The organism is Hahella sp. CCB-MM4, assembly GCF_002260525.1.
Classification (GTDB): Bacteria; Pseudomonadota; Gammaproteobacteria; order Pseudomonadales; family Oleiphilaceae; genus Hahella.
This window is the reverse complement of the sequence record NZ_MRYI01000016.1, coordinates 115343-156731: the sequence shown is the minus strand read 5'-3', so window position 1 is coordinate 156731 and position 41389 is coordinate 115343. Positions and strand designations below refer to the sequence as shown.

41 protein-coding genes (1 of these 41 only partly in view) are annotated in these 41389 nt (G+C 49.8%); 25 read left to right on the top strand and 16 right to left on the bottom strand.

Going from position 1 to position 41389, the window contains the following annotated elements; translation table 11 throughout:
• Positions 1-93: 93 nt before the first annotated feature.
• Complete coding sequence (locus tag BTA51_RS22745; protein ID WP_094711381.1) at positions 94-909, bottom strand: hypothetical protein; 816 nt, start codon at positions 907-909, stop codon at positions 94-96.
• 950 nt (positions 910-1859) lie between these two features.
• Here BTA51_RS22745 and BTA51_RS22740 point away from each other — a divergent pair.
• Entirely contained in the window at positions 1860-3143 is a 1284-nt protein-coding gene (locus tag BTA51_RS22740) for a family 16 glycosylhydrolase (RefSeq protein WP_141215653.1), read from the top strand.
• An 879-nt stretch (positions 3144-4022) separates the two neighbouring features.
• On the opposite strand, the gene BTA51_RS22735 is transcribed toward BTA51_RS22740, so the two are convergent.
• The 3 genes from BTA51_RS22735 to BTA51_RS22730 all read right to left on the bottom strand — a co-directional run bounded on the left by BTA51_RS22735 (position 4023) and on the right by BTA51_RS22730 (position 6681).
• The gene (locus BTA51_RS22735; RefSeq protein WP_094711379.1) at positions 4023-4604 is read right to left on the bottom strand and encodes an HD family hydrolase; all 582 of its coding nucleotides are present in this window, start codon (positions 4602-4604) and stop codon (positions 4023-4025) included.
• 1211 nt (positions 4605-5815) lie between these two features.
• Positions 5816-5986, bottom strand: coding sequence for a hypothetical protein (locus BTA51_RS30270; RefSeq protein WP_168188263.1), 171 nt, complete (start codon positions 5984-5986; stop codon positions 5816-5818).
• 170 nt (positions 5987-6156) lie between these two features.
• Positions 6157-6681 carry an endonuclease V gene (locus BTA51_RS22730; protein ID WP_094711378.1) on the bottom strand — a complete coding sequence of 175 codons (525 nt, stop codon included), beginning with the start codon at positions 6679-6681 and terminating at the stop codon, positions 6157-6159.
• A gap of 208 nt (positions 6682-6889) precedes the next feature.
• Between BTA51_RS22730 and BTA51_RS22725 the strand changes: the two genes are divergently transcribed.
• Entirely contained in the window at positions 6890-7666 is a 777-nt protein-coding gene (locus BTA51_RS22725; RefSeq protein WP_094711377.1) for an ABC transporter substrate-binding protein, read from the top strand.
• A gap of 37 nt (positions 7667-7703) precedes the next feature.
• Complete coding sequence (locus tag BTA51_RS22720) at positions 7704-8480, top strand: ABC transporter substrate-binding protein (protein ID WP_094711376.1); 777 nt, start codon at positions 7704-7706, stop codon at positions 8478-8480.
• A gap of 103 nt (positions 8481-8583) precedes the next feature.
• Here BTA51_RS22720 and BTA51_RS22715 read toward each other — a convergent pair whose 3' ends face one another.
• Positions 8584-9027, bottom strand: coding sequence for a Spy/CpxP family protein refolding chaperone (locus tag BTA51_RS22715; protein ID WP_094711375.1), 444 nt, complete (start codon positions 9025-9027; stop codon positions 8584-8586).
• 212 nt (positions 9028-9239) lie between these two features.
• Between BTA51_RS22715 and BTA51_RS22710 the strand changes: the two genes are divergently transcribed.
• Together BTA51_RS22710 and BTA51_RS22705 are read left to right on the top strand one after the other, a co-directional pair.
• The gene (locus BTA51_RS22710; RefSeq protein WP_094711374.1) at positions 9240-9956 is read left to right on the top strand and encodes a response regulator transcription factor; all 717 of its coding nucleotides are present in this window, start codon (positions 9240-9242) and stop codon (positions 9954-9956) included.
• A 38-nt stretch (positions 9957-9994) separates the two neighbouring features.
• Positions 9995-11350 carry a cell wall metabolism sensor histidine kinase WalK gene (locus BTA51_RS22705; RefSeq protein ID WP_168188262.1) on the top strand — a complete coding sequence of 452 codons (1356 nt, stop codon included), beginning with the start codon at positions 9995-9997 and terminating at the stop codon, positions 11348-11350.
• Between the two features lie 47 nt (positions 11351-11397).
• On the opposite strand, the gene BTA51_RS22700 is transcribed toward BTA51_RS22705, so the two are convergent.
• On the bottom strand, positions 11398-12501 hold the full coding sequence (locus BTA51_RS22700) for a lipase secretion chaperone (protein WP_094711372.1): 1104 nt from the start codon (positions 12499-12501) through the stop codon (positions 11398-11400).
• Positions 12502-12723: 222 nt separating this feature from the next.
• Positions 12724-13755: a triacylglycerol lipase gene (locus tag BTA51_RS22695; RefSeq protein WP_094711371.1), complete on the bottom strand. Its 1032-nt coding sequence runs from the start codon at positions 13753-13755 to the stop codon at positions 12724-12726.
• A 378-nt stretch (positions 13756-14133) separates the two neighbouring features.
• On the opposite strand from BTA51_RS22695, the gene BTA51_RS22690 reads away from it, so the two are divergent.
• From BTA51_RS22690 to BTA51_RS22665, 6 genes are all read left to right on the top strand, one after another.
• The gene (locus tag BTA51_RS22690) at positions 14134-14850 is read left to right on the top strand and encodes a methylamine utilization protein (protein ID WP_141215652.1); all 717 of its coding nucleotides are present in this window, start codon (positions 14134-14136) and stop codon (positions 14848-14850) included.
• A 16-nt stretch (positions 14851-14866) separates the two neighbouring features.
• Entirely contained in the window at positions 14867-17224 is a 2358-nt protein-coding gene (locus BTA51_RS22685) for an EAL domain-containing protein (protein ID WP_094711369.1), read from the top strand.
• 269 nt (positions 17225-17493) lie between these two features.
• The gene (locus tag BTA51_RS22680; protein WP_094711368.1) at positions 17494-18351 is read left to right on the top strand and encodes a DUF3034 family protein; all 858 of its coding nucleotides are present in this window, start codon (positions 17494-17496) and stop codon (positions 18349-18351) included.
• A gap of 10 nt (positions 18352-18361) precedes the next feature.
• On the top strand, positions 18362-18838 hold the full coding sequence (locus BTA51_RS22675; RefSeq protein WP_246841141.1) for a group 1 truncated hemoglobin: 477 nt from the start codon (positions 18362-18364) through the stop codon (positions 18836-18838).
• 229 nt (positions 18839-19067) lie between these two features.
• Positions 19068-20033, top strand: a complete 966-nt coding sequence (locus BTA51_RS22670; protein ID WP_094711367.1) for a DUF808 domain-containing protein — start codon at positions 19068-19070, stop codon at positions 20031-20033.
• Between the two features lie 97 nt (positions 20034-20130).
• Positions 20131-20613, top strand: coding sequence for a peptidylprolyl isomerase (locus tag BTA51_RS22665; protein WP_094711366.1), 483 nt, complete (start codon positions 20131-20133; stop codon positions 20611-20613).
• 78 nt (positions 20614-20691) lie between these two features.
• Here the strand turns inward: BTA51_RS22665 and BTA51_RS22660 are convergent, their stop codons facing one another.
• Entirely contained in the window at positions 20692-22641 is a 1950-nt protein-coding gene (locus tag BTA51_RS22660; RefSeq protein ID WP_094711365.1) for a propionyl-CoA synthetase, read from the bottom strand.
• Between the two features lie 279 nt (positions 22642-22920).
• Positions 22921-23478 carry a TMEM165/GDT1 family protein gene (locus BTA51_RS22655; protein ID WP_094711364.1) on the bottom strand — a complete coding sequence of 186 codons (558 nt, stop codon included), beginning with the start codon at positions 23476-23478 and terminating at the stop codon, positions 22921-22923.
• A gap of 445 nt (positions 23479-23923) precedes the next feature.
• On the opposite strand from BTA51_RS22655, the gene BTA51_RS22650 reads away from it, so the two are divergent.
• Entirely contained in the window at positions 23924-24664 is a 741-nt protein-coding gene (locus BTA51_RS22650) for a sulfite exporter TauE/SafE family protein (protein ID WP_094711363.1), read from the top strand.
• Positions 24665-24751: 87 nt separating this feature from the next.
• Here the strand turns inward: BTA51_RS22650 and BTA51_RS22645 are convergent, their stop codons facing one another.
• The 4 genes from BTA51_RS22645 to BTA51_RS22630 form a co-directional block, all read right to left on the bottom strand.
• Positions 24752-25675 carry an AEC family transporter gene (locus BTA51_RS22645; protein WP_094711362.1) on the bottom strand — a complete coding sequence of 308 codons (924 nt, stop codon included), beginning with the start codon at positions 25673-25675 and terminating at the stop codon, positions 24752-24754.
• Positions 25676-25691: 16 nt separating this feature from the next.
• Complete coding sequence (locus tag BTA51_RS22640) at positions 25692-26627, bottom strand: type II secretion system F family protein (protein ID WP_094711361.1); 936 nt, start codon at positions 26625-26627, stop codon at positions 25692-25694.
• A gap of 91 nt (positions 26628-26718) precedes the next feature.
• Positions 26719-27060 carry a DUF413 domain-containing protein gene (gene maoP, locus BTA51_RS22635; RefSeq protein ID WP_094711360.1) on the bottom strand — a complete coding sequence of 114 codons (342 nt, stop codon included), beginning with the start codon at positions 27058-27060 and terminating at the stop codon, positions 26719-26721.
• Positions 27061-27371: 311 nt separating this feature from the next.
• The gene (locus BTA51_RS22630) at positions 27372-27842 is read right to left on the bottom strand and encodes an SUF system Fe-S cluster assembly regulator (RefSeq protein WP_094711359.1); all 471 of its coding nucleotides are present in this window, start codon (positions 27840-27842) and stop codon (positions 27372-27374) included.
• Positions 27843-28228: 386 nt separating this feature from the next.
• Here BTA51_RS22630 and sufB point away from each other — a divergent pair, with 386 nt between their 5' ends.
• The 8 genes from sufB to BTA51_RS22585 all read left to right on the top strand — a co-directional run bounded on the left by sufB (position 28229) and on the right by BTA51_RS22585 (position 35751).
• The gene (gene sufB / locus BTA51_RS22625) at positions 28229-29677 is read left to right on the top strand and encodes a Fe-S cluster assembly protein SufB (protein WP_094711358.1); all 1449 of its coding nucleotides are present in this window, start codon (positions 28229-28231) and stop codon (positions 29675-29677) included.
• Between the two features lie 99 nt (positions 29678-29776).
• On the top strand, positions 29777-30541 hold the full coding sequence (gene sufC / locus BTA51_RS22620) for a Fe-S cluster assembly ATPase SufC (protein WP_094711357.1): 765 nt from the start codon (positions 29777-29779) through the stop codon (positions 30539-30541).
• 53 nt (positions 30542-30594) lie between these two features.
• Positions 30595-31914, top strand: coding sequence for a Fe-S cluster assembly protein SufD (gene sufD, locus BTA51_RS22615; protein WP_094711356.1), 1320 nt, complete (start codon positions 30595-30597; stop codon positions 31912-31914).
• Positions 31915-31936: 22 nt separating this feature from the next.
• Complete coding sequence (locus BTA51_RS22610) at positions 31937-33175, top strand: aminotransferase class V-fold PLP-dependent enzyme (protein ID WP_094711355.1); 1239 nt, start codon at positions 31937-31939, stop codon at positions 33173-33175.
• A 179-nt stretch (positions 33176-33354) separates the two neighbouring features.
• A complete protein-coding gene (locus BTA51_RS22600) occupies positions 33355-33720 on the top strand; it encodes an iron-sulfur cluster assembly accessory protein (RefSeq protein ID WP_094711353.1) in 366 nt (121 codons plus the stop codon).
• 59 nt (positions 33721-33779) lie between these two features.
• Positions 33780-34316, top strand: coding sequence for a putative Fe-S cluster assembly protein SufT (gene sufT, locus BTA51_RS22595; protein ID WP_094711352.1), 537 nt, complete (start codon positions 33780-33782; stop codon positions 34314-34316).
• 81 nt (positions 34317-34397) lie between these two features.
• Positions 34398-34865, top strand: coding sequence for a SufE family protein (locus tag BTA51_RS22590; RefSeq protein ID WP_094711351.1), 468 nt, complete (start codon positions 34398-34400; stop codon positions 34863-34865).
• A gap of 13 nt (positions 34866-34878) precedes the next feature.
• Positions 34879-35751, top strand: coding sequence for a DMT family transporter (locus BTA51_RS22585; RefSeq protein WP_210404898.1), 873 nt, complete (start codon positions 34879-34881; stop codon positions 35749-35751).
• A gap of 49 nt (positions 35752-35800) precedes the next feature.
• On the opposite strand, the gene BTA51_RS22580 is transcribed toward BTA51_RS22585, so the two are convergent.
• Positions 35801-36451, bottom strand: coding sequence for a GGDEF domain-containing protein (locus BTA51_RS22580; protein WP_094711350.1), 651 nt, complete (start codon positions 36449-36451; stop codon positions 35801-35803).
• Between the two features lie 229 nt (positions 36452-36680).
• Between BTA51_RS22580 and BTA51_RS22575 the strand changes: the two genes are divergently transcribed.
• Complete coding sequence (locus BTA51_RS22575; RefSeq protein ID WP_094711349.1) at positions 36681-37745, top strand: GGDEF domain-containing protein; 1065 nt, start codon at positions 36681-36683, stop codon at positions 37743-37745.
• Between the two features lie 41 nt (positions 37746-37786).
• Here the strand turns inward: BTA51_RS22575 and BTA51_RS22570 are convergent, their stop codons facing one another.
• Positions 37787-38359 (bottom strand): phosphoribosyltransferase, encoded by a 573-nt coding sequence (locus tag BTA51_RS22570; protein ID WP_094711348.1) that lies wholly within the window; start codon positions 38357-38359, stop codon positions 37787-37789.
• 121 nt (positions 38360-38480) lie between these two features.
• Between BTA51_RS22570 and BTA51_RS22565 the strand changes: the two genes are divergently transcribed.
• From BTA51_RS22565 to BTA51_RS22550, 4 genes are all read left to right on the top strand, one after another.
• Positions 38481-39074, top strand: a complete 594-nt coding sequence (locus tag BTA51_RS22565; protein WP_094711347.1) for a phosphoribosyltransferase — start codon at positions 38481-38483, stop codon at positions 39072-39074.
• A gap of 272 nt (positions 39075-39346) precedes the next feature.
• Entirely contained in the window at positions 39347-39775 is a 429-nt protein-coding gene (locus tag BTA51_RS22560) for a hypothetical protein (protein WP_094711346.1), read from the top strand.
• 81 nt (positions 39776-39856) lie between these two features.
• Positions 39857-40453, top strand: coding sequence for an RNA polymerase sigma factor (locus tag BTA51_RS22555; RefSeq protein WP_094711345.1), 597 nt, complete (start codon positions 39857-39859; stop codon positions 40451-40453).
• Complete coding sequence (locus tag BTA51_RS22550; protein WP_094711344.1) at positions 40438-41202, top strand: hypothetical protein; 765 nt, start codon at positions 40438-40440, stop codon at positions 41200-41202. Before BTA51_RS22555 ends, BTA51_RS22550 begins: the two co-directional genes overlap by 16 nt.
• 151 nt (positions 41203-41353) lie before the next feature.
• Here the strand turns inward: BTA51_RS22550 and BTA51_RS22545 are convergent, their stop codons facing one another.
• Positions 41354-41389: the end of a Gfo/Idh/MocA family protein gene (locus tag BTA51_RS22545; protein ID WP_094711343.1), read on the bottom strand. Its footprint extends 933 nt past the window's final position; only the last 36 of its 969 coding nucleotides appear in the window; its start codon lies off the right edge, out of view; its stop codon occupies positions 41354-41356.

Sequence of the window (41389 nt, the reverse complement as noted above, 5' to 3'; positions counted from 1 at the left end):
CCGACGGGTTTTACGCTTCTTATTCTGGTATTCGGCTTCGGAGAAGGTCATCTGTTCCATGGAAAGTATTCCTGATGAGTTAGCTTGGCCGTATTATGACTGATTTGGGGAGTTATTCAGAGTCTCCCTAACAAATCGGGACAACGCCTGAACTAGCAGCGAATACCTTTGGGCATTAATATCACCCGCAGATGGAGAAACCCAATTGGCATTGATCTCCAGTTGTATCGCTGGCACGTTTTTTAATGATGCAAACTTGGTTATGGTGTGGTTTTTTGAGGCTGCGAATCGATTTAACGAGATACTGCTGACACCTTCAGCCTGTAGGTGCGAGATCAAGTCAGACAACAGTTCATCGTGACCTAGTAAGGATTCCCCACCCATAGTGCCCAAATCAATATCATAGGATCGGTATGGATGGCTTCCATGCAGATCAAGTAAAAATTTCGGCTTCAGATCCTTAATGATGGAATCCAATGATTCCTTGTATTGATTGTCATCATAGTAATTGGGGTCGGATGGTCCCTCATAGGTAGTATAAATAACTGTCGCACCGGTTATTTGTCCGATAGCGATTGCCAGAGCTGCCGTCCCCGCCCCATCGGAAAATCTTCTTTCTCCGTTTCTTAGCGGTCTGGTTGCATGTGGAGCAGAAATAACGACAGGAATCGTTCCTTCAACCACCTCAAACCATTTCTGTTTATCCTTCAGCTCCACACCTTCATGGGAGTTGATGTCTTTTTCAAAATCAATCGATGATGAAACACACTTTAATTCTACAAACGCACGCTGATTCGAAACTTTACTACTTAGGCAATCGACTGAGACATCCTGTTGACGTGGAGATTGAGCGGCACACCCTGCCGCTATGAAAGCTGACAGGTATAGAATGGCGTTTAATTTATTCATCTCAAGTTCCCTGTGAGTTTATGAATAGTATGACGAGGGTATATTTCAGACTAAGGCTTCGCCTGATATTTCACCTAGTTCCTGGTATTACATCTACTATGTAACTCGATAAAAATTACAATACTCATAATGCCATCCCTGACAGCGAACAGAGCACTACAGCACGATAGAGAAAATCCCCGAAGACGTTCAGAACCTATGGTTGAACGCTTGGTCGCTACTGGATTTGGCTTATACCACACACAACTAGCCATCCATTTCCCCCATGTTCTATAGACAAGAATCGCAACATTCGCAAAGGCGCATTGATGATAATCTGTGGGCCATCGATTCCCTGACGGAAATAGAATATCCAAGCAGGAATAAGCTTTTGTCGGAACCAAAAGCGCTAAGAGTTGTCTGTGGATTTGGATTTGGATTTGGATTTGGATGTGGATGTGGATGTGGATGTGGATGTGGATGTGGAATATAGAAAATTCACCGGACACATATGAGTTTCTTGCAATGGAACTTTCACATTAGGACATCATCATTACTTTATTCTCCCCCATACCAAGCTCGCGTTATCCACAAATTTCGTGGACAAACCTGGGGATAACTTCGTGAAAGGCCCTATTTGTCTACCATGCAGCGAAATTGTCTATTATTTCTCCTGAGACAATCGTGAGTGTCTGATTATTGATGAGCCTACCCTTCAAAGTAGTCCTCGATCAGCTCAATATCATATTGGACTTCTATCAGATTAACAGCATCTGTATCGGCTGCTTGGCCATTAAAGCAAACCTACATCTGACAATCCGACATTCAAGTGAAACTTTCTCCTTCCACCGGTTACCCAGCAAAAGAAGCTAACGGAGCTATCAGCCAAAAAGGCTGGCTATGTCGCTTTTAACATCGTCAATGTATGCGGCTGCTCCGGGTTCATCCAATACAATTCAAGGGGACCGCCAATGCCATCAAGTTCATTCAGACGCGTCACAAAAATATATAGCCCTCTCTCTCACATTCTCAATAATGCACATTGGTTCAATCTTACAAACACAGGTTGCCTCAAGAGGATACTGGGAGTTATTGGACTCGGAGCGCTCACCTACTCTGGCGATTTGCTCGCGGATACCTGCAACTGGCATGGAACCCGATACGCTCTTTGCACACATATAACAGATGGCTGGGGCTGGCAAAACGGCGTGGATTGTGTGGGCCGCAATACTTGTGCAACGCTGACTCCTCCTAATGGCGTGATTAACTCCAGCAGCTCCTCTGCCGATGCAACGTCCTGTAATTGGTGGGGAACCCAGTTTCCCTTGTGCACGCACATTGATGTCGGGTGGGGAAATCAAAACGGTGCCGATTGTGTTGGTCGTAATTCCTGTGAAACACTCCCTCCACCCTATGGAATCGTCGAGGCAGATACTCCTACGGATGATCCCATTGATTCCGGCGTATTGTTTGACGACTTCAGTTACAGCAACCGCTCAGAAATGCAGGGCAACAACTGGAGCATTCGGTCTGGTGGGGGCGGCCCAGGGGTCAGCGGAGCAACATGGTCACCGGACTATGTCACTTTTGTTCCGGAAAATAATAACGGGAATTCTCTGATGCGGATGCGCGCCTCGAGTCAGGGGGTCAACGGGCCGAATATACACTCAGAAGTGACTCACAACAAAAAACATATCAAAGGCACCTATGCCACGCGCATGCGTTTCAGCAATACTCCCGTAAGCGGACCCGACGGCGATCAAATCAACGAAACCTTCTACACCATCACCTCATTGAACTACCCGATGGATCCGCTTTATAGCGAGATGGATTTTGAATATCTGGGGAATGGCGGTTGGGGACAGTCCAGCCCTACCATGTTCATGACAACCTGGGAGACTTATCAGGCCGACCCGTGGATAGCTGACAATATTCACAACGCGGAGGTGACCGACCATTCAGGCTGGCACACACTGGTGATCCAGGTCGATGATGACACTGTTCGTTACTATGTTGATGGACATCTACGTGCAAGCCACAGTGGTAAGTACTATCCCGAAACCGCCATGTCCATCAATTTCAATTTATGGTTTATCAATGGCGGATTAATCTCTTCATCGGCCGAACGTGTTTATCAGCAGGATATCGACTGGCTTTACTTCATTGACTCCAGGCTGCTCAGTACTGTGGAAGTGGAGAATCAAGTGAGGCTTATGCGTGAGCAAGGTGTCGGATTTACCGATACGACACCCTAAAGCACACCCATGGATGCTTTGAGTCTACCACTCTACCTGGCCTTGCAGACTTGGCTGCAGCTTCTAAAAACTATCGTCTGCTCCTCCCAAGGCCAGCCCCCATCTACTGTTGGATAAACCAGTGGATGGGGAAATAAAAAAACACACCGGGCACACTAGAGTATCTTGCCACGGAACCTTCACATTAGGACATCATAATTACTTTATTCTCCCCCCATACCAAGCCCGCGTTATCCACAAATTTCGTGGACAAACCTGGGGATAACATTGTGAAAGGCCCTATTTGTCTAGCATGCAGGAAAATTGTCTATTATTTCTCCTGAGTCGATCGTGAGTGTCTAATTACTGATGTGCCTTTCTATCAATTTTGGCTAATATTTATTCTCGGCAGAGTTTTCCACACGTTCTCCGCCGTTGATATAAGTTCGGCGGTTATATTCTTCATTAGTTTTAACTTCCTAAGTTTCTGGAATCAGAGTTGATGACCATCAACCTCAATTTATGGTTCATCAGTGGCCGTATCCTCCCATGGCCAGACCCCATCTACTGTTGGATAAACCATCGGATGAGAAAATACACCAGGCACATTAGAGTAACTTGCCACGGAACCTTCACATTAGGACATCATAATTAGCTTATCCTCCCCCCATACTAAGCTCGCGTTATCCACAAATTTCGTGGACAAACCTGGGGATAACATCGTGAAAGGCCCTATTTGTCTAGCATGCAGCGAATTTGTCTATTATTTCTCCTGCGACGATCGTGAATGTCTGATTACTGATGTGCCTATCTATCAATTCTGGTTATTCTTTATTCCATGCTTTAACAGGCTTTGCTTATGATCAAGAAACTAGAAGAAACAGAATGAGAAACAGGGAACTAACCTTCCCGTAACCATCCCTGTTCTACTGCATGCTCAAGTTTTGAAAGAAACCACTGATGGATTTCAGGATATTCCAACTCGATAAACTGATGCATTTTCAAAACCTGGCTCTTACAAATACCATTATCCCGCCACGCTCGACCTTCACTGGAAATATTGTGGAGGAAAGGTAAAAGCCGATCGATCACTTTCAACAGTCTTGCCTCTTTGCTCGTTCCATTTTCCTGCTCGTCCCAGAGATCTACGAGCATTCCTAACGGGTTACCGGGATCTGAAGCGAGTTCTTCTACACACTTTCTTTCCTCAACATGGGCATCTCCCCTGTCGGCACTATACAGAAACGTATCTCCCGCACCGATCTCACCTAGATCATGTATCAATGCCAATTTGATAAGCTTCAGAACATCAAAATCGTCCTGCAGATATTCTGCGAATGCCCAGCATGCCATAGCCAAATGCCAGGAGTGTTCGGCAGAGTTTTCCACACGCTCTCCGCCGTTGATATAAGTTCGGCGGTTAACAGATTTTAAGGCATCCAGTTGAAGCAGAAATTCTGATAAGGCGGCTATATTCTTCATTAGTTTTAACTTCCTATGTTTCTCGAATCAGCGTTGATGACCATCAACTTCAATTTATGGTTCATCGGTGGCCGTATCCTCCCATGGCCAGACCCCATCTAATGCTGGATAAACCAGTGGATGGGGAAATAAAAAAATTTTCGGGCGCATTCGAGGATCTTGCAACGGAACGTTCACATTAGGGCATCATAATTACTTTATTCTCCCCCCATACTAAGCTCGTGTTATCCACAAATTTCGTGGACAAACTTGGGGATAACATTGTGAAAGGCCCTATTTGTCTAGCATGCAGCGAAATTGTTTATTATTTCTCCTGCGACGATCGTGAGTGTCTGATTACTGATAATGTTGGACAAAACAGTGGATGAGGAAACGAAAAAACTCTTCGGGCACATTAGAGTGTCTTGCAATGGAACTTTCACATTAGAACATCATAATTATTTTATTCTCCCCCCATACCAAGCCCGCGTTATCCACAAATTTCGTGGACAAACCTGGGGATAACATCGTGAATCCCCCTGTTTGTCTAGCATGCAGGAAAATTGTCTATTATTTCTCCTGGGTCGATCGTGAGCGTCTAATTACTGATGTGCCTTTCTATCAATTTTGTCTAATCCTTATTCTCGGCAGAGTTTTCCACACGTTCTCCGCCGTTGATATAAGTTCGGCGGTTATATTCTTCATTAGTTTTAACTTCCTATGTTTCTGGAATCAGAGTTGACGACCATCAACTTCAATTTATGGTTCATCAGTGGCCGTATCCTCCCATGGCCAGACCCCATCTACTGTTGGATAAACCATTGGATGAGAAAATACACCAGGCACATTAGAGTAACTTGCCACGGAACCTTCACATTAGGGCATCATAATTACTTTATTCTCCCCCATACTAAGCTCGCGTTATCCACAAATTTCGTGGACAAACCTGGGGATAACATTGCGAAAGTCCCTATTTGTCTAGCATGCAGCGAATTTGTCTATTATTTCTCCTGCGACGATCCTAGGGCCTCTGGCATTTATGCAATTCCATTCACCAAAAGCCATACAAAAGCATTTAGTTGAAAATCATAGGTTGCTCGAAAATAGCATGGTCCACCGTCTGCATAACCAATAAACCCTTCAGAAAGATCTCTATCACTACTAGTACGACACATCGCATTTATTCTGATTTCATGGTCATTGATTGCCTGATATTGGTAGGTATAGCTTTCCTACGGCGGGAAGTTTTGATCAGAGTGGGCTGCAACATACTCCCAGAGCTTTTCCTCCAAAATAGCCGTATCCACTTCCAGAGGCACAACTCCACCTTTTACTTCAACCCATTTTCCGGCAAATACTGCATGGGAGAAGAGTATGGAAAATACAGCAAAAAGAACTTTCATCTTGATAGTATTCCGTAGCACCTTGTTTGGATTCAGGCAGTATTTCTGAAGAAAAGACTTTTTTATAGCCTCTCTCACTTCCTAATAAATGAATTGGCTAATCTGATACAGAGTGCCAATGGGAACTAGCCCAGCCCTATAGATAGGTTGTTGTTTGGAAAGTTTGCATCTCAACGGGACTCTCCAAACGTTTGCTCCTGTGCAGCAGCCCGACACAACTGGTCAACCCGTTTCAAAAGTACTGGAATTCGATTCTGGCCAAACATCAGAGAAATTTTTTCTTTAGCAGCATTCAATTCTCCAGACGTCGTGACATAAAGAGGTTTGCTGCTTTCACCCCGATATATTTCATGCTCCTGACCAATACCGGCAAAAGCTTTTTTAGCAACTCCAATCACTTCAACTTGCCCGTTCAGCGAATCGAAAAGGTACTTTCCCAATCCTGGCCGCTGGTAGCCGTCTAGAAAGACATAACCGTCCACAACGATCGTTGCAGGATGGAGATCATGCTCTTCGAGCAATTTGAGAATACAAGGTAGCTCTCTCTTATAGAATTTGCCGGGTTCGTAGTCCTCAATCTGGTGGAGGACGCTGACGTATTCTTTACCAGGAGATTCAGCCCTCCAGTCGCTAAACATCACCCCTGCGACAAATGCAGTGTCGTTTGAGTATTGAACATCTACTGCGAGAATCATTAAACCCTGGCCCTAATTATTGAAACCGAAGCAACATTATAAATACACCTCCGACAATGAAGGAGCCCACGCATCATTGTGGCGACAAAATATCGTCTATACTGATCAAATATTAACCACATCAAAGGAGTTGATGTTCCTAAGGTTAGGAAATTCTGTCATCAAGAAGGCGCTTATTCAGAGCCACTCATCATAATGGGGCTGAACAATGTCGAACAAGATAAAGATCGTTATCTATGCTTTGTTACTCGTCATGAACCTGGTTACCACTACAGCGACCGCTGAAACTATCAAAATAACCAATGGTGAATGGCCGCCATTTCTTTCAGAGAAATACAAACACTTCGGTTTGGCATCCCACATTGTGACAGAAGCCTTTAAAGCTTCGGGAGTGTCTGTGGAATATGGCTTTTTCCCTTGGGCACGCGCCTTTAATCTGGCCAAAGACGGAGACAAATGGGCTGCTACCGTAGTTTGGTCACACAACGACGAGCGGGAGGCTGACTTTTATTTCAGTCAGCCAGTGTTTTCACTTCAGTCGGTGTTTTTCCATGTGAAGGGAAGAACCATTGATTGGAACCAACTGTCCGATCTCAAAAAATTCAACATAGGGGCAACGATTGGATATAACTACGGGGACGAGTTTACCAAACTGGAAGAAAGCCATGGCCTGAACGTCACCCGTGTAGAAACAGACCTCATTAATCTCAAGAAGCTCGTCGGTGGACGCATAGATTTGTTCCCTTCAGAACTGCAGGTAGGTTATGAGTTGATTGCCAACGAATTACCTCCTGAGCAAGCGGCAAAAATAGCCCACTCAAGGCCCTTCAGAGAAACCGAGTACTATATGCTCCTGTCCAAAAAGTACCCTGGAGGTAAGGAACTCATAGACAAATTCAATGCCGGACTGGCAAAGATCAAAGCTTCCGGGCTCTATGATCAGATGATGAGCGATAGTGTTGAAGGTGCATACAAACCTAATTGAAGTGGTAGCATACAGAGACCTTCGCGGCGATTGACCTATGCGTACTGTTACAGCTTTCCTGATTTTACTGTCGCTTGCTTTAGCGCCGGCATGGGCTGAAACAGTACGTATTACCAATGGTGAATGGCCACCTTATATGTCAGAGCAATATAACCATTATGGTGTTGCCTCTCATATCGTCACTGAAGCGCTCAAGCTGGAAGGGTTAGACGTCGAGTATGGTTTCTTCCCGTGGGTACGATCGTTAGAGTTTTCCAAGAGCGGTAGGTGGGATGCCAGCATTGTTTGGACCCGCAGCGCCGATCGAGAGGCTTTCTTCCTGTATAGCGACCCTGTAATAAAACTCAGAACAGTATTTTTTAACCGGCGCGACAAAACATTCAACTGGGAAAAACTGAAAGAATTAAAAGGGTATAAAATTGGCGGAACCATTGGCTATTTTTACGGCCCTGAATTCACCCAATTAGAAAAAGATAAAGTGCTTAATGTCGTCCGCGTACGCTCGGACGAGCAAAATTTTAAACTGCTCCTTGCTGACCGGATTGATCTATTTCCGATCGAATTGGAAGTAGGTTATGAAGTACTGAATCGATATTTCCCATCCAAACAAATCAACCTTCTCACCACCACCCATCCATTTCGTGAGACAAGTTATTATATGCTCATATCCAAAGCCTCTCCCATAGCAGAGAAGCTTTTAAACTCCTTTAATCAGGGGCTGAAAAAGTTACGGCAATCCGGGAAACTGGATGAAATATTGGATGCTGCAGCAGTTGGTGCGTATCACCCGATTCAGGAGAAAGCTTCGGAATAAGCAGGACTTCAATGCTTTAGCTTCCCCCGAAAGAAAGCCTTTTAGAGACAAAACGCCCTGCTCTATGCAGCAAGGCGTATGGAAAGGGTTTGAGATTAGCGGCTCAATGCATAAAACCATTCCCACGCTCGTGGTGTTTTTCCAACCAGGCGACCAGTTTGTCTTTCTGTTCGGGTGTCAGGGTCGCGTGGAGTTCGTTGATCTTGGGCAGAAGTGTTCTGAAACTTTCATTGATGGTTTGTTGATGTTGCTCCAGGGCCATAAGTAGCTTGGCTTCATCAAGTTGGTCGGATTTCAGTTCTTCTATTACCATGGTGCGGGTGGATTCGTGCTTTTCACGCATAGAATCGCGAATCTGTTTGACGTCTCCCAACAACTGTTTCCATTGTTCGTCCTGCTGTTGGTTAAACTCAAGCTTATCACTGACTTTTTCTGCCAGATAATCCATTCGTCCTTCTTCACCATGGCGGCACGCCACCAGGGTAAGAGCAAAAAAGATGGATGACATCCAGATCAGGGGTTTCTTCAACATTGCGACGTGTTTCATAACGATCTCCTTTAAATAAACAATCCGGCTCCTGGTTGAGCCAGTGATGCCATCTTAGGAATGATCGGTGCCTGATTCCTTTCACCGGAGTATCAGGCTGTATCACTTTGTAACACCCTACCCTTATGTTTTTTATCGCTTTTCTATTAAATAATAAAAATTGGACGTGAATCCGATATGGACTGGAAAAATAGTCTGGCTATGATGCGATCATGAACGTGCTTTTAATCGACGACGATATCAATCTGGCCAGGTTGCTGAAGCAATACCTGGACGGCTATCAATGGCAGATGCTGCATGCGGCCGCACCTTCTGATGCCTATAGGAAGATTAATGAGCAGATGGCCGGAGAGCAGCCACTGGATGCGATCATTCTCGATATCATGCTGCCCGAAGAAGATGGTTTTCAGGTGTGTCGTCGCATACGCGAAAAGTGGGATATACCGATCATCATGCTCACAGCCAGGGGGGATGTTACCGATCGTGTAGTAGGACTGGAACTTGGTGCCGATGATTATCTTCCCAAGCCTTTCGAACCTCGGGAGCTGGTGGCGCGGATTCAAACCATTATTCGCAGACTCGGACGGGCGGCAGAACGCAATGACTCTAAAAACCCAGATCAGACATTGAAGTTCAAAGGAATCACCATTCAGCCCCTTACTCAGGAAGTCGCGGTGGAAGGTCTTCCTGTGAAGCTCACCACGTCGGAGTTTCGCCTGTTACATCTCTTTGCTTCCTCTCCCGGTAAGGTGTTTTCCCGGGATGACATTATGAATGAGCTCCGGGGCACGGAGGTGGAACTCTTCTCAAGATCTGTGGATATTACGGTCAGCCGCTTGCGGCAGAAGCTCAAGATGAAATCCAAGCGGATGTTTATCACGACAGTATGGGGCAGCGGTTATCGATTCACTGGTGAGGCACTGGCATGAACAGGCATCTTTCACGCATGAACAGGCACCCTTCACCCATGAACAGAGAACCTACACCGGAAACATCAACCCAAACCTGCCGTCGTCGAAAAGGATTGCATAGCCTCAGTGTTCGCCTGACACTGACATTTCTGTTGACCGGTTTTCTTCTGGTCATTCTGGTGATCGGGGCATTCCGGTTCTCGGCAGAGGAGCATATTCAGATGCGCTGGCGGGACATGTTGGTGGACTATGTCGCCACGATCACCAGCGATATAGGCCCTCCTTTTACCAAGCAACAGGCAGACTATCTTGCTGAGAGAACCAAGACACAAGTGAGCATTCAATCACAGGATGGTCACTGGACTCCGGCACCACCACCCTTTGACCCAACGGAAATTTCCTGGAACGACACCCCGGATCCAGACCTGAAAACCGGGCGCCGACGGAGCTATTTTGCCATATCACGCAAAACGCCCGAGGGAACGATTCTATTCTACGACCGGCCTATCCATGGCTTTAACTTTCTTACATCCGGCACCCTGATCTCACTGGGGCTGATCATCCTTGTCATCTTTGCGTGCTTTCACTACGTCAAGGCCTTGCTAAGACCTATTCATACTTTAACCTCCGCCGCTGAGGAGGTCCGTGAAGGCAATCTGGAGGTGGAAGTCGCAGTGAAAAGGATGGATGAACTGGGAGTTCTGACATCCACGTTTAACAGCATGTCTCACCAGATCAAAAGAATGCTGGATGCCAAGCACCAATTACTCATTGCCCTGAGCCATGAGCTCAGGTCTCCCCTGACCCGATTACGGATGGCTGGAGAGCTGTTGCCAGAATCTGATAATCGTGAGGGGATAATTAATGATTGCCGTGTTATGGAGAAGATCATCAGCGACATCATGGAAGGCGAACAGTTGGAAGGGAATCACTCCCGCCTGAACTTCCAGGCGATTGCAGTGAGCAAAGTCATACAGGACAGTTATAGTGACTTTCCAACCGAACAGAAAAGGCTCATTGAGCTACAACCAAGCCCTGAGGTCACCGTGACAGGCGATCCCGTCCGATTAAAAATTCTGTTCCGTAACCTGATACAGAATGCGCTGATATACAGTGACGGCCTGCCAGTTAAAGTGGAATGGAAAATGTCAGAGCAGAACCTGGTAGTCACTATGACTGACCAGGGGCCAGGATTTCAGGCAGAAGACTTGCAGCATATCGGCGAACCGTTCTTCAGAGCTGACAAGGCCCGTCGCCATCACCACGGCAGTGGTATGGGCCTGTATCTTTGTAAGCTGATATGCAAAGCCCATGGGGGTGAATTGCAAATCGGTAACCGTCCTCAAACTGCCACAGATTCGAATCAGACTGGCGCTGAAGTCAGGGTGGTGCTTCCCCTAACGCCACACTGATGCCGTGTCCCCCAGCCAGCGCCAAAGTCGCTCATTGAAGGACACGTCTAATTGGGAAGACGGCCTTCTATCGCCTGCATACGCCGCAGTTCAAACTCGGAAAACCCTAGATCGGCCACCATCAGCATATCCAACTGCTGATTCAAGTCCTGCTCGGACAGACCCGCTCCAAGCAATTGATCTTTACGGGACTGGTAAGCTGCTTTCTTTTCGGCCCAGTTTTGTTTTTCCCTTTCCACCTGCAACAGCTTTTCTGCCACATCATTTCCCATTTCCTGGGAAACCTCCTGGTACCAATTACCCATTCCCGGTTGCAACTGTTCCTCTTTCACCAGGTTCTTGTATCGTTCAATGATCTGAGTCTGCTGACGTGCATGCAGTTGCTCGGTGCTTAACGTTTGTTGATTATTGGCCTGCAACACTTTCCGCTGATCATCATCCAGATCAGACTGGCTGATTCGAATCTGTTCCAACATAAATCTGTCATAGCGCTGTTCGTCAGCGAAAAACGCATCAATCTCTTCAGGGGTGAAAAGTGCCTGCTGGATATTGCTCCGCTCCTCACGGAATTTCTCGACTGATGCCACGGCGTCCATAGCATAGTGACCATCAAAGTTCGCCTTGGCCTCCTTTATCTCCGGAAGATTCTGCGCACCATTAACAGATTCTGTGTACTGCCAGTATCGATCCAGAATTTCCAATGCCTCTGATAGAGCCGGCTCACTCAGTTCATGGCGAAAGTGCTGTTGAGCTAATGCCAAGGCCATCTCATGGGGGACTCCCTCTACGCCGATCAACTGAGTGAAGTAATCCATAAGTTCACGAAATTCGAAGGTCACCAATAGGTGCCCCTGAGGATCCACGACCAAGCCTTCGGGCGGCCTGGTCCCCTTCAGAATTCTTGGCACAGGCAGTTCTTGCACTTCCTTTCCAGTCGCTTGCGAAGAAGCATTCACTTGGGCGTGTTGAACGGCGATAGCTCCGACAACACTCCCTGAGTTATCAGCAGCCTCCGCTTCGATGACGGGTCCCGTACCAGCGGCATCAGGAGAAATGAACGTGTTCAGCATCAGAATTGCGACCACACCCACACCTATCAGCCCAATCACAGCGGTGAGCATCAGATTGTGATGAACTTCAGAAGACCTCATCTTGTACTCCAGCCATTATGGTTCAGGCTGGCTTCTCCACCACACAGCAGACTAGCCCTCCACTGCACAGCCGACAGCGTGGAAGACGAGAATAGTGGTGGAGAAACTTAGCAGCCATATCTTTTCTCTTATTTCGTAGATCAGAAACTCTAAGTTCGTAGATCAGAATCTCTAAGTTCGTAGACCAGGATCTCTTAGTTCTTAGACCTGAAATGTCGCAGATCAGAGATCTGCGTTTTTCAGACGGTTGGCCTGGGTGGTATAGAGGCTTTTTACAAATGACGGCGTAATACCAGCAAAGTGGCCAATCGCATCAAAGTGGCTCATGTAGTAGTTGCCCACAAAGTCACCCAATTTGTGACCACATTGGGGAACCAACCCATCCCACTGGTACTGCTTGTCGAACTTCGGCACTACAGCGGCATTCAGGGTTCCGGTAATCAGCCAGTAAACGGGATCAAAAATTTCCCAGAAGGTCGTGAAATCCGCGTTGGACTTCGCTCCGATGGAGTAATAGTGCACTCCGTTCACAACCGTATTGGAGGAATCCGCAACATCACCACGCTGCCCACCGTTGACCAGCATGCAGTTTTCACTGGGTAACCCGGCAGGGTATTGCTGATTAAACAGTTCGACATTCTCAGGGTTGGTGGCAGCCTCCAAAGCCAGGAACGACTGCCATTTGCGGGTCGGGCTGTTGTAGTCACCATCAGTGCCAGCTGCACTACCGCCTTCCCAGCCAAAGGTGAAAATCAGGCCGACAAATACTTCAAGCAGTTGTTCCGCCGTGCTTCCGGAAGTAATCCCCAGATCTTCCACCACCGATCTGCTCCAGGGAGAGATATGCGTCCCCCGGTTCATACCGGCCACAGTGGTCACAGAGGCAATGCGATCAGGCATGACGGCTGCCACATAGCGGGAAGCCAATGCTCCCTGGCTGTGGGCGATCAGGTTAACCTTTTCGGCACCGGTGAGGGTCAGAATGGCCTGAACATCATCAATCAGTTCATCCCCGCGGACTTCATTGGACTGCAGTCCGCTTAGATTGGTGACATAGACCTCTGCGCCGTCCCGTCTCAGCGCATCAGTGATGCCATACCAATAGTCGATTTCGAACAGCCCAAGATCAAAGGTATCGAAAGAAGTGGCGCCGCCAACCATGACAATGGGGTAGCGCGTAGAAGAGTTTCCAGCCTGTGCGGTAAGTGATAGCGCCAGCAGCCAGGCCACAACAGCAGCAGTTAATGTTTTCATCCATTGATTCCTTGTTTGTTTTTATATGGTCTCAAGCTTCAAACAGCGAAGCAGTACTGCAAGGCCGATAGATTAATCTGCCAGTCGACGATCGGAATCACACGTTCGGGTGATAGGGGCTCCCCCATATGGGCCCCCTTTTACGAATTATCACAATGGCCAGAACGGCCTTTGCTATACTCCAAAGGTGCTTATTTATTGGTAACAGGGCACTTTTATTGGTGACAGGCTTCTTCTTACGGATAAAAGCGTCTTCATTACTGATAAGAGCTACTTTTTACTGGTAACAAATAGCTGTTTATTGGAAATAAGGTACTTGCTATTGGGGATAGTGTCGGCAACGACCTACCTGATTCACTGGCTAATAGATGTTTCCAAATGCCTAGAAAACTACTCGTTTGCCTGATCTGCTTCACTGCGGGCTTCATGATGTCCCGGATGTTTGCATCAGGAATCGTCGCCGCAGAGGAGACGAATTCAATCCGCTTCCTGGTGGTTGATCAAAACAACCAGCCGGTTGAGAATGCTGTGGTGGAACTAGTCTCTTCCGACCACAGCCATCCGGCACTGGAACCAGCCAGGATGGACCAGATCAACAAGTCCTTTGCTCCACACGTGCTAACGATCACTAAAGGTCAATCCGTGTCGTTCCCCAACAGCGACCAGATCCGCCACCATGTATATTCCTTTTCTCCTCCCAAACCATTCGAAATCAGGCTTTACGCGGGCACTCCCGGCGATCCGGTACCTTTCGACAAAACAGGAGTGGTCGTCCTCGGGTGCAATATTCACGATCACATGGTGGGGTATATTTACATTGGAGAAACCGGATACACCGGAATTTCCGACCAAAACGGAGAAACGGACATTCAGGCACCTATGGAGTTTGACTCTGTCCGGCTCTGGCATGAACAGCTCTCACTGGATGGCCAGACCAGGCTCTTGTTGAAGAAAAGCCAGCTAAAAACTGAAACATCAAAAGATGGACAGTCCATCTATCGCCTGCAGCTGCCCGTAGTAATCAAAACACCTGCACAGAAAACCGAAAATAGTAAGGATGTCCGTAACAAATTCATGAAATTCGGCTCACCATAAATAAAGGGCGGAACCCGTGGGAGTTAACCGGCTGGGATCACAAATACTGTTGCTGACCACTCTGCTGGTCTGCGCCGTCTCGATGACGGTCCTGATCACCGTCTGGATATCCACGGCCACCTATACCCAGCGACAGGTTTCACAAGACATTAATCGAGCGGTCAAAGTATTCAATCAGCTACTCAATGAGCGCCAGAACCAGCTAATCGCTTCCGCGGAAGTATTGACCTCCGATTTCGGTTTCAAACAGGCGGTGGCCTCAAATGACCGGGGAACCATAGAGAGTGTTCTGGAAAACCACGGCGCAAGGATTGATGCCGACCTGATGCTGCTGATCGGCCTGGACGGAGAAATGAAAGCCGCCTACGGGGAAAGCGGCATCACTCCCGGCACCTACTTCGAGCCCAGACAGATGCTTGAGGATGCCCTGACCAACGGCGGCGCGGCGTCATTTGTCGTCAACAACAAGCAGCTATACCAGATTATACTGCTTCCGGTACGAGCGCCTGTTCCTGTGGCATTAACCGGCATAGGGTTTCGCCTGGATCTGGATCTGGCTCAACAGCTCCTGCAACTGAGTAGTCTCAATGTCTCCTTTGTCGATATGTCGGCCGGCCACAGGAATGTCCTTGTCAGCACCCTGAATGAGTCGGTCAGGGACGAGGCGTTAATGGCATCCGACGCGGTGGATATGACGTTCAGGTTGCCCTTCCTGAAACATCAGTCCTTTACTTCCAAGCACCAGCCTATTACCAGCTATGAGGGGCATAGGATTGAGGCCGTCCTGACAGTAAATCTGGAGAGAGCTTACGAAGACTTCGACAGACTCCGGGACACGATTTTTGTGATTACTCTGTCCACATTGATCCTGGCTATCTTTGGTAGTGCCTTTCTGTCACGCAACCTGGCCGGTCCATTGGCAGACCTGGAACGGGTCGCCCGGGATATTGCCCGGGGGGATTATCATAACCTGCCGACGATCAATTCCCGCACCCGGGAAATCAAGGCGCTGTTTCGTGCCTTTGTCTCCATGCGCAACGACATCAAACAGCGGGAACAACGTATCAGCTACCAAGCTACCCATGACCACCTGACAGGCTTATTCAACCGCACCAGCCTGATGGAACAGGTGAACGCCAACATCCGTTCCGGACATGCCTCTTTCGTCATTGCCAGCATTAACATCAACGGATTCAGGAATGTAAACGACACCTTCGGTCCCCAAGTTGGCGATCGCTGCCTTTGTGCCGTTGGGGAACGCCTGACCCAGTTGGTGGCAGACAATCCATTGACCGCTCGCTCCGGGGCAGACGAATTCTTCCTGGTGCTTCCGGTTCCCCCCGGCGCTTCTCCCTTTGTACTTGGACCACAAATATTGGAGCAGCTGTGTGTGCCATTGGAGTTCGAGAACCTACGTGTATCCCTGTCATTCAGCGTGGGAATTTCGAGTTATCCCAACGACGGAGATACAGCAGAAAAACTGGTGAGACGGGCGGGCATTGCCCTGGATAAAGCACGCTCCTCCCGCAAAGAATTGTGTTACTACCAGGAAGGTGAAGAAGAGGCTCACCTGGACCGCCTCGCCTTACTCGACGACCTGAAAATGGCCCTGAAGAATGACGACGGCCAGTTGTGCATGTACTACCAGCCGAAACAAAATCTCAAAACCGGCCAGATAGACAAGTGTGAGGCATTGATCCGCTGGATACACCCCACCCGCCGGTTTGTCTCTCCTGAGCTGTTTGTGGGGCTGGCAGAGCAATCCGGCCTGATAGACCAACTCACGGACTGGGTCATCACTTCCGTCATCCAACAATCTGCCCAATGGCGGCAAAAGGGGATTCATATCCAGATCGCAATCAACATATCTGCACAGGATCTGGAACGGGAAGAACTGCTCACCAATGTTTGCCGCCAGCTCGAAAAGTATGCCCTGACACCCGACTGCCTGAGTTTTGAATTGACCGAGCGGGATATGATGTCCGACGCGGACAAGGCGGTTTTATTGATGGAACGCTTTACCCGCCACGGCTTCCATCTGTCGGTGGATGACTATGGTATTGGTCACTCATCTCTCTCAAAACTGAAACAAATGCCGGTCAGGGAACTGAAAATTGATAAGAGTTTTGTGCTCCAGCTGGAGCAGTCCGAAAGTGATCAGATTATCGTGCAGTCCACCATTGACCTGGGACACAGCTTCCAACTTAAGGTCATTGCCGAGGGAGTCGAAACGGAAACGGCACTGACCCTACTCAAGCATATGGGGTGTGACTATATTCAGGGTTATCATCTGGCCCGGCCAATGCCTCCGGAGGACTTCCAGCTCTGGCTGGATCAGCAGGTTTCATTGAGTGAGTCCCGCCCTACAGCCTGAACAGGAAAGTTTGCCGGGACTGACACCGGCTACTATATTGATGATTATTTTCATCATTGACTATTATTTTCACCATTGATAGTTACTGTCATCGTTGAGCAGTTACTTTCATCATTGATAGTTACTTTCATCGTTGAGCAGCTACTTTCACCATTGATTGCTACTGCCATCGTTGAGCAGCTTCGAGTACGGTTTTCAATTCTCCATCCGCAGTCCTGGATCATGGCCTCACCAGGACAAAACGACCAGAACGGGATACTGAGACAAACATGGCGATCAACCGTCAATACCGAACAGTCATCAGCATCATCATACTTTGTTCACTGACTTCCCTCGCCCAGGCCGGAGAAGGCAAGCTGCTTGCCACACCCGGTGTCACCCAGGTTGAGGGCAGCGGCGGCGGTGGCATTGTGCCTTGGGCCACATTGGCAGGCTATGCCTCCAGGGATGAGCAGGCCGTATCGGCTTTTGCTACCCGCGTGTCTGTGGATGATTACCGACTGGATGTTTGGGGCGCAGCCATTAACCTCTATGATCGAGCAGAGATCAGCTTTGCCCATCAGAACTTTTATCTGAAGAGGTCCAGTGCAGAAATTCGGCAGGATATTGCAGGCCTTAAATTTCGCATTGCCGGCGACCTGGTTTACTCCACCTGGCCCCAGCTCAGTGTCGGCTTTCAACACAAAATGCTGGAGGACGATGCCATTGCCAATGCCGTAGGTGCTAAAAATACCAACAGCGGCACTGACTTCTACCTCGTCGCCAGCAAGCTCCATCTGGGAGCTATCGGTGGCTACAACGCTCTTTGGAGCCTGGCGGGCAGAGCCACCAAAGCCAATCAGTTGGGTCTGCTGGGTTTTGGGGGTGACGAGGAAGACGGCTACAGCTTTCAGGCAGAGGCTTCCGCGGCGATATTACTGAGTCGCCAATGGGCCGTCGGAATGGAATATCGACAAAAGCCGGATAACCTTTCCTTTGCCGAAGAACAGGATTGGATAGACATATTCATCGCCTACCTTCCAAACAAACATATCAATGTCACTCTAGCCCATGCGGATCTGGGCGATATCGCCGGTGCCGACGATCAGAACGGCACCTATCTTTCCATAACCGGCTATCTTTGGTAGGAGCGTGTCTGTGCCGTCTTTTATTTACATTCTTCTGACCCGACCGTTCATCACCGCCGTTAAAGGTAGCAAACGAGTTGCAGCACTATTTCTGGCCCTATCATTGTCAGCTTGTGCCACACAATCTGGAGACGCTTCTCTCTATCAGTCGCTGGGAGAAGAAGCAGGTATTAAAAATATCGTGGCCCGGTTGATTTACGAGATTGGTGACGACCCGGTCATACGGCCGTATTTTGAAGAGACCGACCTTGATCGTTTTCACGAGAAGTTAAGTGAGCAGATTTGCGAAGTGAGCGGTGGCCCTTGCGAGTATTCCGGCGACAGCATGGTGGATGTACATACCAAGATGAACGTCTCCGAGTCTGATTTCAATCGTCTTGTCGATCTTCTGATTACAGCCATGAATCACTACAAGATTCCCCATCCGGTTCAAAACCAGCTACTAGCGAGACTGACTCCTATGAGGAAAGACATTATTTATAAGTGATCTCTATTTCTAAATGATCCTTGAGAATTTCTTCTGCCCATTCGCTGCGTTTTTTATTATGAAGCCGTGAATCGCTGAACGAGGCTAAGTCACGAGATAGCCATTAGCCCATGTTAGTGTCTATACTGCGTCACCTTTAAACCAGATACCTTCACATCCTGTGTTCGGGACCTTCAGGTATGACCGTCATCCTGATCGAACACAGGCTATATTCATAGGAGCTTTTACCATGGCAGGCTCAAGCCTACTGGCCCTGATTGACGACATCGCCACCCTTCTCGACGATGTCTCTGTAATGACCAAGGTTGCCGCCCAGAAAACCGCCGGTGTACTGGGGGACGATCTGGCACTGAATGCCCAGCAAGTCACCGGGGTGCGAGCAGATCGCGAATTGCCCGTAGTTTGGGCTGTCACCAAAGGCTCGCTGAAAAATAAGCTGTTTCTGGTTCCCGCCGCCCTGGCCATCAGCGCCACAATTCCCTGGTTGATTACACCGCTGTTGATGTTGGGGGGATTATTTTTGTGTTTTGAGGGCTTTGAAAAACTGGCTCACAAGTTCTTCCACGACCATTCCGAAGATGAAAAACATCATCAGGAGATGGTTGACGCCATCGCCTCACCGGAAGTGGATATGGTGGCCTACGAAAAGAAGAAGATTAAAGGTGCCATTCGTACCGACATGATTCTCTCTGCCGAGATCATCGTCATCGCCCTGGGGACAGTTCAGGAGTATGCCTTCGGCTATCAGGTGGCCGTGGTGTCGACGATCGCACTGGTCATGACGCTCGGTGTTTACGGACTGGTGGCCGGCATCGTCAAGCTCGATGACGCCGGGCTGTACCTGATGCAAAGTACGGGAGAGGACGGCTGGAGTAAAACCAAATACAGCATCGGCAAGGTCATTCTGGCTCTGGCGCCAAAACTGATGAAGACACTTTCCGTTGTGGGTACTGCGGCCATGTTCCTGGTAGGTGGCGGCATTTTGATGCATGGAATTCCCGGCGCCGAACATTTGCTCCATGCTGCAGGAGAATCCGTTGCCGGTGTACCCGCTATCGGCGGTCTGCTGGAGTTTGTCACGCCATCTCTGCTGGGAGCCTTGGGAGGAATCGTCGCAGGCGGCATTACTTTGATGGTGGTGAGTCTGGTGTCGGGTCTGGTCAATCGAATCAAGGGCGTCTCTGAAGCCGGATAGGTAAATGGGACACAAATGGCAACGAAACCACTGCCAATATGTGTCATTTAGGTTAAAATCCGGCAGATTTTTTTAGTCATTCCACAGGACATCTGATATGTCGATAACAAAAGACAAGGTTGTACAGTTCAACTACATCCTGAAAGACACCAGCGGAGAACAGCTGGAAACCACTTACGACGACGAGCCGGTGACCTATCTCCACGGACACGATAATGTCCTGGCAGGTCTTGAAGAAGCACTTGAAGGCAAGAACGCCGGCGATAAGTTTGATGTTACCCTGCCTCCGGAAAAAGCCTATGGCGTTCCTGCTGAGGATTCCATCAAGCGTATTTCAAAGAAATACCTGAAACATGCCGGTCGTTATAAAGTCGGGGATACCGTTCCGGTTAAATCCGATAACGGTGTGCATCTGGTGACCGTGAAAAAAGTCGGCCACTCCATGGTTGATATCGATACTAACCATCCGTTTGCCGGCAAGACACTGACATTCGAGCTGGAAGTTCTGGATGTCCGGGATGCAGAGCCGGAAGAAATCGAACACGGCCACGTACATGGGCCTGGCGGACATCACCACTAAGTGGTGTCAAACGGACAATCTCCGGGCTTCACCGGAGATTGTCCTGTCGCCTATCCCTTAATAAAACCTCAGAATCCCTTATAAAACCTCAGAAATTTCCTGAAGAATTGCAGGATCATCGATCGTCGATGGGACCTGATATTCTTCCCCATTCGCAATCTGTCTCAGCGTTTTACGCAGAATTTTCCCAGAACGGGTCTTCGGCAGACGGTTAACGATAATCGCCTCGTTAAAGCAGGCAATCGCCCCTATCTGCTGACGAACCGATGAGATCAACTCACTCTGTAAAGTGTCCTGCGCAATATTGTAGCCGTCCTTGAGCACCACGAGTCCAATGGGCCGCTGACCTTTAAGTTCATCGTTGACGGCAAAAACTGCACACTCTGCCACTGCAGGATGTGCCGCCACAATCTCTTCCATCTCCCCAGTCGAGAGTCGGTGGCCAGCCACATTGATCACATCATCGGTGCGCCCCATGATGAACAGATAGCCGTCTTCATCAAAATAACCGCCGTCTCCAGAGACGTAATAACCTTCATAGGAACTGAGATAACCCGCCTTGAAACGCTCCGGGTTGCGCCAGATCGTGGGCAGACATCCGGGAGGAAGAGGTAGTTTAACCGCCACAGCCCCCTGCTCGTTCGCCGGACACGGCTTGCCGTCCACATCCAAGATTTCCACCAGAAAACCGGGTGTGGGCTTCGTCGCAGAGCCCGGCTTGGTCTCCAGGGATTCAATACCGACAGGATTGCAGGCAATAGCCCAGCCGGTTTCTGTCTGCCACCAGTGATCCAGCACAGGTAACCCGGTTTGGTCCTTCAGCCATTGATAAGTGGGTGGATCCAAGCGCTCACCGGCAAGAAAGAGTTTCTGCAGGGAAGAGACGTCATACTCCTTCAACAATCGGGCCTCAGGATCTTCCTTCTTGATGGCTCGAAATGCAGTGGGAGCAGTGAATAAGGCATTAACACCATACTCCTGCACCACTCGCCAGAAGGCACCGGCATCCGGGGTTTTGACCGGCTTACCTTCATAAAAAATCGTTGTGCAGCCATAGATCAGAGGGGCATAAACAATATAGGAATGGCCCACCACCCAGCCCACATCAGAAGCGGCCCAGTAGACCTGTCCTGGCTTCATTCCATACACCACGTCCATGCTGTAATGCATGGCAACCGCATGACCACCGTTGTCCCGCACCACGCCTTTGGGCTTTCCGGTCGTTCCGGAGGTATAGAGGATGTACAAGGGATCAGTGGCTTTAAGTGGCACAGGATCAACGGGTTCCGCAGACCCGGCTAACTCAAGCCAGTCAAAATCACGGCCGGCGACCATATCGGCCTGTACCTGGGGACGCTGCAAAATTATGCAGGCCTGTGGTTTGTGCTCAGCCTGTTCAATGGCAGCATCCAACAATGGTTTGTAGGGAATGACCTTGGCCACTTCAATGCCGCAGGAAGCGGACAGAATCAGCTTGGGTTCCGCGTCATCAATACGGACAGCCAGCTCGTTGGCGGCAAAGCCACCGAATACCACGGAGTGAATCGCACCAATACGCGCACAGGCCAGCATCGCAATCGCGGCCTCCGGCACCATGGGCATATAAATGACGACTCGGTCCCCCTTCTCGGCACCTTTCGCCCTTAGAGCACCGGCAAATCGGGCGACTTCATCGCGCAGTTCAGAATAGGTATAGGAGGTTTTCTGACCGGTGACCGGCGAATCGTAGTACATCGCCACCTGAGCTCCCCGTCCCTGCTCGATCTGATAATCGAGAGCCAGATAACAGGTATTCAGTTCACCATCGGCAAACCATCGGTAAAAGCCATTCTCATCCTGGGAAACACCTTCCTGGGGCGCCTGATACCACTGAATACGCTGACTCTGTGATAGCCAGAAGCGGTTGGAATCGGAGAGAAAATCCTGCACGGCGTCCTGGTGGGAAGCGTATTCGGGATAGCTGGCATGCCTGGGGATATGATCGGCGGGCAGCGTAGTGCCGTCATTGTGTACGACTGTGTTGTGCATGTTTTCGACCCTTTTTATTTTTGTTTCAGGTTATTTATTGAGCACCTACCAGTGTCAATTTCCTCTTCTGGAATTGAAATTAGACCTTGGGTGAATCCAGTGCAGAAGCCATATTGGAGTTGATCCAGATCAACTCATCGCCATCCCTGCGACGAGTTTCATCAGGTATTTTGTTCCACCACAAACATAGTGATTGCTCAGGTACAAAAATTTACTATTTGATTATTAAAGAATTTTTCTTGCAATTATGCTCAAGCGGCATGAACAAGCAGTGCATTTTCAGGCAAACAGTATGCTTGCGATGCCCAACAGGGCAAACACCAGACAGGCTGTCCAGCGCATTACATTCATGGGGAGTCTTTGCATGATCCAGTTCCCCGCCAACACCACAGGGACGTTCGCCAGCATCATGCCTAATGTGGTTCCCAGCGTCACCAGTATGAGGCTCTGGTACTGCGCCGCCAGAATGACGGTAGCAACCTGGGTCTTATCGCCGATTTCGGCCAGGAAAAAGAGGATGGTAGTGGCAAGGAAGGCCCCGTATCGGTCCAGTGCACCGGATGCTCCATCATCTTTGTCAGGAATCAGAACCCACAGAGCGACCAGGATAAAACTTCCCCCGATTAACCAAGGACCCCAGCCGACGGGAATATATTGGGTGACCCAAACTCCTAGCCAGGCAGATATCGAATGATTGATCAGTGTGGCGACCAGAATACCGAGAATAATGGCATAGCGATGCGCAAACCTGGCGGCCAGAAACAGGGAAAGTAATTGTGTTTTGTCTCCGATCTCAGCGATAGAGACAGCAAGAGCGGAACTGAAAAGCGCTTCCATTAATGAACCTCAGGTGGGAATCAAACCAAAGACAAACGCCACTGCCCACCCGGATCAGTGTCATTTGTCTCAAGTCTCATCAATCCCTCACCTATTGAGCGGGACGTCTGCACCATGAACATTGAGGTTCAAGTTTGTTGACACAGACTCCGGCAAATCATCTGCCGGCTGATTACTCCCTCAAGAGTCCGCGCAATTTATCAGATAAGCTGAAAACCGGCAATACTGGGGGTGGCTAAAGGGTGAATTGCTCTCCCCTTACTCCGGTCGCTAGAATGGCGTCAGCTTTGCTATGTTAGATATTCGAACTGTGTCGAATACTTGGTCAATCCTATGGTCCAGGGCCCGTAAGGCTCAGGGGCTCGTACTGACCAGATGTCAGTATTATGGACATTTCTCGACACAGACCTTCCCGCCTTAAATTGATCAGGTTCAGCTATTGGAAATGCTCGAATTTCAATTTTTATTGTTTCTATGCGCCATTGCGCTGTTTACCGGTTTTGTGAAAGCCGGAATCCCCGCGTTGGGCGCGCTTATTTCGGCGACGGTCGCGCTGATGTTTCCCCCGAAAGACGCCTTGGGAATCACGCTGATGTACCTTCTGACAGGAGACCTCGTGGCGGTCAGTCTCTATTGGCGGCAGGCTCACTGGCAGGAACTGAAGAAAATGCTGCCGACGATTCTGGCGGGCATCGCTATTGGGGCTGGAATTTTATACTTCCTGGACAACGATACTCTGGGGCCGGTTATCGGCAGCCTGATACTGATATTGGTCAGTCTGGAGCCCTTCCGACCCAGAATCACCCATTGGGCGTTGAATCATCCGGGCAAAGTTCGCGGAACATCCGGGGTCCTTGCTGGAATAACGACGACTGTGGGCAACGCTGCCGGTCCGATAATCTCCCTGTATCTCCTCCTGCTGAAAATAGACAAGCATGGGTTTGTCGGAACCTCAGCCATTTTCTTTTTCAGCGTGAATCTGACGAAAATACCCGTCTACGGGGCATTAGGCATCTTCAAAGGCTATTACCTGATGACCTTTCTGGTCACAGTGCCATTAGTATTGGTCGGGGCTTACGCCGGCAGGCGTTTCCTGCACTGGATTCCGCAGCAATGGTTTAATCGGGTCATCCTGATATTTACAGGTATTGCCGGACTGACACTGGTGGTGAGGCCATTGATTTAACACCGGTCTCTTTAAGACAGATGCTTCTGCGCCAATAGGAACTACCTAGGAGGCAGGAGACATGACAGCCTCCTGGTCTCGACAGAGCTAGCGTATTCCCAGTAAACCGACCATGAACGGAATATAGAACAGGGCTACCAACGTACTGACCAGCGTGAGTAAAGCCACTCGCTGAGGATGAATGTTCAGCAGCGAAGCAATCACGACTGAGTTGGCAGCCAGAGGTGTGATGGAAACCAACAGGATTGACGCATGGATCTGGCTGGAATAAGCATGGAATATCCATCGGTCCAAGCTGACAAGAATGACAGCCAGTATCGGCCAGCTGACAAATTTACCAAACATGACCAATGCAGAAAAATTCATGCTGGCAGCCTCAATCCGTAGCCGTGAAATTCCAACCCCGATGATCATCATGCCGAGTACCGTGTAGGCCCCCCTGATATTCACCACCAGTGACTCGAAAAGCTCGGGGATGGTAAAGCCAGCGAGGTTTAAAGCGAGCCCCAACAGAAAGGCATACAACGACGGCAGGCGCAGGACTTTGAAGAAACTTTCCCGGGCAGTGTAGCGACCGTTAGCGGCCCAATAGAAGCCCAGAGAGTTTTCATACAACGTCACGCCCAGCATGGCGATGATATACAGACCAACCTGATCGGCAGGAAACAGCAGAAGCGCCACAGGAATACCAAAATACCCGGTATTCCCCGTCCCTACCAAAAGCGCCAGGATATTTGCCCGGCTGTCGCCCAGCACCCGTTTGCCAAGCAGCAGGAAGCTCCCGCCATTGATGGCGCTCAAAATCCACATCCATAAGGGCACCAGGATGACGGCCGGCGAAATTTCTGCCTGCAGGGTTCCGGAAAATATCACAATGGGCGTGATGATATAAATCATCAGCCCGGCGAAGTGTCGACTCTCCACTTCAAGAAACCGCCCGCCGATAAATCCCAGGCCGATTAACAAATAAAGGGGCGCCAGTTTGACCAGTAGAGTCAGAAATACGTCCATACGAAATTCAATCTGCCTACTGGATAGCCAGATACACCCAAACCACCGCCAACGGTATCAACAGCAGAAACGGCAGGAAGCGTGCAGCGAAGTCCAGTTGATCCGTAAAGGATTGACGGACAATGTCCGTGATCCCCGGTTCCCAGAGTTTTCCACCCGGAGCCTGGTGACCTTTTGGCTGGGCTGTCAGTTTAGTTTCTGCCAGGATGCCACTGGCAATAAAGGCTTTTGAAATCTGGTTGCCATTGGCCACATCCGAAGCCACCCCCTGGTAGCGTTGCCGCAACCAGCCGATAGGTTCAGATTTGGCACAGATTTTCAGGGAGCGGGACAAATCCATTCCGCCCTGGATGCAGAGCCCCAGATTGAGCAGATACTGGTAGACGCTGCGAGCCACCACCAGGGATCTGAATTGAGGAAGCCATGATGCCAGCCGCCAGAATCCGGAATCCGGGGCAACCCAGCCCCCCATCGCCGGCGCCGCCACTAATACCCCAAATACGAGGAGCATGACAAACACTCCTGCGCCGGACCATAACGCCATATCTTCGGGGGCCAGTACATAGCCCAGATAGCCACCGGTAAACGAGAGCAATCCCCACAATCCGGCCGTCCAGCGCATAAGACGCCCGGTTGGCTGCCCGATCATCACATAGTATTCACATAACCGGGCAAACACTTCTTCGATCTTCAAAGTGGCCAGCCCGAATTGGATGAACCTCAACTCCCAGGATAGAAATAAAGAAGACTGCTTCAGATGTTCCAACAGAGGCGTGTCGGGAGCTTCCCTCACGGCATTGGCCAAATCCGCCAGGGGACGGGAAAAACAGTCTGGTGATATATCCGCTACGTTATCGAAAATCTGGGGAAACTTGTCCCCGTTATGCAGGGCTTGACCAAGATTGGCATATAGTACGGCCCGATTACTGGCCAGGTTGGATGAGTAAGACATTAAAACAAACAAGTCCTGTTCTGCAGGTTAACTGCAAAACAGTATAGAGACGAGCGACAAAAAAGAAAGGCACCTTAACAGGTGCCTTCTATCAATCAGTATCCAGGTCGGTCGAATCTGACATATCCGACATGGCAAACGCCATCCCGGTGGTATAGGCAACTCGCCGTGTACCGATGTGCTTCAGATACTTCAGCCAGACTTTTTCGTGCTCTGTCTGAATCGGCTCTTCACCATTCATCACTTTAACAAAACGGGTCTCAGCATCAGTGCTGGGTTCACGATTGCCATTGGTGAGCTCCTGGTAGGCAAAGCCGTTCCGCTCAATCAGTTCAGCTTCTTTCCTGGCGAAAATACCGGACCTGGCAAATCCACGGGGAAAGTTTTTGTTGTCGTAAAAAACCTTACTACTGGCAAAGTCTTTCTGGTTCATAACAAGGCTCCTCATCCGTCTAGCAAGAAGCGAAAATATTACCAACCTGAAACATCGGGACCCCGTGTGCTACGTGGGTTTTACCGGATTTCAGACGACCTAAATATGACCATAGTCTATTTGGCGCGATTATGTGCAAACATCCTGTCCAGCACAACAAAAAAAATCGCAAAATTGTGAAAAAAATGCCGTTTTGGCGGGATACTATGACGAAGGTCTTACAGTTAGATGACGAAGGGACAAAAAATGAGCGGAATCAGAGGGTTCAGGGGAAGAATCTGAGATCTGCAATACAGCTGAAAAAGAAGGCTCTACCCTTCCAGCACAACCGCCATGACATCTGAATCAACTCTGACTTTCTGAATGACATCCAGCTTGGACAGACGCCGCCGCATATCATGCAATGTCAGTCTCTCGAATATCTCATTGACGGTCTGGTTGATGACTGACCAGTTGGCATGTACGGTACAGGCCTGCATCACATCACACAATCGATCTTCATCACAGCAGTCGGTCAACGCCACACCACCTTCAAGAGACGTGAGGACCTTTGCCAGGCTGATATGGTGAGCGGGAGACGCCAGGCAATAACCGCCTTTGACTCCACGTTCAGAGCGCACGACCCCGCCGTCTACAAGTTGTTTCATGACCTTACGCACCGTAGGGATGGCCAGGTTGGTCTGTTCGGCCACCTGCTCCAGTTTCACCAGTTCGCCTCCCGGGTCCGCCAGGGACGAGGCAATCAGCAATCCGTAATCGGCAAGTCTGGCCAGTCGTAACATAGGATGTTCTCTATTGGAGCGTTTTCTGTCAGGTCGTTCATTGTTCGGTAGTTATTTGTTCGATCAAGGCAAAAATCACCAAACGCCCAGATTCTAGCGCGTTTCCCGATTGATTACCAATTTGGTATTGATTTAAACAGGCGGTTTAAGTACCCTAGCAACCAACTCAAGAATTATGAAAAAACTCTGACTCAGTGCGGGACGACAACTTCTTAAAGCCCAGATTTTGGCCAAGGAGCGTCAGGCAATGACTCGGAGTATTGCTGCGGCAGCCTGATCAGCCATAACCGCAGATTAAATGTTGTGAAGGTCCCGGTTCTGGAGCTGCTCCAGAAATGTGACCGACAAGTGTGAATCAAACTGATATCCGCAAGTGGAGTAAACCCATGGCCACCCCGGAAAATTCCGTCGACAAGTATATCAAGCGCGAATATGAAGCCGGTTTTATTACCGACATCGAGAGTGATGCGCTTGAGCCAGGCCTCAACGAAGACGTCATCCGTTTTATTTCTGCCAAGAAAAATGAGCCGGAGTTCATGCTGAACTGGCGTTTGAAGGCGTATCGTGAATGGCAGCAAATGGAAGAGCCGGAGTGGGCGCACGTACATTATCCGAAGATCGACTACAACGATATCATCTATTACTCCGCCCCCAAGTCCCAGAAAGACGGTCCCAAAAGCCTGGATGAAGTAGACCCCGAACTGCTGAAAACCTACGAAAAGCTGGGTATTCCGTTGCATGAAAGGGCTGCACTGGCAGGTGTTGCGGTTGACGCCGTCTTCGACAGCGTATCCGTCGCTACAACGTTTAAAGAAAAACTGGCCGATGCCGGTGTTATCTTCTGTTCAATTTCCGAAGCGGTTCAGAATCATCCGGAACTGGTGGAAAAGTACCTGGGCAGTGTCGTTCCCACCCGTGATAACTTCTTTGCCTCACTGAACTCAGCAGTCTTCAGTGACGGATCATTTGTCTATATTCCCAAGGGCGTTCGCTGTCCCATGGAACTCTCCACCTATTTCCGTATCAACGCCGCGAAGACCGGTCAATTCGAACGGACCCTGATCATCGCCGACGAAGGCAGCTATGTCAGCTACCTGGAAGGCTGTACCGCACCGATGCGGGATGAAAACCAACTCCACGCGGCGGTCGTAGAGCTGGTAGCCCTGGAAGGCGCCGAGATCAAATACTCGACCGTTCAGAACTGGTATCCGGGTGACGAAGAAGGCCGTGGTGGTATCTACAATTTCGTGACCAAGCGTGGACTCTGTGCCGGTGCACATTCAAAGATTTCCTGGACCCAGGTCGAAACAGGCTCCGCCATTACCTGGAAGTACCCCAGTGTCATCCTCAGAGGTGACCACAGTGTCGGCGAATTCTATTCCGTGGCATTGACCAACAATCTGCAACAGGCGGATACCGGCACCAAAATGATCCACATGGGCAAAAATACCAAGAGCACCATTATCTCCAAGGGTATTTCCGCCGGCCGCAGCGATGCCAGTTATCGCGGCCTGGTCAGGGTTGGTCCCAAGGCTGAGAACGCCCGCAATTACACCCAGTGCGACAGTCTCCTGATAGGCGATAAGTGCGGCGCACACACCTTCCCCTATATAGAAAGCAAGAACAACAGTGCGGTCGTGGAGCATGAAGCCACCACTTCCAAGGTCAGTGATGAGCAGTTGTTCCTGTGCCGTCAGCGTGGCATTGATGCGGAACGCGCCGTCTCCATGATCGTGAACGGGTTCTGTAAAGAGGTGTTCAAGGAGTTGCCGATGGAATTCGCGGTGGAAGCCGGCAAGCTTCTTGAGGTCAGCCTGGAAGGGTCCGTCGGTTAAACCGGGCCTTCAGACTCTATTACTGTTTTTGGAATTCAAAATATTAACGGTGCCGACAGTTGCTGATACAGGCACCGGATAAAGTTAACGGGATCAAGTATGTTAAGTATCAAAAACCTTTACGCACGAGTGGAAGACAAGGACATTCTCAAAGGACTGACCCTGGAAGTAAAACCTGGCGAAGTTCATGCCATTATGGGTCCGAACGGTTCAGGTAAAAGCACTCTGACCCATGTCCTGTCCGGCCGTGATGGTTATGAAGTCACCGAAGGGGAAGTGACTTATTTTGGTAAAGATCTGCTGGAACTGGAACCGGAAGATCGTGCCCGTGAAGGTATTTTCCTGGCTTTCCAATATCCCGTGGAAATTCCCGGTGTCAGCAATATCCAATTTCTGCGTACTGCGATGAACAGCATCCGCAAGTATCGCGGCGAAGAAGAATTGGACGCGGCCTCGTTCCTGAAACTGGCCCGTCAGAAGATCGGCATGGTCAACCTGGATCCTGCGTTTCTCAAGCGTGGTGTCAACGAAGGGTTTTCCGGTGGCGAGAAGAAGCGTAACGAAATCATGCAGATGCTGATGCTGGAGCCCAAGCTGGCACTACTGGATGAGACCGATTCCGGCCTGGACATCGACGCCCTGCAGACAGTGGCCAATGGTGTAAACGCACTGCGAAGCCCTGACCGGGCCGTGATTCTCGTCACTCACTATCAGCGTCTGCTGAACTACATTGTGCCGGATTATGTTCACGTGCTGGCCAATGGCCGCATCGTGAAATCCGGTGGCCGCGAACTGGCCCTGGAGCTGGAAGAGAAAGGCTATGGCTGGCTGAACATCGACGATGATGAGAAAAGCGTAGTTTGATTCCGTGTAAACCGAATCACGAAATACACGGATAAGACAGGAACAGGTTAGATATGTCAACGCGCACCAACCCTTATCAAGAATTTCATCAGGACTGCTTTAATGCAGCCAAAGCCTGGGGAGAGCAGCTTCCCCAAGGTCTGCACTGGTTGAACGCTGAGCGTCAGCTGGGCCTTGAGCAATTCGAGCAAATGCAGTTGCCGACCCGTAAAACGGAAAGCTGGAAATACACGCCTATCGCCGCCATTGTGCAAGGCAATATCCTGCAACTGAAAAGTGCAGCGGATAAAGCCAATGCTGAAGGCATTAAAGGGGATTTTTATACCGTTACCCTGCTAAACGGCGAGCTGCAATCCGCTCCGGAAATTGAGGATGCTGCGCTTAATGTGGTTCCATTTGCCAATGCCTCAGACGAACAGCAGAACCTGATCAAAGCCCACCTCAACAAGACTTTCGGCTTCCAGGATCATCCGTTTGCGGCACTGAATGCCAGCACACTGCAGGACGGCGTGCTGATCCATATTAAAGCAGACAGCAAACCACTCAAACCTGTACAAATTGTCCACGCCAACGGTTCCGGGGATGAGGGCTTTTCCAGTCATAACCGGGTACTTATCGTTGTAGAGCGCGGCGCGAAAGGTACTGTGCTTGAAACCTTCCTGGATATTGCCAGCAAAGTGCAGATGCGCAATGTCATCAGCGAAATTTTTCTGGCAGAGAACAGCCACCTGACACATTACGCCCTGAACTCTGAAAGTGAACAGCACATCCATACCGGTGCGGTGTTTGTGGAGCAACAGGCCGGCAGCCAGTTTGTTGAGCACAACTTTGCCACCGGCGGTGCGTTGAAACGCCGGGATATCCAGATCAAGCTGCTCGGCCCCCAGGCGGACTGCAAGCTTTACGGCGCTTATTTGATTGGCGGCCAGTCCCACGTTGACTACCACACAGCGATTGATCATGTCGCGCCACATTGCACCAGCGAGGAAGTCTTTAAAGGCATCGTGACCGATCAGGGCAAAGCGGTTTTCAACGGACGTATCCATATTCATCGGGATGCCCAGCAGTCCAACGCCAATATGAGCAACAAGAATCTTCTGCTGACCAATACTGCTGAAGTGAATACCAAACCGGAGCTGGAAATCTACGCCGACGACGTTAAGTGTGCTCATGGAGCCACCGTGGGACAGCTGGATGAAATGTCTCTTTATTACTTCCAGACCCGCGGAATATCCAAGGCTGATGCCCACCGGATGCTGAGTCACGCGTTCATTGAAACCGTGCTGGATGAAATGGATATCGAAACAGTCCACGAACATGTACAGCAATCCGCGGAACAGTTTTACCAACATTGCCAGGACTGCGCGAAGTAGCAGGCAGACCGGGAGAAAGCAGATGACACAGGCAATAAAAAGGCCTTTCGATGTAAATGCGATACGTGATGACTTCCCTATCCTGAAACAGCAGGTTAACGGTCATCCACTGGTTTATTTTGATAATGCGGCAACGGCTCAGAAGCCGGAAGTCGTGATCGAAACCATGAACCGCTATTACCGGGAGACCAATTCGAATGTTCATCGTGGCGCACATGCACTCAGCGACCGTGCCACCGGTGAATTCGAAGCTGCCCGTGATCAGGTGCGCAAATTCCTGAATGCCCCTTCCCGTGAACAGATTATCTGGGTCCGCGGCACCACCGAAGGCATTAACCTGGTAGCCCAGAGCTATGGACGCTCCACTCTGAAACCAGGTGATGAGATTATCGTCAGCCAGCTGGAGCACCACTCCAATATCGTGCCGTGGCAGATGGTCGCGCAACAGACCGGCGCGGTCCTGAAGGTCATTCCGATCAACGAGCAAATTGAGCTCGATATGGATGCCTACAAATCGCTGCTGACAGATAAAACCAAAATTGTGGCGGTCAACCACGCCTCCAATGCCATGGGCACGATTAACCCGATCAAGGAAATCACCCGTCTGGCACATGAAGCCGGTGCGGTTGTGGTCGTCGATGGCGCTCAGGGCGCGCCGCATCTGGAGGTCGATGTCCAGGATCTGGATTGTGATTTCTACGCATTTTCAGGCCACAAGGTATTCGGCCCCACCGGCATTGGCGCTCTGTATGGTCGCCGGGAACTGCTGGAATCAATGCCTCCTTATCAAGGTGGCGGAGAGATGATTGAGCGCGTCTCGTTCAGTGGAACCACTTACAACGAACTACCGTTCAAATTTGAAGCCGGCACACCGGCGATTGCCGAGTCCATTGGACTGGGGGCTACCCTCAGTTACCTTGAGCAATTTGATAAGTCGCAGCTCAAAGCTCACGAAGATCATCTGCTCAAGACCGCGCTGGAGCTCTCCTCCAGTGTCGACGGCCTGCGTTTGATCGGCAAAGCACCTGACAAAGTGTCCGTGTTTTCTTTCCTGATTGATGGCCTGCATCCCAGTGATATGGGTACCTTGCTGGACCAACAGGGGATTGCGGTACGTACCGGGCACCACTGTGCGCAGCCTTTGATGGAACACCTGGGAATTCCAGGCACCAGCAGAGCGTCATTCGCGTTTTACAATACAGTGGAAGAGGTTGAAAAACTCTTTGCTGCCCTACAAAAGATAGTAAGACTATTTCGCTGATTCGCTTTTATTGAAAGCGTCAGTGGCTTTTTTGAATAGTGGGTTCTGACTAATTGAAAGAATGGCACTGATTGAATAGTGGTTCTGATTAAAAAAGTGGTTCTGACTAAAACAGAGTGGATCTGATTGAAAAAGACAGAACCAGGACTGAACGAGATACACCAGGAGATGCATTGATTATGAGCGCGCAAACCTTTACACCTGACGTGGGATTGCGTATTACCCCGACTGCCGCAGCCCATATCCGCAAACAGATTGAAAGGACGCCGGGTACTGAGGGATTCCGGGTAGGACTCAAGACCAGTGGCTGTTCAGGCTATATGTATGTGGTGGATCTGGTGACCCAGCCACAGCAAGACGACCGTAAGTTTATCGTGGATGGTGATATTACCATTTTTGTGGACGCCAAGAGTCTGCCCCTGATTAACGGGACAGAAATCGATTTTGTCAAAGAAGGGTTGAACTCCATGTTCAGGTTCAACAACCCCAATGCAGAATCCGAATGCGGCTGCGGAGAGAGCATATCCATCCGCCAGGAAGCCTGAGGTTACAACCAGGCTGCCCGATAATCCGGTTTTAGCAACTAACTTTTTAAAGGCATAACATGGAACGCGAAGTCGTCCTCACCAAACGTGAATGCCCTGCCCGACTGGTTCCAGCCGGGACAGAGATCGTTATCCCGTCCGACACCTTTGTCACAATCACCCAGGCACTCGGCGGTTCATTCACCGTCGTGGTCAACGGCAACCTTGCCCGGGTTGAAGGTAAAGATGCGGATGCCCTGGGGAAAAATACCGCCGACTTCAATTTTGATGACGTCAAGGAAGGCGAAGTCAACGAAAGCCATATTTGGGAAGCACTCAGAGCTGTCTTCGATCCGGAGATCCCCGTCAATATCGTAGACCTTGGGTTGGTATATAACGTCTCCATCGGCAAGGATGGCGACAAGAATCAGGTCCATATCGAAATGACTCTGACTGCCCCGGGTTGTGGCATGGGTCCGGTGATCGCTGATGACGTTAAGTTTAAAGTCAGCCGGGTTCCCAATGTGGATCATGTGGATGTGGAGCTGGTATTTGATCCTCCCTGGAATAACGACATGCTCAGTGAAGAAGCTAAACTGGAACTGGGAATGCTTTAGCCGCTCGCCCCGGCACCATCTGGCCTGGTAGTGATTCACATTAGCTGACGACAAATTTCAAACAGAGATACAGAAAAGACGATGACCGCTGTAGCCGAAAAAACCATTTTTGAATCCAATCCGCTGGGAACCGAAACCACCCTGGACGAAGTCAGGGAAAATTTTGAATTCCTTGATGATTGGGAAGACCGCTACGGTTATGTCATCGATCTGGGCAAGAAGGTTCCGCCGATGCCGGAAGAGCATCGTAAAGAAGAAAACTACATCCACGGCTGCCAAAGCCAAGTCTGGTTTGTTCATTACTATGATGAAACGGAAAACAAGCTCTACGTGCTGGTAGACAGTGATGCCATGATTGTTCGTGGGCTTGCAGCGGTCGTGATGACAGCGTTCAACAGCCAGTCTCCCCAAAACATCGCCGGTTTCGATATGGATGCCCTTTTCCAGGAACTGGACCTGCTGAAACACCTGAGCCCGACCCGCGGCAATGGATTAAGGGCAATGGTGAAGAAAATCCAGGATACCGCCCGCCAGTGCGCGGGCCATTGATATAGCCTGACCAATGGCCCTGGTACTGATCAGTCTGGCGCTAATCGCATTTGCCGCTAACTCAGTACTTTGTCGAATGGCCCTTGGTGCCGAAACCATTGACCCGGGCAGCTTTACTGCAGCCCGGCTGATTTCAGGCGCACTGATGCTGTGGCTGATTGTCGCCTACCGCGACCACCAAAAAACAGCACCACCGAATCCTTCCCCTTCCCAATCCTGCTGGTTCAGCCAGGGCGCTACCGCGCTGTTTATCTATGCCGTCTGCTTTTCCTATGCCTACGTTGAACTGAATACGGCGACAGGAGCTCTGGTTCTGTTTGCCATGGTACAAATCACTCTGGTAACACTGGGATTCATCGCCGGGCAGCGCCTTAATGGACTGGAAATACTTGGACTTCTTATTGCGATTGGCGGTTTTACCTACCTGATGCTGCCTTCCGCTACCCGTCCCGAACCTATCGCAACAGTCCTGATGGCTGCCGCAGGTGTGGCCTGGGGTGTATATACCTGGCTGGGCCGCTCAACTACCAACCCGTTAAGGTCTACAGCCAGAAACTTCCGCCTGAGTACACCATATGCCTTGATAACGCTTGTTGCTGCGATAAGCCTTGATCAATTTCACTTATCCGGTCCCGGAATCACACTGGCGATTCTATCCGGCGCTTTGGCCTCAGCCGTAGGCTATGCAATCTGGTATAGCGTTCTACCGACCCTTTCTGCGGCACAGGCAGGCATATTACAGCTTTTGGTTCCCGTCATAGCGGCGCTGGGAGGTGTGATATTTGTTGATGAATCTCTAACGCTGCATCTGGTAGTGGCTGGTCTGGTGATTTTGGCAGGTATCGGGACATTGTTCTGGGGTCGTAACAGAGGGACCCGGTCTTAGCCGGACGCCAATAGGATTCGCGGCTCGTCTGCGGCAATCCGAGCTGGACTTATAGATTCTTCAAATTAGGCCATACCGCATTTCGATGGCTTTTTGCTTCATGATTTTTCGATGCAGCCACACGATTCCCGCCATCCTTCCTGGCTCTTTCCAGGGCATGGTTGGCCCGCTTGATCACATCGTTCATATTCTCCATTTGCTGTTTTTCTGCGCATCCGATGCTAACGGAAAAATTGGAGTTATACCGTTGAGGCTTGATTTCAACCACCGCCTGTCGAATACGCTCGGCCAATACAACCGCCCCATTCAGGTTTGTCGATGGCAGGCAAATAAGGAACTTACCACTACCGTAGCGCCCGAAAATATCCACTTCCCGGATGACCTTGGTAACCGCAGACGCCAGAATTGACATAGCTTCCTGTCCGGTTTCCGGGCCGAATTCATCATAAATACGGCGAAAATGATCGCCATCAAGCATGAGGAAGCTGATGGATTCCTTATATCGCTCGCAATGCTTGACCATGCGCGATGCTTCCTGCTCGTTATAGGGCCATTCCAGAGCATGGGTCACATGGTCATGGGTCGCAGCTTCCTTTAATTTGCTCTGTGCCGACTTCAGCTTCCAGCCAAGTAGTACACTCATCACCAGCAATACAACACTGACCCAGAGCAGCGGCGAAGTCATCAAGGCGTTATTCATTGTTCGGAGAAACCCAAAGCACCATCAGGATTAAGTAGTAAACTATCAAGTCTTTCAAGAATTTAGTTTAGACTATGACTCGCAAAACGCCTCCTGATAAGATTTCGGCATGCTTTCAGGAGAGTTGGGGATATCTAAAGGAATGAATTCTCAACTATACTTTTCAAAAAGTCAGAACCATCAACAGCCCCATGGGGCAGCTATCGAATACCACACCGCGGATTGAGAAATGACTCGTAAAACCGACCTGACTGAGGCCATACACTATCTGAAACAAACGCTACCAGAGATGAGCAAGCGAAAGATAGCAACAACCCCGGAAAACTATGCGGTCTGGTACGAGTATACCATTGGCAAGAATCTTGGCCTGAAAGCGCACATTTTTGATCTCGACAAGAAGCAGGCAGACTACACCGATGAGGTCAATGCAGAGCTCTATGCCAAATATATTCTGTGCAGTACAGAGCAGGCAGAAATCAATAAGCTCAAAGACAGCGTGCGCAAAATTATTACGGAGCTACTGGAAAACCTGAATGACGAAGGCGAACAGCTTTCAGATTTTTCCAGAACCTTACAGCAGTTTTCCGCCCAGATTCAGGATGTCTCCACTTCTGACGCTCTCCAGGAAATGATCCGGGAACTGTTGGTGGAAACCCGTAAACGCGAGCAGGCAACCCATAACCTGCAAGAAACCGTCTGCAGCATGGCCAGTGATATTAAAGATCTGCGCATGGAAATGGAGCGTCTGAATGAGGAGGCCAATACCGATTCACTCACCCGGGTAAGAAACCGAAGAGCTTTCGACATTGCCCTGGATAAGGCGATTCACCTGTCCATGCATGAAAATACTGCCCTTGCCGTTATTCTGATTGATATTGATAGCTTCAAACAGTTCAACGACCAATTCGGCCACTCCATCGGCGACAAGGTGTTGCGCTATGTCGCCTCCAGTCTGACGCAGTGCGTCCGGGGAAGTGATATGGTCGCCCGTGTGGGTGGGGAGGAATTCGCCATTCTATTACCCGAAACCGATTACGTTGGTGCCATGTCGGTCGCCGAGAATTGTCGCCAGAAAATTGCCCGACAGCCACTTTCAGACAGCAAGGAAAACAAGAAGCTGGGCTCCCTGACCGTATCCGCCGGAGTAGGCTCTTACCATTCGCGGGAAAGTATAGAGGACCTGATGAGGCGCACCGATGCCTGCCTTTATCAGTCCAAGAGAGAGGGCAGGAACAAGGTCACCGGCGAAAGCGACCTCGAAGGTAACCTGTCAGAGGACTTTACCTGGATATAAACCGCTTTTAATCGCGGCGCTACCCGCCCGGCATAAGAGCCTCATTGAGCTCCCGGTAAATGATCCTTGATGATGTCATAGATTGCCGGGCGATTGCGGGCAATTTCTTCGGGCGTCAGCCCTTCCAGGGAATGGGGGTACTTCAACCAGGCTTCCGTTTCATGAATGTAGTAATCAGGAATACGGCCCGTCTGGTTGCGACTGGGCTTGTAGTAGGGAACGGCAATCCTGATATCTTCCGGAGTATTCAATCTCGCACGTTTGCGCAGTTCATCAATAATAGCTTCAATCGAGCGGCCGGTATCAAACACATCATCGACGATCAGCAGGCGATCATGACTTTGCACATTCTTAACCAGATAGTTCAAGCCAAATACCTTGACCTGGCGACTTTGGTTGTCGATCCCACTATATGAAGATGTACGAATGGCGATGTTGTCAGTCACAATCCCGTGAAAATCAAGAAACTCCTGCACGGCGGTTCCTATAGGCGCTCCACCCCGCCAGATAGCCAACATGAACGTGGGACGAAACCCACTGCTGATGATTTTGGCCGCCAGCCGGTATGAATCCTCTAATAAGCCTTGCGCTGTCAGATACTGTTTTTCACTCATACTGTCTTTAATCTTCTCTGTATCTCTTCTACCGGCAATTTACCGCATCAATATTTACTGCGATCTCGCAATTTTTTCGCAATCGGGTATATTCTCTCTCTAATTCGACTTTGGCAACCACATGGCTATGAAAAAGCGCTATCTTGATGAAGAATCACTCATTCTCGACGCTTTCCGTCTTGGAGTGAAGATTTTTGAAAGTGGCTTCCGCCCCACATTTATTGTCGGTTTATGGCGTGGCGGAAGTTCTATCGGTATATACGTTCAGGAATGTCTACAGACACTGGGCGTTGAAACAGACCATATCGCCCTGCGAACCTCCTACCGTGGGCAGCCTTACTATCACAATATGGTGGCCTCCCCCAATACTGAAATACGGGTTCACGGGACTCAGTATCTTTTGGAAAACCTGGATGCGGATGATGGTCTGCTTATCGTGGACGACGTATTCAGCACCGGGCTCAATATTAAAGCGGTATTGGACAAGCTGGAGCGCAATTGCAAACGCAACATGCCCAAAGATGTCAAAATCGCCACTTTATGGGAGCGTCCGTCCTTTAACAAGACGACCCTTGAACCGGATTACTGCCTCCACAGCACAGAAGACTGGTTGGTATTCCCGTACGAACTCAATGGTCTCTCCATTGAGGAGATCAAGGAAAACAAGCCTTTTATCCTGCCGATTCTGGACGAATGTAAATCATCTGCGAAGTAACAACCTTTTCAGTAAACCGCAGGTTCCACATTTCCATGTAACAGACTCCCCATAGCCTGCTCCATAGGGAGCAGGCTATGTATACCGTAGACTTGATCGCACAGAGAGCCCTTGAAAAGAGTTGAGAGAGATGAGAAAGATGACCGGGGCTTTCTCCCAGCCATGGGCCTCTTCTTCAAATAATTGAAAAAAATTTAAGTTTTTTGCATCCAAATACCCTCTCCCTGTCGTCTTAGTTAGTGAAGACTTAATTACTCACAAGGAGAGATTCTATGAAAATCCAATCCGCAGCCACCGCCCTGTTATCCCTGACTTTGGTAGCCTGTGCTTACGGCGGGGGCGAATATCCTGCCGAGAGCCACCAGACTTCCGCCGGCACTGTGCTGACCACGCCGGAAGGAATGACTCTGTATACATTTGATAAAGACTCCAAGGGACAATCCAACTGCTACGATCAATGTGCGGTCAAATGGCCACCATTTATGGCACCACAGGATGCCAAGGCCAGTGGAGACTACAGCATTGTGGTCCGCAAAGACGGTACTCATCAATGGGCTTATAAAGGCGCTCCTCTGTATACCTGGTTCAAAGACAGCAAACCCGGTGATGCAGAAGGTAACGGCTTGGGCAGTGTCTGGCACGTCATTCCGTCAGAATCCAAGTCCCACGGATATGGCGATGGTGGCTCCGGGACTTATTAGTTTTAGCCATCTCGGGGTGGATAAAGGCGCCTGTTCGCAAGTATGATGTTGACCACTTGACGATGAACTTTATCCATCCATATGGCAGGGATCACACTGAAGGCTGAACAAAATACAAGTGCCCAGGGACTTGAGGAAACGGAATCACCGAGCAACGGAAGTTTGGATGACCTATTCCGGCGGGTGGCCCTGTCTGACCGAAAGGCTTTTGAGGCGTTATACCGACAAACCTCCGGCAGGCTGATGACAGTCATCAACCGCATCCTCAAAGATCCGCACGAAAGTGCAGATGTGCTGCAAGAGGTATTTGTCAAAGTCTGGCATCAGGCCCAAACCTTTGCAGGAACAGGATCGGCCTGGGGCTGGCTCACTGTGATGGCCCGCAACGCTGCTCTGGACCGGCTGAAAAGTCTGCAACGCAAACCAGAGGATTTACGGGAAGATACAGATATTCTGATGCAGTCGCTCTCAGCCAATCTAAGTTGCCCTGCTGACAGCCGCGGCTTGCAACAATGCCTGTCGTTGCTATCGGAGGAGGCTCGCGAAGCGATTCTGCTGTCCTATGTCCATGGCTATAGCCACGGCGAACTAAGCGACAAAATGCAAAAGCCGTTAGGCACCCTGAAAGCCTGGATCAGAAGAGGTCTGCTGGAGTTAAAAAAATGTCTGAGTGCCTGAGATACCAACAACCTGAAGTGTGCGAGCACTTGGCTTCGCAATACGTTGCAGGGCACCTGTCTCCTCTGGTTCGTAAACGTATGGAGACGCTGCTGAGGGTCACTCCTCCTCTGCGGAACGCCGTAGCTGAATGGTCAGACAGTCTGTCCCCGATTCACAGTGACGTCCCTCCGATGCGGGTACCGGATCAAACCTGGGAATCATTACAAAATCGTCTGTTTCAACCGACCACAGAAAGAAGCACCGCCGCTGAACCCAACGGTATAGTTTCAACTGCATTTAACCTCTGGAAATGGCTTGGCCTGGGCAGTGCATTGGCCAGTCTGATGCTATTGGTGTTTGTGATTACCCAGCCGGCCAATACCGACTGGAAAGCCAGAGGAGCGGATTATCTGGCCCCCATGCAGGCATCCATATCCAACACTGCAGACGACGTGGCATTTGTCATCAGTGGATATCAAGGGAAAGCTCCCGGCGAGTCGTTCCTCACGCTTCAGTGGTCCAGGAACGCAGCACCGGCCCCTAAACAGGAACTCCACCTTTGGGCTGAAGATCGGGAAACCCACGCATTTACATATCTGGGAACGCTGCCTGAGCCGGGAAGCGCCTGGTCCCTACCCAAACAGGAGTGGCAGGCGTTGATCAACAGTAGCCGCCTTCTGGTCAATACCAATGCCGGACAACTTGATCCGACTCAGTTGGTATTCCAGGGCCCCTGCCTGCAGCTCAAGGAATGGGCCCAAAGCTAGGGCCTGTTCCGACAATCATTCGATCGCCCTGGCTGTGACATAGCATGACTTTTCTTAGCCCTCACCCGCTGGGTCAGAGAACATCGGGGCAAATTGAACCAAGGGAAAATTAAATAAAGGACAAAACAGAATCGCGTACGCTTAACGGCGACTATTCTGTCTTCCATTGATCAAGGAGTAAGTTCAT

Bases quoted from the DNA above. Each gene is read 5' to 3' on its own strand.
- BTA51_RS22745 (WP_094711381.1), bottom strand. From the start codon at position 909: ATGAATAAATTAAACGCCATTCTATACCTGTCAGCTTTCATAGCGGCA.
- BTA51_RS22740 (WP_141215653.1), top strand. From the start codon at position 1,860: ATGCCATCAAGTTCATTCAGACGCGTCACAAAAATATATAGCCCTCTC.
- BTA51_RS22735 (WP_094711379.1), bottom strand. From the start codon at position 4,604: ATGAAGAATATAGCCGCCTTATCAGAATTTCTGCTTCAACTGGATGCC.
- BTA51_RS30270 (WP_168188263.1), bottom strand. From the start codon at position 5,986: ATGAAAGTTCTTTTTGCTGTATTTTCCATACTCTTCTCCCATGCAGTA.
- BTA51_RS22730 (WP_094711378.1), bottom strand. From the start codon at position 6,681: ATGATTCTCGCAGTAGATGTTCAATACTCAAACGACACTGCATTTGTC.
- BTA51_RS22725 (WP_094711377.1), top strand. From the start codon at position 6,890: ATGTCGAACAAGATAAAGATCGTTATCTATGCTTTGTTACTCGTCATG.
- BTA51_RS22720 (WP_094711376.1), top strand. From the start codon at position 7,704: ATGCGTACTGTTACAGCTTTCCTGATTTTACTGTCGCTTGCTTTAGCG.
- BTA51_RS22715 (WP_094711375.1), bottom strand. From the start codon at position 9,027: ATGAAACACGTCGCAATGTTGAAGAAACCCCTGATCTGGATGTCATCC.
- BTA51_RS22710 (WP_094711374.1), top strand. From the start codon at position 9,240: ATGAACGTGCTTTTAATCGACGACGATATCAATCTGGCCAGGTTGCTG.
- BTA51_RS22705 (WP_168188262.1), top strand. From the start codon at position 9,995: ATGAACAGAGAACCTACACCGGAAACATCAACCCAAACCTGCCGTCGT.
- BTA51_RS22700 (WP_094711372.1), bottom strand. From the start codon at position 12,501: ATGAGGTCTTCTGAAGTTCATCACAATCTGATGCTCACCGCTGTGATT.
- BTA51_RS22695 (WP_094711371.1), bottom strand. From the start codon at position 13,755: ATGAAAACATTAACTGCTGCTGTTGTGGCCTGGCTGCTGGCGCTATCA.
- BTA51_RS22690 (WP_141215652.1), top strand. From the start codon at position 14,134: ATGCCTAGAAAACTACTCGTTTGCCTGATCTGCTTCACTGCGGGCTTC.
- BTA51_RS22680 (WP_094711368.1), top strand. From the start codon at position 17,494: ATGGCGATCAACCGTCAATACCGAACAGTCATCAGCATCATCATACTT.
- BTA51_RS22670 (WP_094711367.1), top strand. From the start codon at position 19,068: ATGGCAGGCTCAAGCCTACTGGCCCTGATTGACGACATCGCCACCCTT.
- BTA51_RS22665 (WP_094711366.1), top strand. From the start codon at position 20,131: ATGTCGATAACAAAAGACAAGGTTGTACAGTTCAACTACATCCTGAAA.
- BTA51_RS22660 (WP_094711365.1), bottom strand. From the start codon at position 22,641: ATGCACAACACAGTCGTACACAATGACGGCACTACGCTGCCCGCCGAT.
- BTA51_RS22655 (WP_094711364.1), bottom strand. From the start codon at position 23,478: ATGGAAGCGCTTTTCAGTTCCGCTCTTGCTGTCTCTATCGCTGAGATC.
- BTA51_RS22650 (WP_094711363.1), top strand. From the start codon at position 23,924: ATGCTCGAATTTCAATTTTTATTGTTTCTATGCGCCATTGCGCTGTTT.
- BTA51_RS22645 (WP_094711362.1), bottom strand. From the start codon at position 25,675: ATGGACGTATTTCTGACTCTACTGGTCAAACTGGCGCCCCTTTATTTG.
- BTA51_RS22640 (WP_094711361.1), bottom strand. From the start codon at position 26,627: ATGTCTTACTCATCCAACCTGGCCAGTAATCGGGCCGTACTATATGCC.
- maoP (WP_094711360.1), bottom strand. From the start codon at position 27,060: ATGAACCAGAAAGACTTTGCCAGTAGTAAGGTTTTTTACGACAACAAA.
- BTA51_RS22630 (WP_094711359.1), bottom strand. From the start codon at position 27,842: ATGTTACGACTGGCCAGACTTGCCGATTACGGATTGCTGATTGCCTCG.
- sufB (WP_094711358.1), top strand. From the start codon at position 28,229: ATGGCCACCCCGGAAAATTCCGTCGACAAGTATATCAAGCGCGAATAT.
- sufC (WP_094711357.1), top strand. From the start codon at position 29,777: ATGTTAAGTATCAAAAACCTTTACGCACGAGTGGAAGACAAGGACATT.
- sufD (WP_094711356.1), top strand. From the start codon at position 30,595: ATGTCAACGCGCACCAACCCTTATCAAGAATTTCATCAGGACTGCTTT.
- BTA51_RS22610 (WP_094711355.1), top strand. From the start codon at position 31,937: ATGACACAGGCAATAAAAAGGCCTTTCGATGTAAATGCGATACGTGAT.
- BTA51_RS22600 (WP_094711353.1), top strand. From the start codon at position 33,355: ATGAGCGCGCAAACCTTTACACCTGACGTGGGATTGCGTATTACCCCG.
- sufT (WP_094711352.1), top strand. From the start codon at position 33,780: ATGGAACGCGAAGTCGTCCTCACCAAACGTGAATGCCCTGCCCGACTG.
- BTA51_RS22590 (WP_094711351.1), top strand. From the start codon at position 34,398: ATGACCGCTGTAGCCGAAAAAACCATTTTTGAATCCAATCCGCTGGGA.
- BTA51_RS22585 (WP_210404898.1), top strand. From the start codon at position 34,879: ATGGCCCTGGTACTGATCAGTCTGGCGCTAATCGCATTTGCCGCTAAC.
- BTA51_RS22580 (WP_094711350.1), bottom strand. From the start codon at position 36,451: ATGAATAACGCCTTGATGACTTCGCCGCTGCTCTGGGTCAGTGTTGTA.
- BTA51_RS22575 (WP_094711349.1), top strand. From the start codon at position 36,681: ATGACTCGTAAAACCGACCTGACTGAGGCCATACACTATCTGAAACAA.
- BTA51_RS22570 (WP_094711348.1), bottom strand. From the start codon at position 38,359: ATGAGTGAAAAACAGTATCTGACAGCGCAAGGCTTATTAGAGGATTCA.
- BTA51_RS22565 (WP_094711347.1), top strand. From the start codon at position 38,481: ATGGCTATGAAAAAGCGCTATCTTGATGAAGAATCACTCATTCTCGAC.
- BTA51_RS22560 (WP_094711346.1), top strand. From the start codon at position 39,347: ATGAAAATCCAATCCGCAGCCACCGCCCTGTTATCCCTGACTTTGGTA.
- BTA51_RS22555 (WP_094711345.1), top strand. From the start codon at position 39,857: ATGGCAGGGATCACACTGAAGGCTGAACAAAATACAAGTGCCCAGGGA.
- BTA51_RS22550 (WP_094711344.1), top strand. From the start codon at position 40,438: ATGTCTGAGTGCCTGAGATACCAACAACCTGAAGTGTGCGAGCACTTG.